Here is a 57671-nt window from a genome sequence, read left to right as displayed (position 1 = left end):
AAAGTCGTGGCGCTGCGCAGCAGCAACAAGGAAGTCGAGCCGCAGATGCGCATCGTGCTCGATCAGGAAAAGATCGGCGCCATGGGCGTCGACATCGCCTCGGTCAATTCGATGCTGTCGATCATCTTCACCGGCCGCGACGTCAACGACTTCACGTTGAACGGCGAGATCAAGCCGGTCTATGTCGAGGGCGATGCGCCCTTCCGCATGCAGCCGGACGATCTCAACCACTGGTACGCCCGCAACAATGACGGCGAAATGGTGCCATTCTCCGCCTTTACCCGCACCGAGTGGGTGAAGGGCGCGCCCTCGCTTGCCCGCTTCAATGCCGTCAGCGCCATTCCGCTTGACGGCGCTGCCGCACCCGGAGTTTCTTCCGGCGATGCGATGAACGAAATGGAAGCCCTGACCAGTGAGCTCGGCGGCGGTTATACGGTTGCCTGGCAGGGCATCTCCTATCAGGAACGGCTTTCCGGTTCGCAGGCGCCGATGCTCTATGCGATCTCGGTTCTCGTCGTCTTCCTCTGCCTGGCAGCGCTTTACGAAAGCTGGTCGATCCCCTTCTCGGTGATCATGGCGGTGCCCGTCGGCATCCTCGGAGCGTTGACGGCGGCAACCCTTTTCGGCCAGGCGAACGACGTCTATTTCAAGGTTGGCCTGCTCACCACTATCGGGCTGGCGGCAAAAAACGCCATCCTGATTGTCGAATTCGCCAAGGATCGCATGGAAAGCGGCATGGGGCTCTACGAGGCGACATTGGAAGCAGCGAGATTGCGCCTGCGGCCGATCATCATGACTTCGCTTGCCTTCATTCTCGGCGTCGTGCCGCTGGCGATCGCGACAGGCGCGGGCTCGGCGGCACAGAATGCCATTGGTATCGGCGTTCTCGGCGGCATGCTGGCGGCGACGATGCTCGGAATTTTCTTCGTGCCGTCGTTTTTCGTCGTCATTCGACGCATCTTTGCCACACGCGGCAAAAATGCGGCAGGACTGTGATATAAATGCACTGTGATATTGCTGTTCCCGTTGCTACATTGCGCCCGACTGCTTCGGAATGGTGTTTTTGGTAGAACGAGGCGCGGCGGCCGATAGTGAAGCATGAAGCTTCGGACAAGAATTGACTTGCTCGAGTACAGGATGAAATGAATGGTATCTCTTCGTTTTGCCACACCGGCATTATTGTTATTGTTGTCGGGCTGCGTTGTAGGCCCGGATCATGTTTCTCCTGAGATGCCGCTGCCCGCCAAATTCGGAGAGGGTGGGACCAAGAGTGATGGCGATGTTGCTACTGCAGCATGGTGGACCGCCTTCAAGGATCCAAGACTGAACGGCTACGTCAAGGCCGGCCTCGATCAGAACCTGACAGTTCAACAGGCGATCGAAAGAATCAATGCAGCTTCCGCAAACGTGACCACTGCCGGCGCCGGCGGCCTGCCGAATTTGAATGTCGGCGCCTCGCAGACGGTCAGCGGCCAGAAGGGCGAGCTGCGCACGCAGTTCGACACGCGCAATACCAGTGCCGGCGACGTCCAGCTGAGCTGGCTGCTCGATCTCTTCGGGCTCTACAAGCGCAATACGGAGAGCGCGCTTGCCTCGCTCGATTCCGCTTACGCATCGGCTGACGTTGCCAGGCTGACCCTCATACAGGACCTTGTCTCGAGCTATATCGACGTTCGCTACTTCCAGCAGCGTCTAGCGCTTTCGAAGACCAATCTGAAGTCCCGTCAGGAAACCTACGAGCTGACCAAGTTCCAGCTGGAAGCCGGCGCCGCCTCGCGTCTTGACGTCGTTCAGGCCGAAGGCCTGGTGCAGTCGACGCTCGCCGAAATTCCCGGCCTCGAAACCAATATCCGCGTATCGGCCCATCACATCGCCACGCTGCTCGGCCTGCCGGCTTCGGCTCTTGTCGATGAATTGCTGAAGGGCTCCGGTCAGCCGGTATTCCGCGGCGGCATCACCTCCGGCATCCCGGCCGACCTGATCCGCAATCGTCCGGACATCCGCGTCGCGGAACGTGATCTTGCCGCCGCAACGGCCAATATCGGCGTTGCCCAGGCGCAGCTTTATCCGAGCATCTCGCTTAGCGGCTCGATCTCGCCGTCTTACATCAACCAGCGTGGCATCCATGGCGGCCTGACGCCATGGTCCTTCGGCCCGACGCTCAACCTGCCGATCTTCGATGGTGGCCGCCTTCGCGCCAACGTCAAGTCGGCACAGTCCGACGCCGCCACTGCCTATCTCAACTGGAAATCGACGGTGCTGACCGCGGTCGAGCAGGTCGAGAATGCGCTCTCGGCCGTCCGGCGTGACGCGCAAACGGTCGCGGCGCTTCAGGCCCAGGTGAAGACCACGCAGGAAACGCTGGAACTTTCGACTGCATCCTACAAGGACGGCGCCTCCTCGCTGCTCGACGTTCTCGACGCGCAGCGCCAGGTTTCGCTGGCCCAGGCAAGCCTTGCCGCATCCGTCCAACAGATGGCCAAGGACTATGTCTCGCTGAACATCGCGGTTGGTGGTGGCTTCGCCCCCGACGGCAAGACGACCGCACCGGCGGCGAAGGTTGTGGCTGTCAAGGGCTGACAGCTGCCGCAATCGACTTGAGAAGTACAAAGCCTCGCGATTGCCTCGCGGGGCTTTTTCTTGCCTGCGGCGTGCCGCAATCGAATAATTGCGATAAGATGCATTTGGATTCGACATGCAGAAAAAGCTGAGCTATCACTCTGATTAAACGATTAATCAAAGTGATCGTCGATCATGGCAGCACCGCGCCCGGGACCGAACCTCAGCAGGATAGCAACGTCGCTCGGCGTCTCCGTCGCGACGGTCTCCAATGCCCTTTCCGGCAAAGGCCGGGTCTCCGGCCAATTGGTCGAAAGAATTCGCGAGCATGCGGCCGAACTCGGTTACGTCCCGAGCCAGGCCGGCCGGGCGCTACGGACCGGCCGCAGCGGCGTTCTCGGTCTAGTGCTGCCCGATATCGCCAATCCGCTGTTCCCGAAGATCGCGCAGGCGATCGAATTTGCTGCGTCCGCCGCAGGTTACGGCGTGCTGATCGCCGATTCCCGCGGCGATGTCGCCGCCCAGACCGAGGCGATCAACCGGCTTGCCGAGCGCGGCGTCGACGGCATGGTCATCATTCCCCGCCGCGCCACCCGCATTTCGGCAGCGGCCTGTCCGGTCGCCATCATCGATACTCCCTCGACGCCTGGAAACACCGTTGCCGCCGACCATTGGCAGGGCGGCCACGAAATCGCCGTTCATCTGGCGGGCCTCGGCCATCGCCGTATCCTCATCATCGGCAACAATCAGGGATCCAACGTCCAGAACGACCGCGCCGGCGGCATCCGCTCCGGCATGCGCCCGGGCATGCATTCGGAAACCCTGTGGATCGACCGGCTGGAGCGGGAGAACGGCAGTGGCTGCCCGCTCGGCCTCGCCGAAAAAGTCAGACAGGGTTTCACCGCCTTCGCAGCCCTCTCCGACCTGCAGGCGTTGCGGGCGCTGACGGAGTTGCAGCAGGCTGGCATCAACATTCCCACTGACGTCAGCGTCACCGGTTTCGACGACCTCATCTGGTCGCCTGTTGTCACGCCGTCGCTGACGACGGTCCGGATGGACATGGATAGGATTGCCGAAATTGCCGTATCGGCGCTGGTGGATACTATAAAAACAAGCACCATCCGCAAGGGCGTGCTCGTTACCGCGGAGATCGAACGCGTCGCCATGCAGCTGATCGTCCGCCAATCATCCCGGCCTGCGAAGCCGGCACCAAAAACCTCAGAGATGGAGAAAATGTGAGATGAAAAAAGCTTTCATTGCCTCGGCAGCACTCCTCCTCGACACCGCGCTCGGCCCGATCAAAGCGGAGATCGATGCATGCCTGCCGTCGCACGAGACCGGCAGTGCACTCACCTTCGATCTGCCGGTTGCAGGTGCTGCAAACCTCAAACGTTTCGGGTGAAATCATGGGCGTCTGGATCGACACCGATATGGGCTTCGACGATATCGCCGCCATTCTGGTGGTGGTGCAGTCGGAATTCGAGATCGACGGCGTATCGCTGGTCTTCGGCAATACGCCTCTGGCGCAGGTAAAGGTGAACGCCGCCGGCGCCGCCAGTGCCTTCGGCTGGAAGTTTCCCATCCACACCGGCCGCGCCATGCCCGTGCTCGGCAAGCTCGAAACCGCGCAGGCGATCCTCGGCGAAACCGGCATCCCGACATCAGGCAAGAGCCTGCCGAAGGTGGCGGCCCTTGCCGACAGCGATGCCTTCGCAGCACTCTGCCGTTGGCTGGAGCGCCAGGGCCAGCACCGTATCCTGGCGCTCGGGCCCCTCACCAACATCGCCGCCGTGGCTCTTGCCCGGCCCGATCTTGCCGCCCGTATCACCGAACTCGTCTGGATGGGCGGCGGCGTCACCAGCGGCAACCATACGGCCTCCGCCGAATTCAACGCGCTCGCCGATCCCGAGGCCCTCTCGATCGTCATCGCCCATGGCCTTCCGCTGCGCATGGTCGATCTCGACCTCTGCCGCAAGGTGCTGGCAAGGCCTGAGGACACCGAACCCATGCGCAATGCCGGCGGCGCCAATGCAGAGCTGATCACCGATATGTTCTCGGCCTATATCCGCATCGGCACCAGCCGCGGCCGCCCGGCGATGGCAATCTACGACCCCTCTGCGGCCGTCGCCTTCGTAGCCCCTGATGTCGTGAGCTTCCGTCCCGCCCGCATCGACGTCGAGCTGCAGGGTGCCCTCACCCGTGGCCGCACCATCGTCGAGACCCGCGCCACGCATGCGACCTTCAATGCCCAATTCGCCGCCGACATCGATGCCGGCACGGCGCGTGTCATCATTCTCGCCGCTTTGGTCAACGAGGCCCGCAAATGAACGCCACCCCTCGTCAGGAACCCGCCGATCTCAATGATCCCGCCTTGCGCGCCCGCGCCGTCACTGCAGCGCGCGGCGACGCTCCTTTCGACGTGCTGATCACCGGCGGCAGGCTGCTCGATGCGGTAACGGGCCTGATCCGGGAAGCCGATGTCGGCCTCGTCGGCGCGCTGATATCAAGCGTCCATGCCCCGGCAAGCCGAACGGATGCCATCGAGACCATCGATGCTTCGGGCCGCATCCTGACGCCCGGCCTGATCGACACGCACATGCATGTCGAAAGTTCGATGGTGACGCCGGCCGAATATGCGAACGCCGTCTTGCCGCGCGGCGTGACGACGATCGTCTGGGATCCGCACGAATTCGGCACCGTCCATGGGCTCGACGGCGTGCGCTGGGCGATCGAGGCGGCGCGCGGCCTGCCACTGCGCGTGATCCTGCTCGCGCCCTCCTGTGTGCCTTCCGCGCCAGGCCTGGAAATTGCCGGCGCCGATTTCGATGCTGCCGTCGTCGCCGAGATGCTGCGCTCCTCCGCCGTCGGTGGCGTCGCCGAAGTGATGAACATGCGCGGCGTCATTGACGGCGATCCGCGCATGACCGCCATCGTCAATGCCGGCCTTGCCGCCGGCAAGCTCGTCTGCGGCCATGCCCGCGGCCTCGAAGGCACCGATCTCAACGCCTTCATGGCATCGGGCATCACCTCCGACCACGAACTTACCTCCGGCGCCGATCTCCTTGCCAAGCTTTCCGCCGGCCTGACGATCGAGCTGCGCGGCTCTCACGACCATCTGCTGAAGGAGTTCGTCGAGGTGCTGAACGGTCTCGGCCACCTGCCCCCGGCCGTCACGCTCTGCACCGACGACGTCTTTCCCGACGAACTCCAGGAAGACGGCGGCCTCGACGACGTCATCAGGCGCCTGGTGCGCTACGGCATGAAGCCGGAATGGGCCATCCGTGCAGCGACCTTCAATGCCGCACAACGTCTGCAGCGTCCCGATCTCGGCCTCCTCGCCGCCGGCCGCCGCGCCGACATGGTGCTCTTTGACGACCTCACGGAATTCCGCGCGCGGCTGGTCATATCAGGCGGCCGTATCGTCGCCCGCAACGGCCGCATGCAGGTGGCCGTCCAGCAGATTGATACGGCGCCGCTTGTCAATTCGACGAAGCTGCCGCCGCTGACCGAGAATGATTTCCGCATTCCGGCCCAGGGCGAGCGCGTCCGCGTCGCCACCATCGACCGCCCGCGCTTCACGCAATGGGGCGAGGCCGAAACCGAAGTGAGGGACGGTTTCGTCGTGCCGCCGGTCGGCAGCGCCATGATCTCCGTCGTCCATCGCCACGGCAAGACCGACAGCATCCCGCGCATCGGCTTCCTCACCGGCTGGGGTGAATGGCGCGGCGCCTTCTGCACCACGGTTTCGCATGACAGCCACAACCTCACCGTCTTCGGTGGCAATGCGGGCGACATGGCGCTCGCCGCCAACGCCGTCATATCAGCCGGCGGCGGCATGGCGGTCGCCAAGGATGGGCGGATCGAAGCGATGCTGCCGCTACCGCTCTCCGGTCTGGTGACGGAGGCATCACTGAAGGACACCGCCTTGGCCTTCGTCCGCATACGCAGTGCAATGGAAAAGATCGTCGACTGGAAACCACCCTATCGGGTCTTCAAGGCCTGCTTCGGCGCAACGCTCGCCTGCAATGCCGGCCCGCATCAGACCGATCGCGGCATTGCCGATGTGGTAATGGGGACAGTGACGGAGAGCCCGGTGCTAGAGGTTCTGTAAGCCAAAACGCACATATGATATGACGATGGAGTGCCGTGTGGCCCCATCCGTCTGCCGCCTCCTTCTTCCTGCTGGGAAGAAGAGACTCGCCGCAACGTATCGATTCCCCTTCTCCCCATGGGGAGAAGGTGCCCGTAGGGCGAATGAGGGGCGGCAAACGCCGGAGCTTACCCTTGCAACTCCCGCTCCACCAACGCCACCCAATAAGCCGCTCCATAGCCAAGCGCGGCATCGTTGAAATCATAAGCCGTATTATGGTGCAGCGCCCCGTCCATCGCCGGACCGTTGCCGAGCCAGACATAGCAGCCCGGTGCATTCTGCGCGAAGAAGGCGAAATCATCTCCCGCGGTCGATGGCGGAAAGCTTGTCCGCACCTTCTCATTAAAGACCGCACCGGCCGCACCAAGCGCCCGCGCCGTCGCATCCGCATCATTGACGACAGGCGGAATTCGCCGCTCGAATGCATAGTCCACTGCGATTCCGTACATGGCCGCGGTACCTTGCGCTAACCGGCCGATCTCGGTCTCCAGCTGATCGCGCACCTCAGGCGAATAGGCCCGCGCCGTTCCGCCAATCTCGACGATATCAGGAATGACGTTCAGCGCCTTCGGGTCGCCCGCCTGCAGGAAACAGGGGCTGACGACCGCCGGTTGCAGCGGATCGATCACCCGTCCGACAATCGTCTGCAGCGATGACAGGAAGGTGCCGGCGGCCGTGATCGGATCGCGGCCGAGATGCGGCTTGGCGCCATGCGTGCCGGTCCCGCGGAAGGTAATCCGCCAACTGTCGGAGGAGGCAAGCTGCGGTCCCTCGACCACGGCGATCTCATCGACCGCAAGCCCAGGCATGTTGTGCAGCCCATAGACGGCATCGCAGGGAAAAAGTTGAAACAGCCCCTCCTCGACCATGCGTTTCGCTCCGCCGCGCCCCTCTTCGGCCGGCTGGAAGATGAAATGCACTGTACCGGAAAAATTCCGTGTCGCCGCCAGATGCCGGGCGGCGCCGATGAGCATTGCGGTATGTCCGTCATGGCCGCAAGCATGCATCTTACCTGATACTGTCGATTTATAAGGCCGCTCCGCCATCTCAGACATGGCAAGCGCATCCATGTCGGCGCGGAGCCCGATCCTGCGCGTGCCGTTGCCGAGCTGCAGCGTACCGACCACGCCGGTACCGCCGAGTCCGCGATGCACGGTGATGCCGGCCTCTTCGAGAAGCCTCGCGACAATGCCGGCGGTACGCTCCTCCTCGAAACCGAGTTCGGGATGGGCGTGCAGGTCGCGGCGCAGGGAGGTCAGAAACGGCAACTCGTCATTCATCCGGGCGGGAATGCTCATCGGGCAATGCTCATGGGCCTGGATATCCTGTCAAGCGAGACGGGCGCCCAACCGGCGCCCGCGTCAGACCATCCGTTGTTCATCAAACGGCCCACAAGTTCAACCCTTCAGGCTTCCTCGACGAACACCTCCTCGCGCTTCTTCTTGATGCTCGGCAGGAAGACGACGATGAGGACGGCGGCCGCAATCGCCAGGAGAATGGCGCTGATCGGTCGCGTTACGAAGGTCGTGGGATCGCCGCGCGACAGGATCATGGCGCGACGCAGGTTCTCCTCGAGCAGCGGCCCCAGCACGAAGCCGAGCAGGAGCGGCGCCGGCTCGCAACGAAGCTTCGCCAGCACATAGCCGATGAGCCCGAAGAAGGCGACGGCATAGAGATCGTAAACATTGGCGTTGACGCTGTAGACCCCGATCGAGCAGAAGGCCATGATGACAGGGAAGAGCACGTAGTAGGGCACGGTCAGCAGTTTCACCCAGAGCCCGATCAGCGGCAGATTGAGGATGACCAGCATCAGGTTGCCGATCCACATTGAGGCGATGATGCCCCAGAACAGCGCCGGCTGTTCGATGGCGACATTCGGCCCCGGCACGATGCCCTGGATGATCATCGCACCGATCATCAGCGCCATGACGGGGTTGGCCGGAATGCCGAGCGTCAACAGCGGAATGAACGAGGTCTGGGCGCCGGCATTGTTGGCCGATTCCGGTCCCGCGACGCCGGCAACCGCACCCTTGCCGAATTCCCCCGGCGTCTTCGACATCCGCTTTTCCACCGTATAGGAGGCGAAGGAGGCAAGGATGGCGCCACCGCCTGGCAGGATGCCGAGCGCCGAACCGATCGCCGTGCCGCGAATGATCGGTGCGATCATCTCCTTGAATTCCTGGCGGGACGGCAAGAGGCCGGTGACCTTTGCCATCAGCACCGTACGTGTCGACTCGCCCTCGAGGTTGCGCAGGATTTCGGCAACCCCGAATACGCCGACGGCAAGCGCCACGAAGTTCAGACCGTCGGCATATTCGCGGATGCCGAGCGTGAAGCGCGGCGTGCCGGTATAGATGTCGGTGCCGACCAGGCCAAGTAGCAGCCCGAGCGCCACCATGGCCAGCGCCTTGACGACAGACCCGTGCGCAAGAGCGATCGAGGAAACGAGACCGACGATCATCAGCGAGAAATATTCCGCCGAGCCGAATTGCAGCGCGATTGCGGTGAGCGGCGGCGCGAAGATCGCGACGAGGAAGGTCGACACGGTGCCAGCGAAGAACGAGCCGAGCGCCGCGATCGCAAGTGCTGCCCCCGCCCTGCCCTTGCGGGCCATCTGGTAGCCATCGATCGCGGTCACCGCCGAGGAAGATCTGCCCGGCATGTTGATCAGGATCGCCGTCGTCGAGCCGCCATACTGTGCGCCGTAATAGATGCCGGCGAGCATGATCAGCGAGGAGACTGGTTCGAGCTGGAAGGTGATCGGCAGGAGCATGGCGATCGTCGCCGTGGCGCCGATGCCGGGCAGCACGCCAATCAGCGTGCCGAGCAGCACGCCGATCAGGCAGAAGAGTAGGTTTTCCGGAGTGCCGGCTGTTGCAAAGCCGAGCGCGAGATTGCTAAAAAGATCCATCATCGCCTCCTAGAACCGGACCCAGGGGCCGAAGCGCTCGAACGGCAGGCCGAGCCCGTAGCTGAAGACCGCCACCGAAAAGATCGTCAGCAGCAGCGAGAGGATGATCGCGAAGAACACGTTCATCTTTTGCGATGCGAAGCAGGCGATGAAGGCGGTGAGGAACAGTGACGGTGCAAATCCGAGACCGCGCACCGTCAGCCCGAAGAACACCGGTGCCGGCAGGATGAAGAGCATGCCGCGCCAGGCAAAGGGGTCGATAGGCTCGCCCTCGACGCGGAGTGCCTGAATGAAGATGATCGCGCCGAGAAGCACGAGCACACCGGCAAGCACCAACGGAAAATAGCCAGGCCCCATGCGCACTGCCGTGCCGAGGTCGAGCCCCAGCGACTGGATGGCGAAGAAAGCACCGGTCGCGACGAAAAGCGCACCGCAGATCGCATTGGTGGTATCGAAACTGATGGACTTCATGGTGTCTCCTGGGGTTGGAGATGATTGATGTGACGCGGTCACAAAGAAAGTAGCCCCTCATCCGCCTGCCGGCACCTTCTCCCCGCGCGCGGGGAGAAGGGGATACGCCGCAGACCTCTCGCCCTTTCCCACCGTTGTGTTAGGCAGGTCCCCTCTCCCCGCACGCGGGGAGAGGGTTAGGGTGAGGGGCTTGGCCAGCACGCCCAGGATGCGGGTATACTCTCAGTCGGCATACTCGCCGGCGGCCTCTATGATCGGCTTCCAGCGGGCGATCTCGCTTTCGAGCTTGGCCTTCAGCGCAGCCGGCGTCGCATCGGCGTCGGAGGATGGCGCCGTGCCGAGCTCGGCGAAGCGGGCGCCGACATTCGGATCCTTCAGCGCGACTTGCAGCGACTTCGACAGACGTTCGTTGATCTCAGCCGGCGTGCCCTTCGGCGTATAGATGCCGTGCCAGATGCCGACTTCAAAACCCGGCAGCCCGGCTTCGACGGCCGTCGGAATGTCCTTCATCACGTCGAGCCGCTTGGGCGAGGTCACGGCATAGGCCTTGATCGTGCCGCCCTGAATCTGCTTCGTCGTGTTGGTCGTCTGATCGCACATGACATCAACCTGACCGCCGAGCAGATCGGTCATGGCAGGGCCGGTGCCCTTGTAGGGAACGGTCGTGAGCGGTGTCTGGATGGCGCTCATGAACATCATGCCGCAGAGATGCGAGGCCGCGCCGATGCCGGCATTGGCGACCGTCACCTTGTCCTTGTTGGCCTTGATATAATCGATCAATCCCTTGAGGTCGGCAGGCTCCATGTCCTTACGGGCAACGATCGTCATCGGCACCTCTGTGACGAGGCCGACATAGTCGAAGGCGCCGAGCGTGTCGTAGGCGAGCTTGCGGTAGAGCGTAGCGCTGGTCGCCATGCCGATATGGTGCAGCAGGATGGTGTAACCGTCGGGATCGGAACTCGCCACGCGGCCCGCGCCGAGCGTGCCGCCGGCGCCGCCGACATTTTCGACGACGATCTGCTGGCCGAGATCCTTCGACATGGATTCGGCGACCAGGCGCGCGACGGTGTCGGTGGGGCCGCCGGCCGCAAAGGGCACGACCATGGTGATGGTGCGCTCGGGATAGGTCTGCGCCGAAGCGACGCCGACGAGAAGAGAGACCGCGGCAGCCGCGGTCAGGCCGAGCATGGCCTTCAGAATTTTCATCGTTTCCTCCCTGATGAAATAAGCGAGCCCGCCGACACATCCTCCGCGCCGGTTCGGATGACCTATTTGCCGCCGGGAAAAATCGACCCGCAATCATTGCAGCCGCTTTCGAAAGACGATTTTGCGACAGTGCGATGCAGCATGGGTCGATTTGGAAACAAACGGCCGGTGCGATGGGTGGAAATCCACCCATCGCACTATGACGTCTGCCTTATTTTTTGGGAGGCAGCACCACTTCGCCGGTTTCGATCAGCGACTTGAGGTTCGAGAGAATGCGTGGCCAGCCGCCGGAAACGGCGTTGATAAGCTTGGAATTCTCGACCGCAATGGAATGGGTCACCGTCAGCTTGGTAGCCGTATCGTTGACCGCCTCGATCTCCATCACGCATTGCGAATAGCCCTCGGCCTTCAGCTCCGGCATGAACTCGTTCCGCCATTTCAGCTCGAGCCGTTTCGGCGGATCGCATTCCAGGATCTCGCCGGTGTCGGCGACCGATCCGTCCTCGAACAGAAGCTTCCAGGCGGCGCCCGCTCGCCACTCGGTCTCGAAGTGGGCGCCGAGCCAGAATTTCTTCATGAACTCGGCCGTCGTCAGCGCCGCCCAAAGCTGCTCCGGCGTCGTGCGAATAAAGGTGACATAGTTATATGTGCTGCCAGCCACGATGATACTCCTTTTTGGCGAGGACAAGATGCTCCCGATGGCCAGGCCGCGGATCTAGTGGCCGCCCTTGCCTTCGAGGGTCTGCTTCAGATCGGCGAGCGCATTCAGCTGCTGCCGCTCGAATTTGTTGATCCATCGTTGCGCGATCTCGTTGATCGGCACGGGATTGATGAAGTGCAGTTTCTGCCGGCCCTGGCGCTTGGACGAAACGAGGCTCGCCTCCTCCAGGATCGCAATATGTTTGGCCACGGCCTGGCGCGTCATCGCAAGCCCCTCGCAGAGCTCAGCCAGAGTCTGGCCGTTCCTCGCATACAGCCGATCTAGCAACTGCCGCCGGCTCGCATCTGCCAGAGCCCGGAAAACTGCGTCATCATCAATGTCTTTATACGGAACCATTTGGTTGCCTATTTTTCTCCTTATAGGCAACCAAATGGTTGCATGGCAAGTCGTAAAATGTGGCTGGTATACATGCGCCGTTAAAAGGGGCGCTGACTTTCGGTTGTCAGCATTCGCTTGTCGAGACCGTATTTCTGCATCTTTTCGTAGAGTGTTTTCCGGGAAATACCGAGCGACTCATAGACCGGCCTGAGGCTGCCGCCATGAGCCACCAGCGCGCTGGCAATGACCCCCCGTTCGAATTCGGCGACACGCTCCGCAAGCCCGGTCGCTTCCTCTGCCTGTGGCCCGCCATCATCGAGACCGAGGACCAGACGGTCGGCGGCATTCCGGAGTTCGCGCACGTTGCCGGGCCAGTCGCGCTGAGCGATGTCGGAAATCACGTCCGGCGGCACCGCCATCTCATCGCGGCCGTAGCGGGCGGCCGCTTCCCGCACCAGTTGCAGGAAAAGCAGCGGAATGTCCGACCGCCGCTGCGACAGCGACGGCACATGCAGCGTCGCAACGTTCAGCCGGTAGAGGAGATCGGCGCGAAAGCGGCCGGCCGCCACTTCCGCTTCCAGATCCACCTTGCTGGTCGCGATGAAGCGCACGTCGAGCGGTACGATCTCGTTCGATCCGAGCCTGGAGATCACCCGCTCCTGCAGCACCCGCAGGAACTTCGCCTGCAGGTCGAAGGGCATGGAGCCGATCTCGTCGAGAAGGATCGTGCCGCCGCGCCCATGTTCGAACTTTCCATAGCGCGGCCTTACCGCGCCCGGAAAGGCTCCCACCTCATGGCCGAAGAGTTCGCTCTCGATCAGGTTTGCCGGAAGTGCGGCGCAATTGATCGCGATGAACGGCCGGCTCGCCCGGGCGCTGATGTCATGGAGCGCCCGCGCCACCACTTCCTTGCCGGCCCCCGTTTCCCCGACGATAAGCGTATCGGCATCGCTCGCCCCGATCGCCCGGATGCGATAGCGCAAATCCACCATCACCTGCGTGCGCCCCGGCAGCCGCGCCTCGATATCGTCGCGCTTGCCGGCGACCGCCTTCAGCAGCCGGTTTTCGAGCACGAGGCCGCGCCGCTCCATCGCCCGGCGGATGACGCCGGCGAGCATCTCCGGCGTGAACGGCTTCTCGATGAAATCATAGGCGCCCTCGCGCATCGCCTTCACCGCAAGCTGAACGTCGCCGTGGCCGGTGACGAGAATGACCGGCACCTCCGGGTCGAGCTCGCGGATCTTCTGCATCAGCGTCATGCCGTCCATGCCGGGCATGCGGATATCGCTGACGACGACGCCGGGAAAGCTGTAGCCGATCAGCTCCAGCACGTGGTCGCCGTTCGAATAGGTCTCGACACTGAAGCCGGAGAGCTCCAGCGCCTGCGCCGTCGAGCGTCGCAGTTCCTCCTCGTCGTCAACCAGCAGGATCTTTGCATCGTTCATTCCGCTGCCTCCGGCATCAGCCCTGCCGCCGATTGCAGCTCGATGCGGAACACCGCGCCCCCTTCGGGATGATTGGCAGCTGTAAGGCTGCCACCGAAATCCTTGATGATGTTATAGGAGATCGAAAGCCCGAGGCCGAGCCCCTTACCGACACCCTTCGTCGTGAAGAACGGGTCGAAGATGCGCTCGGCGATTGCGGCTGGCACGCCCGGTCCATGGTCCCGCACCGTCAGCACCACCTTGCCGGCTTCATCGAAGGCCGAAATCTCGATGCGCCGGTCATTAAGCCCTTCCACCGCATCGGCCGCATTCGAGATCACGTTGACCAGCACCTGCTGCAGCCGCACCGAACCGGCGCGCACCACCGGCGGACGCGGCCCGAGATCGAGCAGCAGTTCGGCATCTGCCGCCTTCAGCCGCCAGGCGATGATCTCGAGCGTGTCGCGCATCGCCTCGTCGAGGGAAACGGGGCCGAGCTTCTCGTTCGGTTTGCGGGCGAAGTTGCGCAGGTGACGGCTGATCGACGCCATCCGGTCGATCAGCCCGCCGATACGCCGGATATTGTCCCGCGCCTCTTCCGTCCGTCCACGGTCGATGAGCACCGAGGCGCTGTCCGTATAGGTCTTGGCCGCGGCGAGCGGCTGGTTGAACTCGTGCGAAAGAGCAGCCGACATCTGCCCGAGACCGGCAAGTTTTCCGGCCTGGATCAGGTCGGCCTGCGTTTGGCGGAGCTGCTGCTCGGTCTGCCGCCGCTCGGCGATCTCCTCTTCGATACGGCTGTTGACTCGGGCAAGATCGGCCGTGCGCTCCTCGACACGTCGTTCCAGCTCGTTGCGCGCCTCGGCCTGCATCTGCATGCGGTCGGCAAGCCGCGTCCGCCGCTGGCGCAGAACCGCCACCGTAAGCCCGGCGATGCACAGGATGAGAAAGACGGCCGCAAGCGCCGTGCGCGCCTGGGTGCGGATGGAACTCGTTTCCATCAGCACGTTCACCGTCCAGTCCTCGGCCGGCATGTAATGCGAGAGCACCAGATATTCGCTCGAGCCGCGTTCGCCGGCCAGCGTCATCAGCTCATGCTGGTCGAAGTGGTGTCGCGTCACTGGCAGCGCCGTCAGCCTGGCATTGGCATAACGCCGCGACGCCTCGGTGCGGGCGATACGATCGGCCGTCAGCGGCAGGATGGCGCCGTAAAGCCATTCCGGGCTTCCCGACATGAAGATGATGCCCTCGGGATCGGAGACGAAGATCTTGTATTCGCCGCCGCCCCAGGAGGATTCGATCATGTCGATATCGACCTTGAAGACGATGACGCCGCGAATATCCGCGCCGGTCCGGATCGGTGCGGCAAAATAATAGCCGCGCTTCAGCGAGGTGGTGCCGAGCGCGTAGAACCGCGCCTGCCGGCCCTCGATCGCATCCTGGAAATAGGGCCTGTAGCTGAAATTCTGTCCGACGAAACTTGCAGGCCTATCGTAATTGCTGGCCGCGATCGTCTCTCCATCCGGCTTGACCACATAGATGTCGGAGGATTTCAGCAGTCCGTTGATCGCCTTGAGATAGAGATTGGCCGCATCGCGCAGCGCCTCATCCTCGGGCGCGCTCACCAGCTCCTTGATATCGTCGTGATCGGCGATCAGCGCCGGTAGCGCCTCGTAGCGGTTGAGATGGCCGCTGAGTGCCGAAACGGCAAGGCGCAGCGCCGTTCCGGCCTGCGCCGAAGCCTCCTCCATATAGACGCGCGTCGCAATCGCGCTTCCATAGGTGAAGAAAGCGAAGATGATCAGCGGCACGACCAGCAACGCCGCTATCGCACGATATCTCGAAGACAGAACCGGCTCCTCCCCTTCCTGCCTCCACTCCCCAGCGAGGCATGCCCCATGGCATCGAGTTTAGTGAGCCCGGCAAGGATTTCCAAGGGGTCGCCCAAACTTGACACCCGCCAAGGGCGGATGTCCTATTGCTGCATCGCAGGAGACCCACTCATGAGCGACGATCAGGCGCCCACCGACAGCAAGCTCACTACCTCCAAACGCCGTTGGGCGACCGAAGGTAAGTTCCTCACCGGCCGCATCAGTCGGCCCGAAGCCGAGCGCCTGCCGCCCGGCCAGCACCTTGTCAAGAACTGGCCGGTGCTCGATCTCGGCCAGCAGCCTGTCGTTTCGACCGATACATGGCGGCTCGACGTGCGCGGCCTCGTCGAAACGACGCTCACCCTCACCTGGGCCGCCTTCCAGGCGATCGAGCAGAGCACCAAAGTTAGCGATATCCACTGCGTCACCACTTGGTCGCGCTACGACAACAAATGGAAAGGCGTTTCGACGCGCGATCTGCTCGACCTCGCCATGCCGAAGCCAGAAGCCGGTTACGTCATGCTGACGAGTTATGACGGCTACACCACCAACCTGCCGCTCGCCGATTTCGCAGCCGAGGATGCGATCCTCGCCACGGCCTGGGAAAGCCTGCCGCTGACGCCGGAGCACGGCGGACCGATGCGCCTCGTCGTGCCGCATCTCTATTTCTGGAAAAGCGCCAAATGGCTGCGCCGCATCGAGTTGATATCAGCCGACCAGGCAGGCTTCTGGGAAAAGAACGGCTACCACATGTATGGCGATCCGTGGCGCGAGCAGCGCTATTCCAACGATTGAGCCTTCGGTTGCGAGAGGCGGCGAAGCACAAACACACCGAGGCCGAACAAAGAGGCGAGCCCCGTCAGAGACGCCATGCTGGCGACATGGAATGGGATCCCGCTCCAGCGCGGCTTGACGATATCGGCTGTGTTGAAGGCCTCGCCGCTGAACCGGCAGGTGATGAGCGCGAGACCGCGCCGCACCATGTCAGCATCGACAGCGGAAATGATTTCGCCTGCAGCAGCGGCCTCCCGCGGCATCTCGCGCATTGAAAGCAAGACGGCCTTGGTCGCGGCCAGATAGGCATGGGTGCATTCGTTGAACGGACTTTCCTCATCCGCCACGCTGCCCGGCATCCGGCCCCACAGACAGTAGGAATACTGGATCTCGGCATAGTTCAGCATGCGGCGAAACGGCTCGTTCGTATCGACTGCACGCGATGCAAGGTCGATAATCCCACTGCGATAGTCAGACATGACAGCCATCTCGCCATGGGAAATTTCCGGGACATCCAGCCCGGCGTGGCTGCCGCTGCCGCCGCCGCGGCTATGGGCAAAAACGCTTCCGGCAATCAATAGAAGCAAGGTCGCGTTGAGACCAAGAAATGCAAGCCGTCGATAGAGATAGCGTGCCATCCCACCAACTTGCCTTCCTGTCCTCGGGCTCCTGACGGACGAGAGAGGAATACGGCGCCGCCACATATTCCTTCTCCCCAGCGGGGAGAAGATGCCTGCAGGCAGATGAGCATCTGTGTTTGGTGTCAAGGTGGATTTGGTGTCCAGATGCGGTTTTTGGTGATGAGGGTGTTTGCCAGGACGATGAGCTTTCTCATGACGGCGACGAGGACGACCTTATTGGGTTTTCCGACTTTCTTCAGCCTTGCGGCGAAGCGTGCGAGGTCCGGGTTGTGACGAGAGGCGGACAGGGCGGCCATGTAGATGGCGTTCCTGGGTGCTGGGCGTCCGCCCCTGATGGAGCGATGTCCGGCCCGCTCGCCACTTTCGCAGGCAATCGGCGCAAGGCCGGTCAGCATGGCGGCCTGCTTGCCGGAGCAGGCGCCAAGTTCGCAAAGGCCAGCGATCAGGCTTGCGGCGGTGACGGCTCCGATGCCAGGAATGGAGATGAGGATGTCGAGGCGGCGGCGCATCTCGGGATCGGCGCAGATGCTGCGCTCGATCTCGGCGTCCAGTCTTGCGATATGGGTGTCGAGCGCGGCAAGCCGGCGCGTCAGTTCCTTGCGCAGGAAAGCGGTCACGGCCGTCTTCATCCGGTTGGACAGGGCGGTGCGTTCACCATTGGCGGCAGATCGGGCATTGACCAGTTCCTGCAGGGTTTCCAGCGCTTGGTCCGGCGGTGGGGTCTGTGCGGGCTTGAGGGCTTCTCCCATGATGGCCAGAAACCGCGCATCGAGCCGATCGGTCTTGGCGAGAAAGCCGCAGGCTTTGGCAAACAGTCGGGCGCGCAGCGGATCGACGACCGACACGTAAAAGCCATCGGCATGCAGCGAGCGCTGGACGGCGCGATGCCACTTGCCGGTCGCTTCCATGACGATACGCAGCGCCGAGCGCGGCATCTGGTCAAGCGCATCGAGCTCCCGCTTGAGGCGGCGCAGGCCGGCCGTGTCGTTGGTCACCCGAAAACTGCGGCCGAGAGGATGCAGATGAATGTCCAGCCACTCTTTACAGACATCGATGCCGACATAAACTGTCGCCATCGCGGCGCGTTCGGACGATACCTTGCCTTGCATACGGGACCTGCTCCCCACTATCTGTTCAGGACAAACGCGAAGGACGAGCGGACCAGGCTCATCCCCGGTTCACGCCAAGGGGGTTACGGTCCCGCCCGTCCGACCCCTGGGGATGGCCATCCCCCAGGGGTCGCACCCATCATCAACGGATGCAGTTTGAACATGCAAGGGGTGAGCAGCAAAGCTGCGAATGCACTGAGCACAAGCGAAGGGCAACATATAGGGCGTGCCGTGTGGCGCCCTCATCCGACCCTTCGGGCCACCTTCTCCCCGCTGGGGAGAAGGGGTAGCAAGTCGCCACCTCGATACGCCGGATCACCGAAACGCTGGCCGCAGCCCGCTCTTAACCGCAAGCCGCTTTTCCGCCAATGCTCCGAAGGCAAGGCCCAAGGTTGCCCAGAGGATCACATGCATGCCGAGTGAGGTCGTGCGGAACCGCCAAAGTACCATCGCCGAGAAGTTCTCCGGGACCTCGTTGATCGGCGGCAGCAGATAGAGCACGACGCCGATGAAGACGAGATAGACGATGCCGGCGATGATCGCGCCGTTCCAGAGACCAAAACGCTCGGAAAGGCGGCGCGACAGCGCCACTGCGGCAATCAGCGCCGCAAGCGAAACGACGATCATCAGGAAGAACAGTTCGGTCCTGACGCCGATCGTATCGGGAGTGCCGACCGCTGGCGGGTTGGCCGGATACTTGATACCGGGAACGAGGACAACCGCCACAAAGGCGGCAATGGCGATGACGGCCGAGGTGCCGCGCGGCGAAAGGCTGCTGAAGCGGCCTTGCACGAAAGCGAAGGCGAGCGCGAAGAGCCCGCCGACGGCGACGCTGTAGGCCATGACGCCGGTGAAAAGGCCGAGACCGGCCTGTGTGGCGCGGCTGACGATTTCGGGTTCGGCAGCCTCGCCGGCGGCCTGGGCGCTTGCCTCCTCGAAGGCAATCGCCGCATCGACCAGCGGCTCGCCGAACATATGAGCGAAAGCGAAAACGAGGATGCCAGCCATCAGGCCCGCGAGCATGCCGCGAAGCAGAAGGTTTCCAACCATGTCAGGAACTCCGATCGCGAAGCGCTTTAGTGGCAGGGAAAGCCGAGGAGATGGCGGCCGTCATGCACGAACTCGTGCACATACATGCCGTTGAACAGCGCCATCGCGCCTTCCTCGGTGCCGACGAAATAGACGACAATGAGCATCAGCAGGCCGCCGAAGATCGCCCAGGGCAGGATCTCGCCTACAGGGATCGGCGCCGGTACAGCAACGGGCGCGAAAGTGGTGTCAGACATGTATTCCTCCGGGAATGACGCGTTCAGTCGAAAGAGTGCTTGTGCAGTAGGGTCTGACTTCCAGCGCGAAGAGCTTCGACACGCTGGTCACAGTGGCGCGACCGCGCCGGACTTACACCGGCTTCCAAACCCGCAACAGCACGGTTATATCTGCACGCCGAAGAGACTGTCAACGAAACTTCACAAGCCGGCGAAGGACGCTGTCGCCGCATTCCGGGAGACAAGAACGACTGTGAACACGCGCCTCACCTGGATCTGCCACGGCGCGACGGCAGCAAGCCGCAAGGCCCTGTTCCCGCTCGACGAACCGCTGGAGGACAAGGCAGTGAAGGAGGCCGGCAGGATGATCGCCCCGCCCCGCGCCGATTGTATTGTCACGAGCCCCGCCTTGCGCGCCCGTCAAACTGCTGATGCGCTGCGCCTCGAAGGCCGGATAGATCAGGCGCTTTGCGACTGCGACCATGGCCGCTGGGCCGGCAGGTCAATCGCGGCGATCGGGACCGAAGAGCCGGAAAACCTCATGGGGTGGATGAGCGATCCGGAAGCGGCTCCGCATGGCGGCGAGAGCCTTGTTGATCTGCGCAAGCGCATCGCCGGCTGGATGGATGGACAGACCGTTCTCGACGGCCACATCATTGCAATCAGCCATGCGGCCGTCATCCGGGCAGCGATCGTGCATGTGCTTCAGGCGCCACTCTCCTCCTTCTGGCTGAGCGACGTCGAGCCGCTTTCCGTTATCCGCATGACCAGCAACGGACAGCGCTGGTCTCTGCGCTTCCAGCATTAGAGACTGCTGATCTTATCCAGCTTTGCACAAGCAAATCGCGTCATCTCTGTTGAACCCGGCTTTGCGGGAACTACTTCCTTGTCCCAAGGAGATGGAAGAATGACATATGATTGGAGTGGCGAGCGCACACGACGCCTGCGTTTCATGCGTGTCGCCACAGTCACGGTTCTGGTCGGTCTCATTGTCAGCGTTCCGCTGCTGATCGTCACCGCCTGAAGCACTGGAAAGGGCGAGCGATGCATTAGCACGCTCGCCTTCGTTCTTTCCCGCATGAGCCAGTCTTCCGAACCATTAAGGGCATCGCGCTGATAACGACGCCCTGATTCCCCACAAGCCTGCCGGGTCTCTCTGCGGCACAGCAACAGGCTGCTGCGCCTCTGATAATTCGCCTTCTGGTTTCAACAAACATTTCAGACTTTCGTGATATTTCCGCGAAGGTGGAGATGGAGAAGGCATAATGCCGGTGTTTTTCCAAAGCAGGGCCGGACGGCAATGCGTGTCGATCGTGGTGTCTGGAGTGACCCTCTGGCTTCTCGGCACGCTGCTACAGCTCGACGACAGCCTGGTCGCCTTCCTGATCGGATTCGGCGAGTATGGCGCCGACAAGGTCGTTCTGGCGCTCGGCATCGCCGGCGCCATGAGCTTCATCTATTCGGTGCTGCGCATCGCCGACCTGCGTAAGGAAATGGAACTGCGCGCGGCCGCCCAGGCAAAAGCCGATTGGACCGCGACCCACGACCATCTCACCAAGCTGCCCAACCGCTACGCCTTCGAGCGCAAGATCCTCTCACGGCCGATCAAAGACGACGAGGCCGAGATCGAGGAGTGGGACCGCAACGTCACCATCTTCTCCGTCGACCTCGACGGCTTCAAGAAGGTCAACGATCTTGTTGGCCACAAGGGCGGCGACATCCTGTTGATCGAGGTTGCCAGACGCATCTGCGCGCTCGGCAATGCCGACTGCGTCTATCGCTTCGGCGGCGACGAATTCATCATCGTCGCCTTCGCCCTGACGTCACAGCGTGAGGAGCGTTTTGCCAAGCTGCTGATCCAGGCCGTCACCCGTCCCATCCATATCGATGGCTTTGCCGTCGAAGTCGGCGCCAGCGTTGGCTACGACCGCTGGGCCGAGGGAGCCGAGCTGCTGGAAGATGCCGCCCACCGTGCCGACCTCGCCATGTACGAGGCGAAATCGCGTGGACCCAACCACTGTTTGGTTTTCGAACCTTCGATGCAGGACAAGGTAACGGAACGTGCCGCTCTGGAAACCAGGCTGCGTGCCGCAATTTCCAACAAGGCGATCAAGCCCTTCTATCAGCCGCTGATCGACCTGAAGACCGGTCAGCTCTGCGGCTTCGAGGCGCTGGCGCGCTGGATCAGCGACGACGGTGTCAATATTCCTCCGCCGGCCTTTATCGATATAGCCGAGGAAACCGGCATGATCACGGCATTGTTCGAGGATCTTCTCGCCCAGGCCTGCAGCGACGCCCTCGCCTGGCCGGAGCATGTGACGTTGTCCTTCAACGTCTCGCCGGTGCAGATGGAAGACAGATTGCTGACGTCGCGCATTCTCAAGGTGCTTTCGGCAAGCCGGCTGCCGCCGCAGCGCCTGGAAGTGGAGATCACCGAAAACGCGCTGATCCAGGATCCCGCCGTCGCCGCCCTCATTCTTGACGAGCTTCATGCGGCCGGCATCCAGATCGCCCTCGACGATTTCGGCACGGGCTATTCGAGCCTCGCCCAGCTCGCCCGCTATCGTTTCGACAAGATCAAGATCGACAAAAGTTTCATCGCCACCTATCGCGACGACGAGCGCCAGGAAAAGATCGTTCGCGCCATGCTCGGTCTCGGCAGGAGCCTCAACATCAAGACGACGGCCGAAGGCATCGAAGAGCACGGCCAGCTCGCCTTCCTGCTGCAGCTCGGCTGCGATATCGGCCAGGGTTATCTTTTCGGCAAGGCGATGCCCGCCGCCGAGGCGGGCATCTTCATCAGCGATCGCAATGCGAGCCTGGCCTCCACGGCCTGACGGGACGCCTAAAAAATCTGACGCATGATCACGAACAGCACGAAGGCGATCGCGATCGAGGCCGGCAGCGTCAGCACCCAGGCCATTAGCATGTTGCGCACCGTTGACCATTGCAGGCCGGAACCGTTCGCCGCCATGGTGCCGGCAACGCCTGACGACAGCACATGCGTGGTCGAGACCGGCAGGCCGAGATGGTCGGCCGAAGCGATGGTGACCATCGCCACGACTTCGGCTGCCGCACCCTGACCATAGGTCAGATGCGTCTTGCCGATCTTTTCGCCGACGGTGACGACGATGCGCTTCCAGCCCACCATCGTGCCGAGGCCAAGCGCGATTGCGACCGCCACTTTCACCCAGAGCGGGATGAACTTGGTCGCGTTGTCGACTGCCTTGTGGTAGTTCGTGACCGCGCTGAGGTCGCCGGCGTCCATCGGCAGCAGCTTTTGCTTGTCGATCAGCTTCAGCGCCTCGCCGATCAGATAGATGTCGTTGCGGACGTTGCCGACGAGATTGGTCGGCACCGCTTCGAGCGTCGGGAAGGCGGCGACCTCGGCACTGGTCTGGTGGATATATTGCTGCAGGGCCGGCGTCGTCGCATCCGTCCAGGTCTTGTTCTTGACGGCGTTGCTGACTTCGGCCTCGTAGTCCGCAACGGTCACCCCAGGCTTCACATATTTGCCGAGCGCGGCTTCCACCTGGACAGATGCCGACTTGTAGGCTTCGAGATAGTTGACATCGGGCGTGCGGTTCAGCGCGAAAGCCGTCGGCACCAGGCCGATAAGGATGAGCATGATGAGGCCCATGCCCTTCTGGCCGTCGTTGGAGCCGTGAGCGAAGCTGACGCCGGTGCAGGTAAAGATCAGGATCGCGCGGATCCAGAGCGGCGGCGGCTGGCTGCCCTTCGGTTCGGCATAAAGCGCCTTGTTGCGCACCAGAACCTTCATGACCAGCAGGAGAACAGCGGAAAGGCCAAAGCCGATCAGCGGCGAGATCAAAAGCGAGAGGCCGATATTGGTCGCCTGCGACCAGTCCACGCCGCTGGTCGCCGTGCCTGCCGGCGCCAGGACCTGGTTGGCAAGGCCGACGCCGATGATCGATCCCACAAGCGTGTGCGAACTCGATGACGGCAGGCCGAGATACCAGGTGCCAAGGTTCCAGACGATCGCGGCGATCAGCAGCGCGAAGACCATGGCAAGGCCGGAGCCGGAACCGACCTGCAGGATCAATTCCACCGGCAGCAGCGCCAGGATGCCGAAGGCGACGGCACCGCTCGAAGTCAGCACGCCGAGGAAGTTGAAGAAGCCGGACCAGATGACGGCAAATTCCGCCGGCATGGAACGGGTGTAGATCACGGTGGCGACGGCATTGGCCGTATCATGGAAACCGTTGACGAACTCGAAGCCGAGCGCGATGAGCAGCGCAAGGCCGAGGAGAATCCAGGGAACGGCAACTGCGGTCGTCAGGTCGCGGGCGAGTGCATAGGCGACATATCCAAGGCCGCAAACCAGAACGAGTGCGAACAGCGGCAAGAACCATTTGCCGGCCGAATTCGAACTGTGGAGCGGATGGGAAGCGTCGCTATGAACCTGGCTGGGGGCAATATCGGCCATGGCATAGTTCCTTATTCCGTTTGCAAATTTGCCTTTTGTTAATAATTCCGCCGCGTGAAGCTCTCATGACGCCCTGGCTGATCCGCCCGTAAGACACTGACACTGCGCGATATTAACCGTCACATGCTCGTCCCGGCACATTCGTGAAACATGCCGTATGTCGATCACGGCCGGCCCAAGACGGTCGTGAGCGCTTCGACAAAAAACGAGCAGCGGGCGAATAACTTCTTTCCGCCGGAAACCTCGACGCTAAGTTTGGTCGTGACCACAACCGTGCGGAGTCTTTGAGACATGCCATCGACCGACCTGCTCCTCACTTTCAACGCCGGTTCCTCGACGGTGAAGATCGGCATCTTCGCGATCGACGGCGATGCGGCGCGGCGCATCGTCAAGGGTGTGATCGATTTCCGCGCCGAGCCGCTGTCTCTCAGCCTGACAGCGGGGCCACAGACAATCGAGATGCCGCTGAAGGCGGAGACGACGGAAGACCTGCATGGCGTCATCGACGAGACCTTTTCCCTTCTCGCCGGGCATTTCGATATCGCCGCCGTGCGCGCAGCCGGCCACCGCGTCGTCCATGGCGGCGAGCGCTTCACCAGCGCCGTCGCCCTTAATGACGCCGCGATCGATGCGGTCGACGCGCTGACCTCGCTTGCGCCCCTGCACCAGCCGCAGGCGCTACGTTTCATCCGTGCGCTCCGGCATCTGAAACCGCATCTTGCCCAGACGGCCTCCTTCGACACGGCCTTCCACGCCACCCAGGACGATCTCGTTCGCCGCTTCGCCATTCCTCGGATGCTGCATGACGAGGGCATCAAGCGTTACGGCTTCCACGGCCTGTCCTATAAATTCATCGCCAGCGAGTTTCGCCGCAAGGGGCCGCCCGCGGCAAAGGTGGTCGTCGCCCATCTCGGCAGCGGCGCCAGCCTCTGTGCGCTGGAGGACGGCGTCAGCCGCGATTGCAGCATGGGCTTTTCGACGCTCGACGGCATCCCGATGGCGACGCGTCCGGGCTGGCTCGATCCCGGCGTCATCCTGCATCTGGCCGGAGAGAGGAAACAGTCCTTCGCAGAGATCGAGGATCTGCTCTATCACAACGCCGGCCTGCTCGGCGTCTCCGGGATCAGCGCCGATACGCGCGACCTGTTGAAGGACGGACGGCCGCAGGCACACCAGGCGATCGACCTCTTCACGCTGCGCATTGCTGGTGAAATCGGCCGCATGGCGGCGACGTTGAATGGCCTTGACGCTATCGTTTTCACCGCAGGCATCGGCGAACATCAACCGGAGATCCGCGCAGGCGTGGCCAGGCGGCTGGTCTGGCTTGGCCTTACGATCAACGAAAAGGCCAATGCCGCCAATGGTTTCACCATTAGCGCGCGGGAAAGCCGCATCGCCGCTCACGTCATCGCCACCGATGAGGAACAAATCATCGCCGACGAGGCGTTGACCGTTCTTGGCAGTGGCTGATCCAGATCAACAGCTTGCCGGCATCAGCCGGTAGAATTGACGTTGAAGACGTTTTCAAACGGGAGAAACCCATGGATAAGCATGTCTCGACCGCTGCCCTTACCGATGCCGAACTTACGCTCATCGACCGCTATTGGCGCGCCGCCAACTATCTCTCCATCGGCCAGATCTATCTGCTGGCCAATCCGCTGCTGCGCGAGCCGCTGAAACCGGAGCACATCAAGCCCCGGCTGCTCGGCCACTGGGGCACGACACCCGGCCTCAACTTCATCTACGCGCATCTGAACCGCCTCATCCGCGCTCGCGACCTCGACATCATCTACATGTGCGGCCCCGGCCATGGCGGGCCTGGCATGGTCGCCAACACCTATCTCGAAGGCATCTACAGCGAGATCTATCCCGATATTTCCGAGGATGCGGAGGGCATGCGCAAGCTCTTCCGGCAGTTCTCCTTCCCCGGCGGCATTCCGAGCCACGCGGCACCCGAAACACCGGGCTCGATCCACGAGGGTGGCGAACTCGGTTACGCCCTCGTCCATGCCTATGGCGCCGCCTTCGACAATCCCGATCTGATCGTTGCCTGCGTCGTCGGCGACGGCGAGGCCGAAACCGGGCCGCTCGCAGCAAGCTGGCACTCCAACAAATTTCTGAACCCTGCCCGCGACGGCGTCGTGCTGCCGATCCTGCATCTGAACGGCTACAAGATCGCCAATCCGACCATTCTTGGCCGCGCCAGTCACGAGGATTTGCGGAGCCTCTTTGAAGGCTACGGCTATGAGCCCTTCTTCGTTGAGGGTCACGAGCCGCGCGATATGCACCAGCAGATGGCCGCGACCTTCGACAGGGTCTTCGACCGCATTCGCGAAATCCAGGAGGAAGCCCGCAATGGCAAAGCGCCCGATATCAGCCCGCGCTGGCCGATGATCGTGCTGCGCAGCCCGAAGGGCTGGACAGGACCGAAGGAAGTCGACGGCAAGAAGGTCGAAGGCTTCTGGCGCTCCCACCAGGTGCCGGTCTCCAACTGCCGCGAGAACGAAGGGCACCGCAAGATCCTCGAGGACTGGATGCGCAGCTATGATCCGCAGGACCTGTTCGGCAGCGACGGCCGGCTGAAACCCGAGCTGCGGGCGCTCGCCCCTGTCGGCGAGCGCCGCATGGGCGCCAATCCGAACGCCAATGGCGGTTTGCTGCGCAAAGAGCTCGACGTTCCAAGTATACGCGACTGCGCGGTCGATATCGGCAAGCACGGCAGCGCCATGGTGCAGTCGACGGAAATCCTCGGCCATTACCTGCGCGACACGATGAAGCGCAACGCGAAGGCTGCCAATTTCCGTATCTTCGGCCCCGACGAGACAGAGTCGAACCGTCTCGGCAGCGTCTTCGAAGTCACCGACCGTGTCTGGATGGAGGGTATCGAGCCCTACGACGTCCACTTGTCTCGGGATGGACGTGTCATGGAGGTGCTGAGCGAACATCTCTGCCAGGGCTGGCTGGAAGGCTATCTATTGACTGGCCGGCACGGCCTGTTTTCCTGCTACGAGGCCTTCATCCACATCATCGATTCCATGTTCAACCAGCACGCCAAATGGCTGAAGGTGACGCGGGAACTCGAGTGGAGAAAGCCGATCTCGTCGCTGAACTACCTGCTGACCTCGCATGTCTGGCGTCAGGACCACAACGGCTTCAGCCATCAAGATCCCGGCTTCGTCGACCTCGTCGCCAACAAGAAGGCCGATATCGTCCGCATCTACCTGCCGCCGGATGCCAACACCCTGCTCTGGGTCGGCGACCATTGCCTGCGCACCTATGACCGCATCAACGTCATTGTCGCCGGCAAGCAGCCGGAGCCGCAATGGCTGTCGATAGACGAGGCGGTGAAACATTGCGAGGCCGGCATCGGCATCTGGCACTGGGCGAGCAACGAGGACGACACGATCCTGCCCGATCTCGTCATGGCCTGCGCCGGCGATGTGCCGACCATGGAGACGCTTGCCGCCGTCGATCTTCTGCGCAACGCCATTCCGGAACTGAAGATCCGCACTGTCAACGTCGTCGATCTCCTGGCACTGCAATCCAGGGATCAGCATCCGCACGGCCTGACCGATGAGGCATTTGATGCGATCTTCACATCAGACAAACCTGTCATTTTCGCCTATCACGGCTATCCCTATCTCATCCACCGTCTGACCTATAAACGCACCAACCACCGCAACATCCACGTCCGCGGCTTCATCGAGGAAGGTACGACGACGACCCCCTTCGACATGACCGTCCTCAATGAACTCGACCGCTTCCACCTCGCCATCGAAGCGATCGAGCGTGTGCCGGGCCTGAAGGAAAAGGCAGGCGAAGCGCTCGCAGCCTTCCGCGGCAAGCTTGCGGAGCATCACGACTATGTCCGTGAATATGGTGAGGACATGCCGGAGGTGCGGAACTGGACCTGGCCGGCGGCGTGAAACGAAAACCAGAGGGAATCGCGCGGAACTGGTCGGCAGAGATCATCCGGCGGGAGCAATCGTCAAGCAAAGTCTAAAGTTGGTGAAAACCATCGGCGCACTGTTCCTTGAAGGCCGCATCGTAAGCTATGCATCTGAGGCAAGCTTCAAGGCCGTCGACCGAGGAAACGACATGAAAAGTTTCGCTGCCACGCTTACCGCCGCCCGGCTGGAAGAGGTGCTCGCCTTCTACATGACGCCCGAAGCCCAGCGCGATGGCTCAGACGATGCCGTCAAGTCAGCTGAGGAACGAGACGCATACGAGACCCGCGGCGGCGAACGCGCCCGCAACACGGAAGAGGGCGTCAAAGACTGGTAGGGCAGTTGCGCGCCGCAACCATTGCGGGTGGCCTATACACCTTCAAGCCGAACCTTCTCCTTCATGCGCCAGACCCGCGGCGTTTCTCCGGTGTATTTAACGAAGAATCGCGAGAAATAGGCGGGGTCGGCAAAGCCGAGCCGAAATCCGATTTCCTGAACGCTGCCCAGCGTGAAAACCAGCTGGCGTTTCGCCTCTTCGACGAGTTTGCCGGCGATCAATTCATGAGGAGTATTGCCGGTCATCGACCGGACGATACGGGTGAGATGCGTCGGGGAAAGCCCAAGCTCCCTGGCGTAGAAGGACGCGGGCTTGTGTGACCGAAAATGTTGCTGAATGAGTTCGCTCAGCATTTCCATCCGCCGCTCGTTCTCGTTTGGCGGAAGCTCCTGCGTATTCCCCTCATGGGAAATCCTCGCCGTCAGCCGCAGCGCCAAGGCGACATAGGCGGCCAATGCCTCGTTGCGGCCGCTGCGGCGGTTCTCGAATTCGTCGCCCAGCCGCTTCAACGTCTGCATGACATAGGCAGCCTCGGCATGATCGGGATCGAGCGGCGTCAGGTGCGGCGCCGCCAGCCATTCGCCGAGATGGCTCCGGTCGCCGGGCGGATGGCTGAGATGGGATCTCAACAGGGTGATCACCAGGCCGTCGATATCGCGTGAAAAACGAAAGCCATGGTTGAGCCCGGGCGGCACGGTGATGATAGCCGGGGGACGGATGGCATGGCTGTTTTCGCCCAAGATCGCATCGCCTGACCCGCCTTCGATGTACAATATCTGAAAGAAACTCTCGTGACGGTGCGGTCGGATCTCCCAGTGATGCAAGCTGCTGCGGGAGCGAATTGTTTCGCAATGCAACCAAAAATCGGGCTTTCGCCCGGTATTCTCACCGTAGAGTTCGTAGGTAGGGACATGTCTGCTCATAGGGCTGCTCCCGCACTAATGTTCGATTCGTGCAATTTTTCGGCCGGAATGTCCATTGCTGCGACAGAGACAACACGACAGAATCTGGCAAAACGCAAAAATGCAGGGAGGAAGCATTTGCGAACTCAGGTCGCCATCATCGGTTCGGGACCATCCGGCCTGCTGCTCGGCCAGCTTCTGACCGAAGCCGGCATCGACAATGTCATTCTCGATCGCGTGAACAAGGATTACATCCTCGGCCGGGTTCGTGCCGGCGTTCTGGAGGAAGGCACCGTCGGGCTGCTGGATCAGGCCAAATCAGGCGCGAGGCTGCATGCCGAAGGCCTGCTGCATGACGGTTTCTCGCTGGCCTTCGACGGCCGCGACCATCGCATCGACCTGCACGAACTGACCGGCGGCAGGCGCGTCACGGTTTATGGACAGACCGAAGTGACGCGCGATCTCATGGAGCGGCGCGAAGAAAGCGGCTCCCTGTCGATTTATGATGCCGTCGACGTCGCGCCGCATGACTTCGACGGCCATTCACCCTTCGTCACCTATGTGAAAGACGGTGTTGCCAAGCGCATCGATTGTGACTTCATCGCCGGCTGCGACGGCTTTCACGGCGCCAGCCGCAAGGCCATCCCTGAACGTGCGATCAGGAGTTTCGAGAAGGTCTATCCCTTTGGCTGGCTGGGGGTCCTTGCCGACGTGGCGCCTGTCAGCCATGAGTTGATCTACGCCAACCATCCAAGGGGCTTTGCGCTCTGTTCGATGCGCTCGGCCACCCGCAGCCGCTACTACATTCAATGCGCGCTCGACGAGAAGATCGAGGACTGGAGCGACGATCGCTTCTGGGACGAACTGAGACGGCGTCTGCCGGTGCATCACGCCGAGGCTTTGGCGACCGCGCCGTCCTTCGAGAAATCGATCGCGCCGCTGCGCTCCTTCGTCACTGAGCCGATGCGCTTCGGCCGGCTTTTCCTGGTCGGCGACGCCGCCCATATCGTCCCCCCGACCGGCGCCAAGGGATTGAACCTTGCAGCCAGCGACGTTCATTATCTTTTCTCCGGGCTGATCGAGCATTACCGCGAAGGCTCGAATAGTGGCATTGACGCCTATTCGCAGAAGGCGCTCGCCCGCGTGTGGAAAGCCGTGCGGTTTTCCTGGTGGATGACGACGATGATGCATCGCTTTCCGGATACCGGGGATTTTGACCAGAAGATCCAGGAGGCGGACCTCGACTATCTCACCCATTCCCGCGCCGCCTCGACGGTGCTTGCGGAGAATTATGTGGGGCTGCCATTCTGATAGAAGTGTCTGAGGTGGGCCATGGACCAAAATTCGACCGTAGAACGGGCCGCCGATAGTTCCGCTCTTCGAGCCACAATCATAATTGTACAGTTATGGATTACGGCACTTATTTCATTTTACATCACCATTTCGCATGACAGGTTCGCGCTAAATTTCTCGCAGCTAACGAATACGGCGCTGGAGTGCGCCAAAAAAGGGAGAGAGAGAATGAAGAAGCTATTTCTGGCCGCCATTGCGGCAGTCGTCGTGGGCACGAGCGCCTATGCCGACACCATCAAAGTCGGGGTCATCGGTCCGTTCTCCGGTCCGTTCGCGCTCCAAGGCAAAAACTTCAAGGCCGGCATCGACGCCTATATGGCGGTCAACGGCAACAAGGTCGGCAGCGATACGGTGGAAATCGTCTATCGCGACGTGCCGCAGGCCGATCCCGCCCAATCCAAGGCGCTGGCGCAGGAACTGATCGTCAAGGAAAAGGTCCAGTATCTCACAGGCTTCTACTTCACGCCCGATGCCATGGCGGTGACGCCGATCCTGAAGCAGGGCAATGTGCCGATGGTTATCATGAACGCCGCCACCTCGGCGATCGTGACCAAAAGCCCGCTCGTCGTCCGCACCTCCTTTACCACCTGGCAGACATCGACGCCGATCGCCAAGGTCGCCTTCGACGCCGGCGTCAAGAAGGTGATTTCGGTCGTCAGCGATTACGGCCCCGGCATCGACGCCGAGAACGCCTTCAAGACCGGCTTCGAAAAGGCCGGCGGCCAGATCGTCGAGGCGATCCGCATGCCGCTTGCGACCAACGACTTCAGCCCGATCATGCAGCGCATCAAGGATTCCGGCGCTGAGGGCGTGTTCGCCTTCCTGCCGTCAGGCCCGACGACGCTCGGCTTCGTCAAGGCTTATAACGACAATGGCCTGAAGGCTGCCGGCATCAAGTTCTTCGCGCCGGGCGATCTGACCCAGGAATCCGATCTGCCGGCGCTCGGCGATGCGGCACTCGGCATCCAGACGACCTTCCACTACGCCGTGTCGCACGATTCTCCCGAGAACAAGGCTTTCGTCGAGGCGGCGACCAAAGCAATCGGCAACAAGGCCGAACTCTCCTTCCCCTCAGTCAGCGCCTATGACGGCATGTATGTCATCTACAAGATGATCGAGGCGACCGGCGGCAAGCAGGATGCTCAGAAGGCTGTCGATGCGGTCAAGGGGCTTGCCTGGACGAGCCCGCGCGGCCCGGTTTCGATCGATCCGGAAAGCCGTCACATCACGCAGAACATCTATCTGCGTGAAGTCGTCAAGGCCGATGACGGGACCTACATCAACAAGGAGGTCCAGACCTTCGAGAAGCAGGGCGATCCGGGCCTGGCGGCCGTCAAGTAACATCGAGCGTCAAGGCCGGTGACGGGCTTGGCCTGCGATCAGGCCGAGCCCGCCGCATCGAAGCAAGGTATGTCAATGCAGACAGTCTTCAGCATAGCCGTCGACGCCCTTGCCTATGGCATGGTGCTCTTCGTGATATCGATCGGCCTTTCGGTGACCATGGGGCTGATGCGTGTCGTCAACCTGGCCCATGGCGCCTTCGCGATGATCGGCGGCTACATCGCCTCCTATGTCGCCCGCGACCTCGGCCTCGGTTATGCCGCAGCGGTCATTGCTGCCGTTGTCATCACGATCGTCGTCGCCGTTCCCATCGAGCGTTTTCTCTACCGCCGGATCTATGGCGCGCCGGAACTGACCCAGGTGCTGATGACGATCGGCCTCACCTTCTGCATCATCGGCATCGCCAATTACCTGATGGGGCCGACGCTGAAGACCATACCGCTGCCCGCTGCGCTGCAAGGATCGGCCGATCTCGGCTTTCGCACCATTCCCGTTCACCGGCTTTTCGTCATCCTCTGCGGCCTGGCCGTGGCGCTCGCCCTCTGGTTCGCGGTCGACAGGACCAGCTTCGGCGTCAAGCTGCGCGCCTCTGTGGATGATGCGGCGATGGCTGCTGCACTCGGCGTGCGCACCGACATCATCTACGCGATGAGCTTTGCCGTCGCCGTCGGGCTTGCGGCCTTCGGCGGCGTGGTCGGCGCCGAACTCCTGCCCGTCGAGCCCTATTATGCGCTGCGCTACATGGTCACCTTCCTGGTCGTCGTCTCCGTCGGCGGCGCGGGTTCCATTCCGGGCGCCCTGATCGCCTGCCTGCTGCTGGGCGCGATCGATACGACAGGACGGTATCTGATGCCGGAATTCGGCGAATTCTTCTTCTATCTCGCCGTGATCGCCATCATCTGCGTCTTCCCCCGCGGCCTTGCCGGAAGGGTGAACTAGGATGGCGCTTGTCATGAATGACGAAAACGGGCCTCTCCAGCATCGTCTCGGGTTCATCACCCGCGATCTTATCGGAATAGCGGTCATCGTAGCCATTGCCGCCATCGGCTATTTCACCTTCCCCGATAATCTCGCCCTTCTGACCCGGATTATCACGATCGCGCTGCTCGTCCTGTCGCTCGATCTCGTGACCGGTTATTGCGGCGTCGCAACGCTTGGCCATGCAGCACTTTTCGGCTCCGGCGCCTATGCCGCCGGGATCCTGTCGGCGCATTACGGCATCAATGATCCGCTGCTGATGATGATGGCCGGCGTTGCCGGCGGCGCGGTTGCCGGGCTGCTCTGCGGCGCCATCATCCTGCGTGCGCATGGTCTGCCGCAGCTGGTGCTGTCGATTGCACTGATCAACCTCTTCCATGAATTCGCCAACAAGGCCTCGTCTTGGACAGGTGGCAGCGATGGACTTTCCGGCATCGCGCCGGACCCGGTCTTCGGCCTGTTCGAATTCGATCTCTACGGTCATACCGCCTTCTTCTTCGGAATGGCGCTGCTGCTGATCGTCTTCGTGCTGCTGAGGGTCCTGGTTCGCTCGCCCTTCGGCATGCTCTGTCGCGCCATCAAGCAGGACCCGCTGCGCATCCGCGCCATGGGCGCTTCGCCGAAGGCAGCTCTGATCAGGATGTACGCAATATCAGGCGCCGTTGCCGGTGTCGGCGGCGCCTTGAATGCGATCTCGACACAGGTCGTCGGCCTCGACAGCCTGTCTTTCACGCAGTCGGCCGAAGCGCTTGTCATGCTGGTGCTCGGCGGCACCGGTTCTCTCTTCGGGGCACTTTCCGGCACTGTCATCTTCATGCTCTTCGAGGACTATGTCTCCGCCGCCAATCCCTTCCATTGGCTGACCATGGTCGGCGCGCTGCTGATCGCCGTTGTGCTCTTTGCGCCCAAAGGTCTCTACGGGACGGCCGCAGCCTTCGTTAGCCGCCGCAGGGAGCAACGCTCATGAGCCCGGTCTTCGAAGTCGCCAATCTCAAGAAAGCCTTCGGCGGCCTTGCCGTCACCAATAATGTCTCGCTGACGATGTCACCTGGCGATCGCATCGCGCTGATCGGCCCGAACGGCGCTGGCAAGACCACCTTCGTCAACCTCGTGACCGGTAATCTCTCGCCCGATTCCGGCGAGGTTCGCCTGGGTGGCGAGGTGGTGACGAAGGTCGATGCGATCGGCAGGGTCAGACGCGGTCTTGTCCGCTCCTTTCAGGTGACGCGGCTCTTCCAGGACATGACCCCGGCCGAACATCTGGGACTTGCCGTCCTTCAACGCGAGGGAAAGTCCGGGCACATGTTCGGCAATTTCCTGCGTATGCCCGATGTCATGGCTGAGGTCGATGATCTCCTTGGAAAACTCGGGCTGGCTTTCCTGATGCATCGCAAGGTCAGCGAAATCGCCTATGGCCAGCAGCGGCTTCTCGAGATCGCCGTGGCGCTGGCATTGAAGCCGAAAGTGCTGCTGCTCGACGAACCCGCAGCCGGCGTGCCGCAAAGCGATACCGGCCGCATCGAGCGGGCGCTGGCCGATCTGCCCGCCGATCTCGCCGTGCTGATGATCGAACACGACATGGATCTCGTCTTCCGTTTTGCCAGACGCGTCATCGTGCTTGCATCAGGCGCGATCATCTTCGACGGCCGGCCTGAAGACGTCACCAAGGATGCACGCGTGCGCGAGGCCTATCTCGGGAGCTATGCCAATGCCAGCCCTGTCGCTTGAGGTCGACAACCTGTCGGCCGGATATGGGCCGACGAGAGTGCTCGAAGGCATTTCCTTCTCCGTGCCGGCAGGTGCCCGGCTTGCCGTGCTCGGCCGCAACGGCATGGGCAAGACCACGCTCTTGGCAACGCTAGCAGGGCAGACAAGGCGATACGAGGGCAGCATCCGTCTCGGCGATTTGGATGTCACGACGGCACCGAGTGCTACACGCGCGCACAAAGGCCTCGGATATGTGCCCCAGGCGCGCTGTGTCTTCCCGACGCTGACAGTCGAAGAAAACCTTTTCGTCGGCTTGAAGGCGCGGCCGAAAGGGGCGCTGGAGGAAGCCTATGCGATGTTCCCGCGCCTGAAGGAGCGCCGCCGCAACCTCGGCAGCCAGCTTTCTGGCGGCGAGCAGCAGATGCTCTCCACGGCTCGCACCATTCTCGGTCGCCCCTCCGTCCTGCTGCTTGACGAACCGCTGGAGGGCCTTGCGCCCGTTATCTGCGAGGAACTGATGGCGGCCTTCGCCGACCTTGCCAAGGCGGGAGACATGACCATCCTGCTGGTCGAGCAGCGCATCCAGAGCGCTCTCGATTTCGCCGATCAGGTCGTCATCCTCGAACGCGGCAGACTGGCATGGACCGGAACGCCGGAAAATCTCGCCAGGGATCACGAGGCTGTCGAGAGCCTGCTCGGGGTCGGCGGCCTGCATTGATGGGATGATCGGCAAAAGCTCCGGCTCTGCTGATTGCCCCCTTTCGCCTTCAAGATTGCGCTGAACCCGCCGAGCAATCCATGCAGTATATCGTCATGACGACGTCATGATTGACCCGTCATGATTATCCTGCCTGAAAGTTTTCCGCTGGCCGAATTGACGGATCGCCTGAAAGGGCGAGAAACACCATGATCGATCAAGCGGCATCAACGTAAGACAAGGCGTAAATCCTCGTTCATAAAGCAGGATCGACGTTTATGCCGCTCCCTTTACTTGAATAGTTGAGCTGTAATCGACCGGAATTTGTGGCGCTGACGGGCGGAATTGCTCTGACGCTCCATCTATTTCGGTTGCCAGATACCCGATAGGGTTGCATAGTCGAACAGAAAATCACACGGGAGGATAGAAATGGCAAACCACAAGCCGGTCGCAGGTGACGTATACCAGCCTATTTTCAACGTCGACAACCCGATCGACGGCAACATTCTGGACAATACCAGTTCCACGGATGCCGACGGAGACCAGGTGCGTCTCAACTTCGTCAATGGACAGCGAATTCCGCAACCGGCCGATCCGAACGGGCCTGCCACGACCACCACAGTTGAGGGAAAATATGGCACTCTGACCGTCTATTCCAACGGCAATTACACATACGAGCTCGATCATACCAACCCGGTGGTATCAGCGCTCGGCCCGGGAGACCAACTCTTCGACCAGTTCAATTTCAAGATCTCGGATGGCAAAGGCGCCACCGACTTCGGCCTGCTCAATATCGCGGTCGACTTGCCGGAACACGGCAACATCTTCGTGAATTTCGAGGATGTCGGCAACCACGACTTCCCGACGGGCTACAAAGGCTTTGATTGGGGTGCCTGGCACGATGGTGACGACGCGACTGTGCTGGAGGAAGCGGATGGCAACCACTATCTGGGAGGAGGCGTGTTCTGGACACCCATCCAAGCCGCCGACGGCGGCCACTTTCAGATCGAGCAATTCAGTGTCGCAAACGGCACATCGGACTATGACAACGTTCTGACGATCGAAGGTCGTCTAAACGGCGATACCGTCTTCTTGGTCACGGTCAACGTCACCGCCGACAGCATTCATGACCCGCAAGTGATCGATCTCAGCGCCTACGGCGAAATCGACTATCTCATCCTCGACACGGAGCCCGTCATCACCGAAACGAGCGGCCCGGATTATTACGGCGCGCAATACGACAACTTTCATTTTATCGTTTGACGAAGGGGGAAAGGGAGTCTTCGCCGGAATCTTTGCACCTTCGCCAAGCGCGCTCCGCTGTAGCTATCTGATACCAAAATCTTGCGATAGCTGACGGGCCTGCGTCTTGCTAGCATTGGATCGTTCGAGGGGGCACGATTATGCTGGAATGGAGGAAATGATGCAGCCAGTCGGGATCAGGTTAGCGGCGGTCATGTTCTCGCTCGCCGTATGGGCTATTATTATCGCTGTCGCATCGCACCTTTGGGCAACGAAGATACCTCTGTTGCTTCTGACGCTCTACAGATAGGCCTCTCTTTGTCGTTATGCTGCAGATCAGGGCGCAACGGGATTGGTCCCCTCGCAACCACGTTTGGCGCTGCGACCAGTATGCTACCACGCCCACAAAAAAGGATTCTTATCGGAGTCCTAAATTTCGCACTTTATGTAATGATGCCCGACCTGAGAGATAGGTGACGTTTTGTACCGGAGACATGGGTAACACTTTCCGTTTTGAAGCGGGAGGTGTTGATGCCGTGGAGAGAGATTTCGGTCATGGAGGAACGTCTTCGATTTGTCGCCCGGCTGCTTGAGGGCGAGGGTATGAGCGATGTTTGCCGGGAATTCGGCATCTCGCGCAAGACCGGCTACAAGATCTTCAACCGTTACAAGGACGAAGGGCTTGATGCCCTGACGGACCGGTCGCGCCGACCGGTCCGTTATGCCAACCAGTTGCCCGAGCCAGTCACGGCGATGATCGTGCGACTGAAGAAGGAAAAACCATATTGGGGAGCACGCAAAATCCGGGAGCTTCTGGTCAAGCGGCTTGCAGGCGATGTGCGCATTCCCGCCACAAGCACCGTGCATGCCGTGCTCGACCGACACGGCCTTGTGAGCCAGGCCCGCAAGAGGAACCGGGCGAACAAGGCCGTGGGAACGGTGCTTGGTGAAGCGCTTGCTCCCAATGACCTCTGGTGCGCCGATTTCAAGGGAGAGTTCAAGCTCGGCAACGGACGCTACTGTTACCCCTTGACGGTCACCGACCAGGCATCACGCTACCTTCTCTGCTGCGAGGCCTTCGAATCGACCCGCGAGCAGGGCGTCTTCGAAGCCTTCCGCAGGCTCTTTGCCGAACGCGGGCTGCCCACCGCCATCCGCTCCGACAACGGTCTGCCCTTCGCCAGCCCCAATGGGCTCTACAATCTGTCGAAGCTGTCGGTCTGGTGGCTGAGGCTCGGCATCGGCATCGAGCGCATCAAACCCGGTCACCCGCAGCAGAACGGCCGCCACGAGCGCATGCATCTGACGCTGAAGAAGGAGGCCACCCGCCCGCCCGGCAGGACGATCCTCCAACAGCAGGCACGCTTCGATGACTTCATCCGCGAATTCAACGAGGAACGCCCACATGAGGCGCTGAACATGCGGCATCCGGCAGAGATTTATCGGCCGTCAGACCGCCTCTATACCGGCCTGCCCGAGATCGAATACCCCTTCCATGACCGCGACGTGCTGGTCACCCATTGTGGACGCATCTGTATGCACCGCAAGAAGATCAATATCTCAACCGTCATGGCCGGACAGAAACTCGGCATCAAAGAAGTCGACAACGGCATTTGGCTCGTCAGCTTCATGCACTATGATCTGGGATATATCGACCTGGAGCAGAGAACCTTGCAAACCATCGACAACCCGTTCGGCACGAGGTTGTCACCCATGTCTTAGTACGTTCCGTTACCTATGTGTCGGGAATGGACACTTCTGAAAACAATTGGTAGCGGAGGAGGGATTTGAACCCCCGACACAAGGATTATGATTCCTCTGCTCTGACCTACTGAGCTACTCCGCCACTGGTCAACGATACCCGCTCGCGAAGCGATGCCGGTTCGTGGGATGAGCGGCTTATAAGGTGCGCTTCGGCTTTGTGTCAAGCGCATGATCGAGAAAAACGGTGGGCTTTGCCGCCTCCCGTTTCCGATGGATTTCAAGCGGCGACGGGGTTGGCCAAAAGGACCTTCAGGCAGGCTTCCGCCGAAGGCTCGCGCTCGGAGCGCTCGATGAAACCGCCGCCGAAGACGCGGGCGTTGTCGCCGGGGGCCGAATAAAGCGCGCAGGCCTGGCCGGGTGCGATGCCCGCCTCGCCGACCGTCAGGTCGACATAGGTGCCTGTTGCATCGATATGGAGCACGGCGGGCGCCGGCGCGCGTGTCGAGCGGACTTTGGCGTAACAGGCAAAGCCCTTGCCGGAAGCGGCTTCCTGAAGTGTCTCGTCGCCCAGCCAGTTGATGTCGCGCAGGTAGACGCGGTGCGTTTCCAGCGCCTCCTTCGGTCCGACGATCACCCGGCGCGAACGGGCGTCCAGAAAGACGACGTAGAGCGGTTCGCCGGTAGCGATGCCGATGCCGCGGCGCTGGCCGATCGTGAAATGCAGGATACCCTCATGGGTTCCGAGCACGCGACCATCGAGATGGACGATCTCACCGGCGAGCGCCGCATTCGGCTTCAGCTTTGTGATGACGTCGGAATATTTGCCCTGCGGCACGAAGCAGATGTCCTGGCTGTCGGCCTTCTTGGCAACGACGAGGCCCATCTCTTCAGCAAGCCTGCGGGTCTCGGCCTTCGGCAGGCCGCCCAGGGGAAAGCGGAGATAATCGATCTGTTCCTGCGTCGTGGCGAAGAGGAAATAGCTTTGGTCGCGGTCGGCATCGGCCGGGCGGAAAAGCGCGCGGCGGCCGGGATTGTCCGGCGAAGGGTTCAGTCCCGAGCGGATATAGTGACCGGTCGCCAGCGCATCGGCGCCAAGTTCCTTGGCGGTCGCCAGCAGATCGGCGAATTTGACGGTCTGGTTGCAGGAAACGCAAGGGATCGGCGTTTCGCCCGCCACATAGCTCTCGGCGAAGGGATTGATCACCGTCTCGCGGAAGCGCTTTTCGTAATCGAGCACATAATGCGGGATGCCGAGCGTTTCGCAGACGCGGCGCGCATCGTCGATATCCTGGCCGGCGCAGCAGGAGCCGGCGCGGTGAACGGCGGCGCCATGATCGTAAAGCTGCAGCGTAATGCCGAGCACATCGTAACCCTGCTGTTTGAGAAGGCCGGCGACGACGGATGAATCGACGCCGCCCGACATGGCAACGACGACACGGGTCTCTTCCGGCTTCTTGTCAAAATCCAGTGTGTTCAACGATGGTGCCATTCTGCTTGGGTCACGATCCGCCATTGCGCTGCAATTGCGGCGGATTGCTGATCTCCGGCGGGATCGGCCGCCGTCTCTCGATGAGGCACCGATATAGAAAGGATTGTCCCTGGACGCAAGGGGCGGCGTTCGGCGCCTGAGCGTTTCGCATTCCCACAAAGAAAGGCGCAGCCGAAGCCGCGCCTTGGAAGCGGGGGTGCGGCTCAAGTGCCGATCAGCTTGTTGCAGGCGAATGCGATGCCCGGATTGGCGATAATGGCGGTCACGAGCGCCAGTCCGATCATCGAGAATGAATAGCGTTTCATAGACATCCTCCTTTCCAGCCCACGACAATTATGCCGCTTCTGCCGCCTTTCTCAAAATGACGAATGCTTGATAGCGCCAGGCGGCATGCGCCGGACGGCTGATCCCCGCTACAGAGCAAGCGCTTCTATCTGCGTGACGAAGCGGCCTTGAGACCGCCGCCGTGGATCAGCGCCTCCGCCTCGTGCTGCGGCATCGGCCGGCCGAGCAGATAGCCCTGCACCTCACTGAAACCTTCGGCGCGCAGCTTCTGCAACTGCTCCTCCGTCTCGATCCCTTCGGCCAGGGTCGTCGCATTGAAGCCGGAGCCGATGCCGGCGACGGCGCGCACGATGGCGAGATTGCCCGCATCCGTCTCGATACCCGAAACGAAGCTGCGGTCTAGCTTGATCTTGTCGAAGGGGAAGGACCTCAGATAGCTCAGCGACGAATAGCCGGTGCCGAAATCGTCGATGGCGATGCGGACGCCGAGCGCCTTCAATGCCCGCAGCAGCGGCAGGCTTTGGTCGGCATCGGTCAGGAATACGGACTCGGTGATCTCGATTTCAAGCCGGTCGGCATTGAGGCCCGTCTCGTCGAGCGCCGCCACCACGGTCGAAAGCAGGCTCGCATGCCGAAACTGGCTGACGGAGAGATTGACGGCGATCCTCAGATGAACGGGCCAACCGGCAGCCGCGCGGCAGGCTTCCCCGATCACCCAGTCGCCGATCGGGACGATGAGGCCGGTCTCCTCGGCAAGCGGAATGAATTCCATCGGCGCCACCAGCCCGCGCTTGGGGTGGCGCCAGCGGATCAGCGCCTCGAAGCCGCCGATGCCGTCATTGTCGAGCCGCACGATCGGCTGGTAGTGCAGCTCGAACTGGCGCTTCTCCAGCGCTTCCCACAGTTCGGCGGTCATCACGTGCCGGCGCTCGGCGGCAAGCCGCATTTCCGTCTCGTAGAAACGATAGGTCGAGCGTCCGCTCTCCTTGGCGGCATAGAGCGCAAGATCCGCGTGCCGCATCAGCACATCCGCGTCGCCGGCATGATCGGGCGCCAAGGCGATGCCGATACTGCAGGTGACGTGCTCCCGGACGCCGTCGAGATCGAAGGCACGGCTCAGCGCCTTGAGCAGCCGCTGCGCAAAACGCACGGCCCGCTCCGGCTCGTCGAGCTCCAGCACGACGGCGAATTCGTCGCCGCCAAGACGGGCGACAAGATCACCCTCCTCCGCCAGTTGACGCAGCCGCTCCGACACCTGGCAAAGCAGCGCGTCGCCGGCGGCGTGTCCCTTGCTGTCGTTGATATGCTTGAAGTGATCGACGTCGATATAAAGCAGCGCAATCGGGCTGTCGGCGGCCGCTTCGACCGCCCGCTGGTTGATACGCATGGAAAATGCCGCCCGGTTCGGCAGGCCGGTGAGCGGATCATGCATAGCGAGATGGGCAAGCTTTGCCTCAACGGCGCGCTCCTCCGTCACGTCTTGCGAGATACCGAGCAGATAACGCGGCGAATGGCCCTCGGGCGTCGGCAGGGCGCGCTTGACGGTGCGCAAGAGGCGCGGCGCACCGTCGGCGCGCAGCATGGTCTCCTCGAAGCTGATCGCCGTATTGGCTTCGAAGGCCCGGCGATCCTGCTCGCGGAAGGCGTCTGTCTGACTGGGAGGAAACAGCGCCCGGTCGGTTTGGCCGACCACGTGCTCCGCCCGCATGCCGACGATGTCGCCGCAGGCCTCATTGAAGAGAATGTAAAGCCCGTCCGCTTCCATGTCCTTGACGAAGACGCCGACCGGCAGGTTGTCGACGATGCTGTCGAGAAGCGAGCGTGTATCGCTGATCTGGCGTTTGGCGGCGTTGACCTCGCTGCGGTCCTGCACGATCGCCAGGATTGCGGCCCTGCCCTCGAAGCGCACTTCTCGGCCATAGGTCAGCACTTCGAAGGTCTCGCCACTCGCCTTGAGGTGAACCCAGCGCTCCGCCTTTTCCATGTCGGTTCGGCCGCTGACGGCATCGATCATCCGTTCCCGCTCATGCTCAGGGCGAATATCCAGAACCGTCATGCGCCGGTATTCGTCCGCACCGTAGCCGTAAAGTGCCGCCGCCGCCTCGTTGACGATGAGAAAGCGCAGCGATGTCGGATCATAGACCCACATCGGCGACGGATGCGTTGCAAACAATGACCGGAAGTCGTCGTTTAATGCTTCGATCTGCTCGGTCTTCTGCAAGGGGGCCATGGAAATTCGCGTGCCGTTGATGCCGATGCCAGGGGTATACCGAGAAAAGTTAAATAAAATCAGAATCATACTCAGGGTTAAACTTTAGGCTTCCGCCTTCAGAATGTGCAAAGCAGCGGTCTGCCATCACGATCTCGGCCCTCGATAAAATGATTTGGGCGCCCTGGAACAATTCCGTCGATCGTGCGTTGCCCGCTGATCGATGTCGCATTCGAATTGCTGAGGAGGGTTTCATGGGCAGGTTCGGCACGACGACGGATTACAGCAGAATCAGACATTGGATCGAGGCGCGCGGCGGCCATCCCGCCCGCATCAAGAACGCACCGGACAGCGAAACCGTCCGCGTCGATTTTTCCTCGGAACCGGAAGAGATTTCCTGGGATGAATTCTTCCAGGGCCTCGACGGCAGCAGGCTCGCCTTCCTTCACCGCACCAAGGCTGAAGACGATGCCGCCCGTTCCGGCAAAATCCTCCGCCGGAAACGCCGGCACCATTAATTTAACTTCTGAAACAGCAAAAAACCCGGCGCCGTTTCCAGCGCCGGGTTTTTCATTTCCTTGGGAGGAAAAACTCAGTCAATATTGAAGGTCAGCGGCTTTGCCTGGCGTACCGCCTGGTGGGCGGTCAACTCAGCAAGCACCGCGTCATCAACCTTGCCGTCGACATAGAGCAGCGCGATGGCGTCGCCGCCCTGCTTGTCACGGCCGAGCTGGAAGTTGGCGATGTTGACGCCGGCAGCACCAAGCGTCGTGCCGATGAAGCCGATCATACCGGGAACGTCGGTATTGGTGATGTAGATCATGTGCGAGCCGACATCGGCATCGAGGTTGATACCCTTGATCTGGATGAAGCGCGGCTTGCCGTCCGAAAACACCGTGCCGGCCACCGAGCGTGTCATGCTTTCGGTGGTCACCGTCAGTTTGATATAGCCGTCGAAGACGCCTGTCTTGTCGCGCTTGACCTCGGAAAGCACGATGCCCTTTTCCTTGATCATGATTGGCGCCGAAACCATGTTGACGTCGGCGACCTGCGGGCGGATGAGGCCGGCGAGCACGGCGCTCGTCAGTGCCCGCGTGTTCATGTTGGCGGTGACGCCGTCATAGAGGATTTCGATTTCCTTGATCGGCTCTTCGGTGACCTGGCCGACGAAGGCGCCGAGAACGTCGGCAAGACGGATGAAGGGCTTCAGGATCGGCGCTTCCTCGGCCGTGATCGACGGCATGTTGATGGCGTTGGAGACCGCACCATTGACGAGGTAGTCCGCCATCTGTTCGGCCACCTGCAAAGCGACGTTCTCCTGCGCCTCGGTCGTCGAGGCGCCGAGATGCGGCGTGCAGACGACGTTCGGCAGGCCGAAGAGCGGGCTTTCCTTGGCGGGTTCGACCTCGAACACGTCGAAGGCGGCACCCGCGACATGGCCCGACTTGATCGCTTCGGCAAGCGCTGCCTCATCGACCAGGCCGCCGCGGGCGCAGTTGATGATGCGCACGCCTGGCTTGGTCTTTGCCAGTGCTTCCTTGTTGAGGATGCCGCGCGTCTTGTCGGTCATCGGCACATGCAGCGTGATGAAATCGGCCCGGGCGAACAGCTCTTCGAGTTCGACCTTGGTGACGCCCATCTCCTCGGCGCGCTCCTTGGAGAGGAACGGATCGTAGGCGACGACGTGCATCTTGAGGCCGATGGCCCGGGCGCAGACGATCGAGCCGATATTGCCGGCGCCGATAACGCCGAGCGTCTTGCCGGTGATCTCGACGCCCATGAACTTCGACTTCTCCCACTTGCCGGCCTGCGTCGAGGTATCGGCTGCCGGAAGCTGGCGGGCGACGGCGAACATCAGCGCGATCGCGTGTTCGGCCGTCGTGATCGAGTTGCCGAAGGGCGTGTTCATCACGATGATGCCGCGGCGCGAGGCGGCCGGGATATCGACATTGTCGACGCCGATACCGGCACGGCCGACGACCTTGAGGTTCGTCGCCGCCTCGATGATCTTTTCCGTCACCTTGGTGGCGGAGCGGATGGCCAGGCCATCATACTTGCCGATGACTTCGAGCAGACGGTCTTTGTCCTTGCCGAGCTGCGGTTCGAAATCGACTTCGACGCCGCGGTCGCGAAAAATCTGGACGGCGGTTTCCGACAATTCGTCGGATACGAGAACGCGAGGTGCCATGATGGCCTCCTTCAAAAGTGTTCAGCGATGAATGAATCAGGAATGGGCTCCGCCCTATGGCGGAGCCGGATGCGATAACCTCAGGCGGTCGCCTGAGCGAGCTGCGCCTTCTGTGTTTCGAAGGCCCAGGAAAGCCAGGGCATCAGCTTCTGCATGTCGGATGCCTCGATCGTTGCGCCGGCCCAGATGCGCAGGCCCGACGGCGCGTCACGGTAGTGGCCAACGTCATAGGCGACACCTTCCTTTTCCAGGAGGCCGACCAGGCCCTTGGCAAAATTCGCCCGACCGTCGTCGTCAAGCGCTGCGATGTCCTTGTCGACGATCTTCAGGCAGACGGAGGTGTTGGAGGCCGTCTCCGCCTTGACGGCGAGATTGGCAATCCAGTCGTTCGCCGCGACGAAATCGTGGATGACCTTGGCATTGGCATCGGCACGCGCGATCAGCCCCTTGAGGCCGCCGACCTGCTTCGCCCAGACAAGCGCATCGATATAATCCTCCACGCAGAGCATCGACGGGGTGTTGATCGTCTCACCCTGGAAGATGCCCTCCGTCAGCTTGCCGCCCGAAGTCATCCGGAAGATCTTCGGCAGTGGCCAGGCCGGCGTGTAGGTAACCAGACGCTCGACGGCGCGCGGCGAAAGGATGATGACGCCGTGGGCACCCTCGCCGCCCAGAACTTTCTGCCAGGAGAAGGTGACGACGTCGAGCTTGGCGAAATCGAGTGCCTGCGCGAAAGCCGCCGAGGTGGCGTCGCAGATCGTCAGGCCCTTGCGGTCGGCCGGGATGAAATCGGCATTCGGCACGCGCACGCCCGAGGTGGTGCCGTTCCAGGTGAAGACGACGTCGCGGTCGAAATCGACGGCGGACAGATCGGGAAGCTCGCCGTAACCGGCTTCGAGCTTGCGCACATCCTTGAGCTTCAGTTGCTTGACGACATCGGTGACCCAGCCGGCGCCGAAGCTTTCCCAGGCGAGCATGTCGACGCCGCGTTCGCCGAGCAGTGACCAAAGCGCCATTTCGACGGCGCCGGTGTCGGACGCCGGAACGATGCCGATGCGGTAATCCGCCGGCACTTCGAGAATTTCACGGGTAAGGTCGATGGCCTGCTTGAGCTTGGCCTTGCCGACCTTCGCGCGGTGCGAACGGCCAAGGGCCGCGTCGGAAAGGGCTTCGAGCGACCAACCGGGGCGCTTCGAGCAGGGGCCAGAAGAAAAATGAGTATTGTTCGGACGGATGTCCGGCTTTGCGGTCTTCGCCATGATGCTATCCTCTCAGATAGAAAGCCCTTCGTTGGGGAAGGGTGTCCCGCCGCCGTGTGTATGGACCCGGCGCGTCATAGTCAAGATCGAAGTGTCGCGGGCGGAACATATTTTGACGCAGGCCGGGATGGCCGCAATAGGAAAAAGCCGCCCGGTCGGGGCGGCTTTCAGATGTCAGGGGATCGGACTTACTTGTAGACAGGCTGCTGCAGCGGGATTTCCGGCGGCGGTTCGTAGCTCGCCTGGGCGCAGCCGCCGAAGAGATAGCGGGCGCCGACGCGAGCTTCGTGGGCGCTCAGACCCTTGTCGCGGCCCGGGCCGCCATTGTCGGCATAGCCGAACATGTTGCCGCCATCGATATGCAGGTAACGGTAGCCGACATCGGCTTTGATGTTGCAGGTCACATCGATCGAAGCGCCGGCCATGAGCGCGTAGGTGAAGCGCCAGTTGCCCTTGCCGCCATGGGTGACCTGGTCGTCGCAGAAGCTGCCGTCATCGGCGCAGGCGACGTTGCTGAGGTTCTTCCACTTCACGTAAGAACCGCCGATACCGGCGCCGACATAGGGCGTGACGTAGCCGTAAGTGCCGAGATCGACATAGGCGTTGGCGAGCAGCGTATAGGCTGTCAGCGAAGAGCGGTCGCTCGAGGTGCAGTCCACCAGCGGAAAGCCGCACTGCCCGACCGTAGAGCCGTTGAAATCCGCCTGGGTGAGATAGTCGAAGGTCAGATCGGTGCGCAGATAGCTGTTGATCTGGTAACCGACACCACCGCCGACAGTCCATGTATCGTCCAGATCGGCGTCGTCGAAATCGACCTCCGTGGCGTTGCTGCCCTGGAAATAGCGGGCGCCGCGCAGATCGGTGAAGGCATAGCCGACATCGCCGCGCAGGTACCAGCCGGTCGCTTCGGTGACCGTCACCTCAGGCGGCTGCTCCGGGATAGGCTCGGCAGGGGCGAGGTCCGCGGAATAGGCGTTTGTCGCGATCAACAATGCGGCGAAGATGCCGGACAAGCTTCTTTTCATGGATCCCACTCCAAAATCCCGTTGCGTCGGCAGGCTCGGTCGCTGCCAATCTTGTACGCTTGGGATGGATAATGAATGGGAAACGTTAAAAGCTGCTTAACCACGATTATTTACCTTGATGCCAGGCATCAAGGCGGCCCGAAACATAGATCGGTTTGGCTCATCGGGATGGTTTGGCCGCGGCGATCAGCTCAAAATAGTGCGCACGCATAACAAAAAAGCCGGCGCTTGCGCACCGGCTTTTGACATTTCGTCCCGAAAAATCAGGCGGCAGTCCGGACGTTCGAGATCGTGCCGATCAGCTCGTTGACGATGCGCTCGATCTGGGCGCGGTCGTCGCCTTCGGCCATGACGCGGATCAGCGGCTCGGTGCCCGAGGGACGGATGACGAGGCGGCCGTTCCTGGCAAGCTCGGCTTCGGCATCGGCGATCGCCTTCTGCACCTGGATATCCTCCAGCGGCTTGCCACCGCTGATGCGAACATTGCGCAGCAGCTGCGGCACCGGCTCGAAGCGACGGCAGACCTCGCTGACGGTCCGGCCGGTGCGTTTGACTGCGGCCAGGATCTGCAGGGCCGCGACGAGACCGTCGCCGGTCGTGCCGTAATCCGAAAGCACGATATGGCCCGACTGCTCGCCACCGACATTGTAATTGTGCTGGCGCATATGCTCGACGACGTAGCGGTCGCCGACCCGCGTGCGGGCAAGCGCCATGCCGCGCTCATCGAGAAAGCGCTCGAGGCCGAGATTGGACATGACGGTCGCAACGATCCCATTGCCACGCAGTTGCTGGCTCTCGGCCCAGCTTTCGGCGATGACGGCCATCAACTGGTCGCCGTCGACGATCGAACCGTTTTCATCGACGATGATGACGCGGTCCGCGTCGCCGTCGAGCGCGATGCCGATATCGGCGCGCACCTCGTCGACCTTCTTCTGCAGCGCGACGGGACTGGTGGAACCACAATTGAGGTTGATGTTGATGCCGCTCGGCTCGTTGCCGATAGTGACGACCTCAGCACCGAGTTCCCAGAGCACGGCGGGCGCCACCTTATAGGCGGCACCGTTGGCGCAATCGATGGCGATCCGGAGACCCTGCAGCGTGACGTCGCGCGGCAGCGTGCGTTTGACGTGCTCGAGATAGCGATAGATATCGCCATCGACGCGCTTGGCTCGGCCGATTTCCTCAGCCTTGGCAAGCTGCCCCGATAGATCCTTCTCGAGCAGATCCTCGATCTGCGCTTCGATGTCATCGGAGAGCTTGTAGCCGTCCGGACCGAAAAGTTTGATACCATTGTCTTGGAACGGATTGTGCGAGGCCGAAATCATCACCCCAATATCGCATCGCAGGGAACGCGTCAGCATGGCAACCGCAGGTGTCGGAATAGGGCCGAGCAGGAACACGTCCAGTCCGGCCGCGGTAAAACCGGCCACGAGGGCATTCTCAAGCATGTATCCTGACAGCCGCGTGTCCTTGCCGATCACTACACGATGACGGTGGGCGCCGTTACGGAAAATCGTTCCTGCGGCGATGCCAACCCGCATCGCGAGGTCCGGCGTCATAGGGAAGACGTTGGCCTGGCCGCGAATGCCGTCTGTACCAAAATAGCGTCTTTTCATCTGCACTCCTGCGCTTTCCGCGCGCCATTCAAGGCAGCGCACCGTTCCGAGCGAATCCGGCTTCAGTGAATTGTCGTCAATCCACGAGCGTGATTCATGCTTGCCTCAATTCAGCGGAATGCCACAAAATGCGGCGATCAGCACGTAAATTAGCAAGAAAAATGATTATATCCCGTTACCAATTGAAAAAGCCGGATCTCCCATTTCGGAAATCCGGCCTTCTTCAAGGTAGTGCCGCTGTTCAATGCGGCTGCGGTTCGAGGCCGCCTTCGGGCTCGTCGCCCTTGGTGACGGGCCGTGCGCCGGCCTTCGGAACGGCTGAGCCGCGGCTCGGCGGCGAATCATCGCCGAGATCGCGGGCAGGCTTTTCGCCGCGGATCAGCGCCTTGATCTCTTCGCCGGTCAATGTCTCGTATTCGAGCAGACCTTCGGCAAGGGCGACGAATTCGTCGTGCTTTTCCGTCAGGATCGTGCGGGCCTGCGTATAAGCTTCGTCGATCAGGCGGCGCACTTCATTGTCGATCTTCTGCGCGGTTGCCTCCGAAACATTCTTCGACTGCGAAACCGAGTGACCGAGGAAGACTTCCTGCTGGTTCTCGCCATAGGCGACCTGACCAAGCTGATCGGAAAAGCCCCATTGCGTGACCATGGCGCGGGCGAGTTTGGTCGCCTGCTCGATGTCGGAAGAGGCACCCGAAGTGATGTTCTCTTTGCCGAAGGTGAGCTCTTCGGCCACGCGGCCGCCCATCATGATGCAGAGGCGCGAAACCATCCACTTGTAGCTCATCGAGTAGCGGTCGCCCTCGGGAAGCTGCATGACCATGCCGAGCGCACGACCGCGCGGAATGATCGTCGCCTTATGCAGCGGATCGGCGACGGCGACATTGAGCGCGGTGATGGCGTGTCCGGCCTCATGGTAAGCGGTGAGCTTCTTTTCCGCCTCGGTCATAGCCGAGGACCGGCGCTCGGCGCCCATCATGATCTTGTCCTTGGCGTCCTCGAATTCCTGCATGGTGACGACGCGCTTGTTACGGCGGGCGGCCATGAGGGCAGCTTCGTTGACAAGGTTCATCAGGTCGGCGCCGGAAAAACCGGGCGTGCCACGGGCGAGAATCTTGAGATCGACATTCGGCGCCAGCGGAACGTTGCGGGCATGTACCTTGAGGATACGCTCGCGGCCGACGATGTCGGGGTTCGGCACGACGACCTGACGGTCGAAACGGCCGGGACGCAGCAGCGCCGGATCGAGCACGTCGGGGCGGTTGGTGGCAGCGATCAGGATCACGCCTTCATTCGCCTCGAAGCCGTCCATTTCGACCAGCAGCTGGTTCAGCGTCTGCTCGCGTTCGTCATTGCCGCCGCCGAGACCGGCGCCGCGATGGCGGCCGACGGCATCGATTTCGTCGATGAAGATGATGCAGGGCGCGTTCTTCTTGGCCTGCTCGAACATATCGCGCACGCGGCTTGCACCGACGCCGACGAACATTTCGACGAAATCGGAGCCCGAAATGGTGAAGAAGGGCACATTGGCTTCGCCGGCGACCGAGCGGGCGAGCAGCGTCTTGCCGGTACCCGGAGGACCGACGAGCAGCACGCCACGCGGAATCTTGCCGCCGAGACGCTGGAACTTCTGCGGATCACGCAGGAATTCGACGATTTCCTCGAGATCCTGCTTGGCCTCGTCGACACCGGCAACGTCTTCGAAAGTCACGCGGCCATGCGCTTCGGTCAAGAGCTTGGCCTTGGACTTGCCGAAGCCCATCGCACCGCGCGAGCCGCCTTGCATCTGCCGCATGAAGAACAGCCAGACGCCGAGAATCGGAAGCATCGGCAAAAGCGTGCCGAGATAGCTCAGGAAGCCGGAAGAACCATCAGTCTCGGGACGCGCGGTGACGGCCACGTTCTTGCCCTGCAGGCGGTCGAGCAGACTATCGTCGATCACAGGCGAATAGGTCTGGAAGGTATTGTTGTTCTCCAGATATGTCCCGGTCAACCGGTTACCGGTGACCACGACATCCTTCACGCGGCCCGCATCGACCTCACGCAGAAACTGCGAATAAGGGATTTCGCGGGAGCCCGTCTGTGCCGGCGCCGTCTGGAACATACTGAAAAGGGCGATCAGCAGAAGCGCGATGATGGCCCACAAGGCGAAATTACGTAAGTTAGGGTTCATTGAACTCCCCAGCATGGAACAGCCGCCTCATGGCGACAGTCTTATTCGTTTCTAACATAGGGTTGCGCCGCACGATTGCCAAGGCGACACCCCAGGTCAGATGGTTTTTCCGTCAATACTTCTTAAAGGCAGCCTCGCATAGGGCGCCGTCGCGAAAACCGCCGAAAGCCTATTGGCAAAGATGAAGTCAAATCGTGTCAAAAAGCGGTCGAAGGGTGCGAAATAGGGCGTCAGTTCGACCTTACGGACGGATTCCTCAGATAAAGGGGCTCCTTCGGCAGATAAAACCGGCGCTGCGGCGACGGCGCGCTTCCATGCACCCTTGGGAAGGTGATGCATACGCCCCCTCATTCCTGCCCTCGGACTTGATCCGAGGGATGTCACGGGAATCCAGCCACCGCGCTTCTGCGCGATGATTGGCTCAATTAGGCGCGAAGTGTCTTGCGCGCCGAAGTCCTTGGGCGTCTGGATCTCAATTAATGCGGCCGACGCATTGCGCGCATAAAACCTTCCATCCCAAACCCCAGCCTCTCCCGGCAGCAATACCAGCGGCAATATCCCCCGGCTCTCGCGCGCCAAATAAAGCCCGTCACGCCTGAGATCGAACACCACCCTGCCAACGGTCATCCGTCCCGGCTCACTGCCGGTGACAAATGCAAGGATATGCTCCATATGCGCCCTCCCCGGTGCAAACGGCAGCCCACCGAAAACGGCTGTCAGACGGCCGAGTGCATAATCGAGGACCGCCCGGTCCTGCCGCAACCCGTCGGGCGTCACCTGCCCGAGTAGACCGCCGTGGAGCGTGAAATGACCATCCAGCCATTCTGCTCCCCTAGCCGAAAGAGCCAGCCGCGCTTCCCAAGCCGCGCGGACATTCCTCTCGGCACCTGCATCGGCCGAAAGCTTCCGGCGTGTCCGCACGCGCTCATAGGTCACATCTTCGTTGCTCGGATCATCGATCCACGGCACGCCCCGCTCCTTGAGGAAAGCGCGGATATCTGCCCGGCTGGAAAAGAGAAGCGGCCGCCAAATCCAGAAGCGCCGGTTGAAAAGCACCGCATCCGCAATGCCGGTCGAAATCTGCTCCGTTCGCATCCCACGCATCTGCAGTGTTTCGCGCTGGTCGTCGAACGTATGGCCAGTGACGATGAGATCGGCTTCGAAACTTTCGGCGGCGGTTGCCAGCAGGCTATAGCGCGCCTCGCGGGCCGCCGCCATGATGCCGGTTTTCGGCTTGTCGCCCTCCCAGATCATGGTGGTGTGGGGAATGCCAAGCGATGTGCAGAGGGCTGCGACTTCACGCGCCTCGTCTGCCGAGCCGGCGCGCAACGCATGGTCGACGGTTGTAGCGCAAAGGGAAATCTTGAGATGGGGCGCGACCTTCACGGCTTCATCGAGGAGAAGAAGCAGGCCGGTGGAATCGCTGCCGCCCGATATCGCGACGAGAATGCGTGCGGGGCTTTGAAGCGACGAAAGAAACTGGAGGATCGCCCGTTGAGGCGATGCGGTTTCCGGAGACATTCCGGAATCCCTTAGCAGGCGAGGCGCTTCTGTTCGCTCGCAACCTTGCTTATGACGGCGCGCGAGGCCTTCGGATAACGCTTCGACACTTCGCGCAGCGTCGCGCACGCCGTCTCGGTATTGTCGAGGGCGGCAAGCGACATGCCGAGCTTCAGCAGCATTTCCGGCGCCTTTTCCGATGTGCCGTATTTCTGATGTGCATTGAGAAAGGTCTTGGCGGCCTCATTGTACTTGCCCTGCGAATAGAGTGCTTCGCCGAGCCAGAAATTGGCATCCGCCGCCCGCGCGCTGCTCGGGTAGTGGGTGATATACTGCGTGAATTCCTGTTCGGCTGTGCTGTAATCACCGGATAGCACGTGCCCGTAGGCGGCCTTATACTGGTCGGCCTCGCTGCCGAGCGAGGCGGTCTGCTGCGGCGTTTTGCTATTGGCATCGGGAATCGGACCGGAACCGATCTTGGCATTTTCGTCGACGCTTCCGCCGATCGGATTGCCGTTCTGATCGAAATCGATCGAGCCGAGCTCCTTCGGTGGTTGGCCGAGACCGCTATTCTCCGGCACGCTGGTGGAGGGAGCCGTTTCGGCTCCCTGCGGTGCTTGGATCACCCTGGCAATATCGTCGCCGCCGGAGGCTGCTGGAGCGCCATCGGTCTCGCTCTTCTTGACAGGTGCCTTGGCGGCACCGCCGCCACCGGTCTTTTCGAGCTGCTGGAAGCGGAATTCATTGTCTTCCTGCTGCTTGCGGATCGTCTCCTGCATCTGTAGAAGCTGAAAGCTCATCTCTTCGATCCGGCCGTTCAGCTGCCGCAGCTGCTCTTCGAGCTGCTGCACGCGGATCTCCGCGTCGCCGCTCTGCACCTTGACAACAGGCGGCGCCGCCTGGTTTTCCGCGGATCGGTCGCCGAGATGTAGCCCGAAAAACGAGGCGGAATGGGCCGCCCGTTCGCTTCCGGTCACAGCCGCGAGGCACAGCATGCCTGCCACGACAAGTTTCTTCATATGTATCGTCCTGTCCCAGTGATTCTTCGCACCTCGATGGCACGAACAGGAGATTTTTCCAATTGCTTTCAAAAAGCAACGGAGTCTGGCCAAAGTGTGGTCAAAAAGAAAAGGCGGCCCCACGCGGGACCGCCTTTCGAAAAAGCGAATTGTTGCTCGGCAGTTACATGCCCGCGCCGCCAAGCACGGTAACCGCGCGGCGGTTCTGCGACCAGCAGGAAATATCGTCGCAAACGGCGACCGGACGTTCCTTGCCGTAGGAGATCGTCTTCAGGCGCTGCGCCGGGACGCCGCGCGAAGCGAGATAGTCCTTGGCGGCAGCCGCACGGCGGGCGCCGAGCGCGAGGTTGTATTCGCGCGTGCCGCGTTCGTCGGCATGGCCTTCGACGGTGATCTGGTAGTTCCGGTAGCGGGCGAGCCACTGGGCCTGACGGTCGAGCGTCTGCGAGGCGTCGGCGCGGATCGACGAGGAGTCGGTATCGAAGAAGATGCGGTCGCCGACATTGACCGTGAAGTCCTGGGCAGAGCCCGGCGTCGCGGCGCCAGCACCAGTGCCGAGCCCGAGGTCGCCGGCGCTGTTCGGCGGCTTCTTGGCGCAGCTTGCGAGCGCTAGGCCGGCGATAAGCGCGATCATGACGGGGTTGCGGGCGAAATTCTGCATGCGGCTCATTGCCGGGGTATGAATTCGGCTCATGGCCGGTCTCCTTGCGATTTCATCAGGGTTTCCGGACAGTAACCGCACTCGGTTAACCGCCCCTCAAAGATTATGGTTAACGATTTACTGATTTGTCCCGTGGTCGCTCGGTTCCATGACTTTGGGGCGACAAGAAGGCAGCAGCGCATCGCCTACTCCATAAGCGGCGACCAGGCCGGGTCGGAACCGTAGGTCGGCGTCTTCACGAGCTGCTCGTTGTAACCGGTCAGATCGATCGAATAGAGCTGCGGACCACCTGCGCCCGCCGCCTGGCGGAAGAACATCAGCACGCGGCCATTCGGCGCCCAGGTCGGGCCCTCATTGTGAAAGCCGGTCGTCAGGATGCGCTCGCCGGAACCATCCGGCTTCATCACGCCGATCGAGAACTTGCCGCCGGCCTGTTTGGTGAAGGCGATGAGATCGCCGCGCGGCGACCAGACCGGCGTCGAATAGGAGCCGTCGCCGAAGGAAATACGGGTCTGGCCCGAGCCATCGGCGTTCATCACGTAGATCTGCGGTTTTCCGCCGCGGTCGCTCTCGAAGCTGACACGCGCACCATCAGGCGAATAGGAGGGCGAGGTGTCGATCGCCGCCGTCGAGGTCAACCGGGTCGTCGTGCGCGAGCGCAGGTCCATCGTATAGATATTGGAATTGGCATCCTGCTGCAGGCTCATGATCACCTTCTGACCATCCGGCGAAAAGCGCGGCGAGAAGGTCATGCCGGGGAAATTGCCGACGACTTCGCGCTGCCCGGTTTCGAGCTGCAGCAGATAGACCCGCGGCTGCTGGTTGGCAAAGGACATGTAGGTGACTTCCTGCCGGCTCGGCGAGAAGCGCGGCGTCAGCACGAGATCGCTGCCATCGGTCAGCATCCGCACGTTGAAGCCGTCCTGATCCATGATCGCGAGCTGGCGCTTGCGCTGCTGCTTGGTGCCGGATTCGGAGACGAAGACGACGCGCGTGTCGAAATAACCTTCCTCACCGGTGATCTGCTTGTAGATCGCATCGGCGATGATGTGCGCCACACGGCGCCAGTTCTCCGGCTGCGTATAGAACTGCTGACCGGTCATCTGCTGTCCGGCGAACGGGTCCCAGAGCCGGAATTCGGCGCGAAGACGGCCATCGGCTTCCTTGGTAACCCGGCCGGTGACCAGCGCCTGGGCATTGATGACCTTCCAGTCCTCGAAACGCGGCGCGGCATCCGGATTGGAGATCTTTTCGATAAAGGCCGCCTGGTTGATCGGGGCAAACAGGCCGGAACGCTGCAGGTCGGCGGCGATGACCTGCGAAACCTGCGCGCCTATGTCGCCCTGGAAGTCAGTCACCGCAATCGGCATCGGCTGGACATTGCCTTTTCGAAGGTCGAGGGTGACCAACGCGTTCGCCGGGGTCGTAAAGGCTGCAGCCCCAATCAGGCCTGCAATGACCATCAGAGCGCGGATGAGGGAACACTTGACCATATCAAACAAGCCTTTCAGCATCTAATTGGGTAGGACCGCTGGTGTCAAAGTTCAAAATGACTTCCTTCCAGCCATCGTATTTATCTTTTGGAAGCATTGTAAAAGGAGCTGCGCGACGAACTGCGCGAAGGCCGGCATCGGCAAAGCTTTTCCGCGTGCGCTCACTTCCACCACTGGCCTTAACGTCAGGGACGCCGACAATCTGGCCGTCTCTATCCAGCTTCACATTGATCGTCGCATATACATTGCCGTCGTCGCTCATTCTGCCATCGACAAAGAAGTTATTTTCGATCGCATCCCGCATTGCATCGATCTCCGCCCCAGTGAGATGCGTCGCAGTGGCACTGTCATTCGCTCGACCGGTCGTTTCAGCATCCGCATTGAATGGAAAGATGGAGCAGCCGATGAGCCCTGTCAGCGCGATGTATAGTCCGAAAGACTTCGCGAAATTGAATGGACTCCTCGGCATTTAAATTCCCATATCGCTGGGATGAAAGTTAAGGACGACCTCGTTCCACACGTCATACTTGTCCATCGGAAGCGTCGTGCGGAACGAGGGAGCAGATTTCATCACGGCACGGTAAGCGCCACTTTCCAGCGCACGACGCGTTGAATCGGTGCTGCTTCCGCCGGAAGACTCGATTTCGGGCTGGCCGATAATATTTCCATCTTTATCGAGCTTGAAATGCACCGTGATGACCATGCCGGAAAGACCTTCCATTCCCGGGGTGATAAGCCAGTTCCCCTGGATCAAACCCTGTAGCGCATCTTCTTCGCTTTGGCTGAGCTTGGAACCGCCATTGCTCTTCTTCGCCCCCAGCGATGCCTCCTGCGTCGAGCGCTTGGCGCCGCCGGCGGAAGGATCGGTCTTGTTCAGCAAGATCGAAATCTCGTCGGCATTGAAGTCGCTCTTCATCGACGAGGCGGATTTCGCCGTCTCCTGCTTCTGATCGGCCTTCTTCTTTTCGGTCGGCTTCTCGGCAGCCTTCGGCTGGTCGGCTGTCTTTTCCGGCGGCTTTTCGGCGGGCTTCTGCGGCTCCGGCGGCTTCACCTGCGGCTTGGCGACGGGGGTCGGCACATTGTCCGGCAGCGCCTCGGCATCCGGCTTCGGCGGTTCCTCCGGCTTGGCCTGCTCTTCCGGCGGTTTTTCCTCGGGCTTCGGCGGCGTCACTTCGACGGGCTTCGGCGGCGGAATGGAAGCGACTTCCTTCGACTGCTCGACTTCGGTTTCCTCCTTGACGATGTCCTTGACATCGTTCGGTTTCGGATCGGTCTTCGGCAGTGGCTTTTCGCTCGAATTCGCCGCGGCAGCCTCGCTGTTGCTGGGCTTGGCGTTCGGCACCGGCGGCGTCTTCAGGTCGACATTGTTGTCGCCGGCATTCTCGGCCGGCTGCGCGATCGGCGGCCGCGTCGTCGGCACCGGCGCGGAAGTCTCCTTCTTCGGAGCCTTCTTGTCGCCTTGCTGCATCTGGGTAATGGATTCCACCGGCACCAGATCGACCGGCATCGCCTCGAAATCCTCCACCTTGAAAGATTCCGGCGCGCTAAGCGACACCAGCGCCCAGGTAAGCACCAGCCCGTGCAAAACAACAGATGTGACGACGCTGGCCTTCATTTTGAGCGCTATTGGTCCTTCTTCTGCTGCGTCACGAGGCCAATATTCTTGAAGCCTGCACCCTGGATACGGGCCATGACGTCGGCGATGACGCCATAAGGCGCGGTCGCGTCGCCGCGCACAAAGATCCGTTCGTTATAACCGGTGGTGGCGATCGCCTCGAGCTTGGCGGCGATCTCCACGGCCGGGATCGATGTTTCCTGCAGGAACACCTGGCCATCATTCTTGACGGAAATGGTGATCGGCTGCGTCTCGGAATTCAGCGCCTTGGCCTGCGTTTCCGGCAGGTCGATCGGCACGCCGACGGTCATCATCGGTGCCGCGACCATGAAGATGATCAAAAGCACCAGCATGACGTCAACGAGCGGCGTCACGTTGATTTCGGAAATCACGGCCCTGTTCCGACCGCCGCGACGGCGGCGTCCGCCGCCTCCGCCGCCATTGCCTCCAACAGCCATACCCATGTGAGAATACTCCGTTGGTTACTGAGCGGCAGCGCGCGGCTGCAGTTTCTCGTCGATCTGGCGCGAAAGTATGGCGGAGAATTCATCCGCGAAACCTTCCATTCGACCCGAGAGCTTGCCGGCATCGGCAGAGAACTTGTTGTAGGCGATAACCGCCGGGATAGCGGCGACGAGGCCGATCGCGGTGGCAAGCAGCGCTTCGGCGATACCGGGCGCGACGACCGCAAGGTTGGTCGACTTCGAACCGGCAATCGCCTGGAACGAGGTCATGATACCGACGACCGTGCCGAAGAGACCGATGAACGGACCGGCTGAGCCGATGGTCGCGAGCGACCCGAGACGGGCGCCGAGAAATTCGGATTCGCGGGCGAGCGTCACGTCCATCGCACGATCGATACGCATCTGCAGGCCGATCGGCGAGCGGGCGCCGCGTTCGAAGGATTTCTTCCATTCGCGCATGGCAGCCACGAAGATTGCCGCGAGCCCCGTATTGTTGCGTTCCGACAGCGAACGGTAGAGTTCTTCGAGCGACTGGCCCGACCAGAACACCTGTTCGAACTTGTCGAACTGGCGCCGCGCGCGGCCATAGGCCAGGTATTT

48 protein-coding genes, 1 tRNA gene and 2 pseudogenes (2 of these 51 running past the window's edge) are annotated in these 57671 nt (G+C 61.6%); 21 read left to right on the top strand and 30 right to left on the bottom strand.

Features of this window, described 5'->3' with window-relative positions:
- The 6 genes and pseudogenes from ACS4RR_RS07005 to ACS4RR_RS06980 all read left to right on the top strand — a co-directional run.
- Positions 1-996, top strand: partial view of an efflux RND transporter permease subunit gene (locus ACS4RR_RS07005; protein WP_456189890.1) — the 3' portion only. Its footprint begins 2115 nt before the window's first position; only the last 996 of its 3111 coding nucleotides appear in the window; its start codon lies beyond the left edge, outside the window; its stop codon occupies positions 994-996.
- 150 nt (positions 997-1146) lie between these two features.
- Positions 1147-2580 (top strand): efflux transporter outer membrane subunit, encoded by a 1434-nt coding sequence (locus ACS4RR_RS07000; RefSeq protein ID WP_456189889.1) that lies wholly within the window; start codon positions 1147-1149, stop codon positions 2578-2580.
- Between the two features lie 174 nt (positions 2581-2754).
- Positions 2755-3798: a LacI family DNA-binding transcriptional regulator gene (locus ACS4RR_RS06995; protein WP_456189888.1), complete on the top strand. Its 1044-nt coding sequence runs from the start codon at positions 2755-2757 to the stop codon at positions 3796-3798.
- A gap of 34 nt (positions 3799-3832) precedes the next feature.
- Positions 3833-3961: pseudogene (locus ACS4RR_RS06990) on the top strand (ABC transporter ATP-binding protein); the annotation flags it as partial.
- A 4-nt stretch (positions 3962-3965) separates the two neighbouring features.
- Positions 3966-4886 carry a nucleoside hydrolase gene (locus tag ACS4RR_RS06985; protein ID WP_222384646.1) on the top strand — a complete coding sequence of 307 codons (921 nt, stop codon included), beginning with the start codon at positions 3966-3968 and terminating at the stop codon, positions 4884-4886.
- Entirely contained in the window at positions 4883-6670 is a 1788-nt protein-coding gene (locus ACS4RR_RS06980; protein WP_456189887.1) for an adenine deaminase, read from the top strand. The genes ACS4RR_RS06985 and ACS4RR_RS06980 overlap by 4 nt, the downstream gene beginning before the upstream one ends.
- 167 nt (positions 6671-6837) lie before the next feature.
- Here the strand turns inward: ACS4RR_RS06980 and ACS4RR_RS06975 are convergent, their stop codons facing one another.
- The 8 genes and pseudogenes from ACS4RR_RS06975 to ACS4RR_RS06940 form a co-directional block, all read right to left on the bottom strand.
- Positions 6838-8007: a M20 aminoacylase family protein gene (locus tag ACS4RR_RS06975; protein ID WP_456189886.1), complete on the bottom strand. Its 1170-nt coding sequence runs from the start codon at positions 8005-8007 to the stop codon at positions 6838-6840.
- A 107-nt stretch (positions 8008-8114) separates the two neighbouring features.
- Positions 8115-9620 carry a tripartite tricarboxylate transporter permease gene (locus ACS4RR_RS06970; protein WP_456190136.1) on the bottom strand — a complete coding sequence of 502 codons (1506 nt, stop codon included), beginning with the start codon at positions 9618-9620 and terminating at the stop codon, positions 8115-8117.
- Between the two features lie 9 nt (positions 9621-9629).
- A complete protein-coding gene (locus ACS4RR_RS06965) occupies positions 9630-10091 on the bottom strand; it encodes a tripartite tricarboxylate transporter TctB family protein (protein WP_017968058.1) in 462 nt (153 codons plus the stop codon).
- A 222-nt stretch (positions 10092-10313) separates the two neighbouring features.
- Complete coding sequence (locus tag ACS4RR_RS06960; RefSeq protein ID WP_017968059.1) at positions 10314-11297, bottom strand: tripartite tricarboxylate transporter substrate-binding protein; 984 nt, start codon at positions 11295-11297, stop codon at positions 10314-10316.
- Between the two features lie 211 nt (positions 11298-11508).
- The gene (locus tag ACS4RR_RS06955) at positions 11509-11958 is read right to left on the bottom strand and encodes an SRPBCC family protein (protein WP_456189885.1); all 450 of its coding nucleotides are present in this window, start codon (positions 11956-11958) and stop codon (positions 11509-11511) included.
- Positions 11959-12012: 54 nt separating this feature from the next.
- Positions 12013-12336: an ArsR/SmtB family transcription factor gene (locus ACS4RR_RS06950; protein ID WP_222384642.1), complete on the bottom strand. Its 324-nt coding sequence runs from the start codon at positions 12334-12336 to the stop codon at positions 12013-12015.
- Between the two features lie 98 nt (positions 12337-12434).
- Positions 12435-13781, bottom strand: a complete 1347-nt coding sequence (locus ACS4RR_RS06945; protein WP_162118819.1) for a sigma-54-dependent transcriptional regulator — start codon at positions 13779-13781, stop codon at positions 12435-12437.
- Positions 13778-15653 (bottom strand): annotated as a pseudogene (locus ACS4RR_RS06940) (sensor histidine kinase). The gene ACS4RR_RS06945 and the pseudogene ACS4RR_RS06940 overlap by 4 nt, the downstream one beginning before the upstream one ends.
- 110 nt (positions 15654-15763) lie before the next feature.
- Between ACS4RR_RS06940 and ACS4RR_RS06935 the strand changes: the two are divergent.
- The gene (locus ACS4RR_RS06935; protein WP_162118820.1) at positions 15764-16426 is read left to right on the top strand and encodes a sulfite oxidase-like oxidoreductase; all 663 of its coding nucleotides are present in this window, start codon (positions 15764-15766) and stop codon (positions 16424-16426) included.
- Here the strand turns inward: ACS4RR_RS06935 and ACS4RR_RS06930 are convergent.
- The 4 genes from ACS4RR_RS06930 to ACS4RR_RS06915 all read right to left on the bottom strand — a co-directional run bounded on the left by ACS4RR_RS06930 (position 16411) and on the right by ACS4RR_RS06915 (position 19441).
- On the bottom strand, positions 16411-17043 hold the full coding sequence (locus ACS4RR_RS06930) for a hypothetical protein (RefSeq protein WP_456189884.1): 633 nt from the start codon (positions 17041-17043) through the stop codon (positions 16411-16413). The genes ACS4RR_RS06935 and ACS4RR_RS06930 overlap by 16 nt on opposite strands.
- A 125-nt stretch (positions 17044-17168) precedes the next feature.
- Positions 17169-18155, bottom strand: coding sequence for an IS110 family RNA-guided transposase (locus ACS4RR_RS06925; RefSeq protein ID WP_456189883.1), 987 nt, complete (start codon positions 18153-18155; stop codon positions 17169-17171).
- Positions 18156-18470: 315 nt separating this feature from the next.
- Entirely contained in the window at positions 18471-19205 is a 735-nt protein-coding gene (locus tag ACS4RR_RS06920; protein ID WP_170279751.1) for a CbtA family protein, read from the bottom strand.
- A gap of 26 nt (positions 19206-19231) precedes the next feature.
- On the bottom strand, positions 19232-19441 hold the full coding sequence (locus ACS4RR_RS06915; RefSeq protein WP_162118823.1) for a CbtB domain-containing protein: 210 nt from the start codon (positions 19439-19441) through the stop codon (positions 19232-19234).
- A 232-nt stretch (positions 19442-19673) separates the two neighbouring features.
- On the opposite strand from ACS4RR_RS06915, the gene ACS4RR_RS06910 reads away from it, so the two are divergent.
- Together ACS4RR_RS06910 and ACS4RR_RS06905 are read left to right on the top strand one after the other, a co-directional pair.
- Entirely contained in the window at positions 19674-20228 is a 555-nt protein-coding gene (locus ACS4RR_RS06910; protein ID WP_456189882.1) for a histidine phosphatase family protein, read from the top strand.
- A 457-nt stretch (positions 20229-20685) separates the two neighbouring features.
- Positions 20686-22257, top strand: a complete 1572-nt coding sequence (locus tag ACS4RR_RS06905; protein WP_260109359.1) for a putative bifunctional diguanylate cyclase/phosphodiesterase — start codon at positions 20686-20688, stop codon at positions 22255-22257.
- A gap of 8 nt (positions 22258-22265) precedes the next feature.
- Here ACS4RR_RS06905 and ACS4RR_RS06900 read toward each other — a convergent pair whose 3' ends face one another.
- Positions 22266-23867: an inorganic phosphate transporter gene (locus ACS4RR_RS06900; RefSeq protein ID WP_456189881.1), complete on the bottom strand. Its 1602-nt coding sequence runs from the start codon at positions 23865-23867 to the stop codon at positions 22266-22268.
- 291 nt (positions 23868-24158) lie between these two features.
- Between ACS4RR_RS06900 and ACS4RR_RS06895 the strand changes: the two genes are divergently transcribed.
- The 3 genes from ACS4RR_RS06895 to ACS4RR_RS06885 all read left to right on the top strand — a co-directional run bounded on the left by ACS4RR_RS06895 (position 24159) and on the right by ACS4RR_RS06885 (position 28151).
- The gene (locus ACS4RR_RS06895; RefSeq protein ID WP_260109361.1) at positions 24159-25337 is read left to right on the top strand and encodes an acetate/propionate family kinase; all 1179 of its coding nucleotides are present in this window, start codon (positions 24159-24161) and stop codon (positions 25335-25337) included.
- A 71-nt stretch (positions 25338-25408) separates the two neighbouring features.
- Positions 25409-27793, top strand: a complete 2385-nt coding sequence (locus tag ACS4RR_RS06890; RefSeq protein WP_456189880.1) for a phosphoketolase family protein — start codon at positions 25409-25411, stop codon at positions 27791-27793.
- Between the two features lie 79 nt (positions 27794-27872).
- Positions 27873-28151: a hypothetical protein gene (locus ACS4RR_RS06885; protein WP_311202871.1), complete on the top strand. Its 279-nt coding sequence runs from the start codon at positions 27873-27875 to the stop codon at positions 28149-28151.
- 32 nt (positions 28152-28183) lie between these two features.
- Here ACS4RR_RS06885 and ACS4RR_RS06880 read toward each other — a convergent pair whose 3' ends face one another.
- Positions 28184-29074, bottom strand: coding sequence for a helix-turn-helix domain-containing protein (locus tag ACS4RR_RS06880; RefSeq protein WP_170279757.1), 891 nt, complete (start codon positions 29072-29074; stop codon positions 28184-28186).
- A gap of 117 nt (positions 29075-29191) precedes the next feature.
- Between ACS4RR_RS06880 and pobA the strand changes: the two genes are divergently transcribed.
- From pobA to ACS4RR_RS06840, 8 genes are all read left to right on the top strand, one after another.
- On the top strand, positions 29192-30364 hold the full coding sequence (gene pobA / locus ACS4RR_RS06875; RefSeq protein ID WP_260109363.1) for a 4-hydroxybenzoate 3-monooxygenase: 1173 nt from the start codon (positions 29192-29194) through the stop codon (positions 30362-30364).
- Positions 30365-30574: 210 nt separating this feature from the next.
- Positions 30575-31747, top strand: a complete 1173-nt coding sequence (locus tag ACS4RR_RS06870) for an ABC transporter substrate-binding protein (protein ID WP_260109364.1) — start codon at positions 30575-30577, stop codon at positions 31745-31747.
- A 75-nt stretch (positions 31748-31822) separates the two neighbouring features.
- The gene (locus tag ACS4RR_RS06865) at positions 31823-32686 is read left to right on the top strand and encodes a branched-chain amino acid ABC transporter permease (protein ID WP_260111068.1); all 864 of its coding nucleotides are present in this window, start codon (positions 31823-31825) and stop codon (positions 32684-32686) included.
- A gap of 1 nt (position 32687) precedes the next feature.
- A complete protein-coding gene (locus ACS4RR_RS06860) occupies positions 32688-33692 on the top strand; it encodes a branched-chain amino acid ABC transporter permease (protein WP_260109365.1) in 1005 nt (334 codons plus the stop codon).
- Positions 33689-34453 (top strand): ABC transporter ATP-binding protein, encoded by a 765-nt coding sequence (locus tag ACS4RR_RS06855; protein ID WP_260109366.1) that lies wholly within the window; start codon positions 33689-33691, stop codon positions 34451-34453. Before ACS4RR_RS06860 ends, ACS4RR_RS06855 begins: the two co-directional genes overlap by 4 nt.
- Complete coding sequence (locus ACS4RR_RS06850; protein WP_222384630.1) at positions 34434-35150, top strand: ABC transporter ATP-binding protein; 717 nt, start codon at positions 34434-34436, stop codon at positions 35148-35150. Before ACS4RR_RS06855 ends, ACS4RR_RS06850 begins: the two co-directional genes overlap by 20 nt.
- 408 nt (positions 35151-35558) lie before the next feature.
- Positions 35559-36392 carry a cadherin-like domain-containing protein gene (locus tag ACS4RR_RS06845; RefSeq protein ID WP_260109367.1) on the top strand — a complete coding sequence of 278 codons (834 nt, stop codon included), beginning with the start codon at positions 35559-35561 and terminating at the stop codon, positions 36390-36392.
- 510 nt (positions 36393-36902) lie between these two features.
- Positions 36903-38093: an IS481 family transposase gene (locus tag ACS4RR_RS06840; protein WP_260109368.1), complete on the top strand. Its 1191-nt coding sequence runs from the start codon at positions 36903-36905 to the stop codon at positions 38091-38093.
- Positions 38094-38140: 47 nt separating this feature from the next.
- Here the strand turns inward: ACS4RR_RS06840 and ACS4RR_RS06835 are convergent.
- The 3 genes from ACS4RR_RS06835 to ACS4RR_RS06825 all read right to left on the bottom strand — a co-directional run bounded on the left by ACS4RR_RS06835 (position 38141) and on the right by ACS4RR_RS06825 (position 42148).
- Positions 38141-38217, bottom strand: a tRNA-Met gene (locus tag ACS4RR_RS06835).
- Positions 38218-38352: 135 nt separating this feature from the next.
- Positions 38353-39552 (bottom strand): tRNA 2-thiouridine(34) synthase MnmA, encoded by a 1200-nt coding sequence (gene mnmA / locus ACS4RR_RS06830; protein ID WP_260109369.1) that lies wholly within the window; start codon positions 39550-39552, stop codon positions 38353-38355.
- 442 nt (positions 39553-39994) lie between these two features.
- Positions 39995-42148: a putative bifunctional diguanylate cyclase/phosphodiesterase gene (locus ACS4RR_RS06825; RefSeq protein ID WP_260109370.1), complete on the bottom strand. Its 2154-nt coding sequence runs from the start codon at positions 42146-42148 to the stop codon at positions 39995-39997.
- Positions 42149-42312: 164 nt separating this feature from the next.
- Between ACS4RR_RS06825 and ACS4RR_RS06820 the strand changes: the two genes are divergently transcribed.
- Entirely contained in the window at positions 42313-42576 is a 264-nt protein-coding gene (locus ACS4RR_RS06820; RefSeq protein ID WP_017968090.1) for a hypothetical protein, read from the top strand.
- A 74-nt stretch (positions 42577-42650) separates the two neighbouring features.
- Here the strand turns inward: ACS4RR_RS06820 and serA are convergent, their stop codons facing one another.
- The 13 genes from serA to tolQ form a co-directional block, all read right to left on the bottom strand.
- On the bottom strand, positions 42651-44246 hold the full coding sequence (serA, locus tag ACS4RR_RS06815) for a phosphoglycerate dehydrogenase (RefSeq protein WP_020486256.1): 1596 nt from the start codon (positions 44244-44246) through the stop codon (positions 42651-42653).
- A gap of 80 nt (positions 44247-44326) precedes the next feature.
- Positions 44327-45505 carry a phosphoserine transaminase gene (locus ACS4RR_RS06810; protein ID WP_222384626.1) on the bottom strand — a complete coding sequence of 393 codons (1179 nt, stop codon included), beginning with the start codon at positions 45503-45505 and terminating at the stop codon, positions 44327-44329.
- A 188-nt stretch (positions 45506-45693) separates the two neighbouring features.
- Positions 45694-46530 carry an outer membrane protein gene (locus ACS4RR_RS06805; protein WP_162118840.1) on the bottom strand — a complete coding sequence of 279 codons (837 nt, stop codon included), beginning with the start codon at positions 46528-46530 and terminating at the stop codon, positions 45694-45696.
- Positions 46531-46793: 263 nt separating this feature from the next.
- On the bottom strand, positions 46794-48146 hold the full coding sequence (gene glmM, locus ACS4RR_RS06800) for a phosphoglucosamine mutase (protein WP_017968094.1): 1353 nt from the start codon (positions 48144-48146) through the stop codon (positions 46794-46796).
- A gap of 241 nt (positions 48147-48387) precedes the next feature.
- Positions 48388-50319, bottom strand: coding sequence for an ATP-dependent zinc metalloprotease FtsH (gene ftsH, locus ACS4RR_RS06795; RefSeq protein ID WP_456189879.1), 1932 nt, complete (start codon positions 50317-50319; stop codon positions 48388-48390).
- Between the two features lie 96 nt (positions 50320-50415).
- Positions 50416-51840: a tRNA lysidine(34) synthetase TilS gene (gene tilS, locus ACS4RR_RS06790; protein ID WP_260109372.1), complete on the bottom strand. Its 1425-nt coding sequence runs from the start codon at positions 51838-51840 to the stop codon at positions 50416-50418.
- 11 nt (positions 51841-51851) lie between these two features.
- Complete coding sequence (gene ybgF / locus ACS4RR_RS06785) at positions 51852-52838, bottom strand: tol-pal system protein YbgF (protein WP_222294058.1); 987 nt, start codon at positions 52836-52838, stop codon at positions 51852-51854.
- Positions 52839-53001: 163 nt separating this feature from the next.
- Positions 53002-53532 carry a peptidoglycan-associated lipoprotein Pal gene (pal, locus tag ACS4RR_RS06780; RefSeq protein ID WP_456189878.1) on the bottom strand — a complete coding sequence of 177 codons (531 nt, stop codon included), beginning with the start codon at positions 53530-53532 and terminating at the stop codon, positions 53002-53004.
- Positions 53533-53684: 152 nt separating this feature from the next.
- Positions 53685-54992, bottom strand: coding sequence for a Tol-Pal system beta propeller repeat protein TolB (tolB, locus tag ACS4RR_RS06775; protein ID WP_222294059.1), 1308 nt, complete (start codon positions 54990-54992; stop codon positions 53685-53687).
- A 1-nt stretch (position 54993) separates the two neighbouring features.
- A complete protein-coding gene (gene tolA, locus ACS4RR_RS06770) occupies positions 54994-55461 on the bottom strand; it encodes a cell envelope integrity protein TolA (RefSeq protein ID WP_456189877.1) in 468 nt (155 codons plus the stop codon).
- Complete coding sequence (gene tolA / locus ACS4RR_RS06765; RefSeq protein WP_456189876.1) at positions 55462-56607, bottom strand: cell envelope integrity protein TolA; 1146 nt, start codon at positions 56605-56607, stop codon at positions 55462-55464.
- 8 nt (positions 56608-56615) lie between these two features.
- Positions 56616-57071 (bottom strand): protein TolR, encoded by a 456-nt coding sequence (gene tolR, locus ACS4RR_RS06760; RefSeq protein WP_456189875.1) that lies wholly within the window; start codon positions 57069-57071, stop codon positions 56616-56618.
- 18 nt (positions 57072-57089) lie between these two features.
- Positions 57090-57671 carry the 3' portion of a protein TolQ gene (tolQ, locus tag ACS4RR_RS06755; RefSeq protein WP_162118847.1) on the bottom strand. 138 nt of this gene lie beyond the right edge of the window, so 582 of the gene's 720 nt are visible here — the last part of the coding sequence; the start codon falls outside the window, past its right edge; its stop codon occupies positions 57090-57092.

The sequence above is a fragment of the Rhizobium zaerense genome, from assembly GCF_051810725.1.
GTDB classification, from domain to species: Bacteria; Pseudomonadota; Alphaproteobacteria; order Rhizobiales; family Rhizobiaceae; genus Rhizobium; species Rhizobium leguminosarum_I.
This window is presented reverse-complemented; position numbering and strand designations above follow the sequence as displayed.

Excerpts from the sequence above, each read along its gene's own strand:
- ACS4RR_RS06810 (WP_222384626.1), bottom strand. The coding sequence starts at position 45,505 with ATGGCGAAGACCGCAAAGCCGGACATCCGTCCGAACAATACTCATTTT.
- ACS4RR_RS06860 (WP_260109365.1), top strand. The coding sequence starts at position 32,688 with ATGGCGCTTGTCATGAATGACGAAAACGGGCCTCTCCAGCATCGTCTC.
- tilS (WP_260109372.1), bottom strand. The coding sequence starts at position 51,840 with ATGTCTCCGGAAACCGCATCGCCTCAACGGGCGATCCTCCAGTTTCTT.
- ACS4RR_RS06920 (WP_170279751.1), bottom strand. The coding sequence starts at position 19,205 with ATGGTTGGAAACCTTCTGCTTCGCGGCATGCTCGCGGGCCTGATGGCT.
- ACS4RR_RS06915 (WP_162118823.1), bottom strand. The coding sequence starts at position 19,441 with ATGTCTGACACCACTTTCGCGCCCGTTGCTGTACCGGCGCCGATCCCT.
- ACS4RR_RS06825 (WP_260109370.1), bottom strand. The coding sequence starts at position 42,148 with ATGATTCTGATTTTATTTAACTTTTCTCGGTATACCCCTGGCATCGGC.
- ftsH (WP_456189879.1), bottom strand. The coding sequence starts at position 50,319 with ATGAACCCTAACTTACGTAATTTCGCCTTGTGGGCCATCATCGCGCTT.
- pal (WP_456189878.1), bottom strand. The coding sequence starts at position 53,532 with ATGAGCCGAATTCATACCCCGGCAATGAGCCGCATGCAGAATTTCGCC.
- ACS4RR_RS06985 (WP_222384646.1), top strand. The coding sequence starts at position 3,966 with ATGGGCGTCTGGATCGACACCGATATGGGCTTCGACGATATCGCCGCC.
- tolA (WP_456189876.1), bottom strand. The coding sequence starts at position 56,607 with ATGAAGGCCAGCGTCGTCACATCTGTTGTTTTGCACGGGCTGGTGCTT.
- ACS4RR_RS07000 (WP_456189889.1), top strand. The coding sequence starts at position 1,147 with ATGGTATCTCTTCGTTTTGCCACACCGGCATTATTGTTATTGTTGTCG.
- ACS4RR_RS06805 (WP_162118840.1), bottom strand. The coding sequence starts at position 46,530 with ATGAAAAGAAGCTTGTCCGGCATCTTCGCCGCATTGTTGATCGCGACA.
- ACS4RR_RS06905 (WP_260109359.1), top strand. The coding sequence starts at position 20,686 with ATGCCGGTGTTTTTCCAAAGCAGGGCCGGACGGCAATGCGTGTCGATC.
- ACS4RR_RS06870 (WP_260109364.1), top strand. The coding sequence starts at position 30,575 with ATGAAGAAGCTATTTCTGGCCGCCATTGCGGCAGTCGTCGTGGGCACG.
- ACS4RR_RS06900 (WP_456189881.1), bottom strand. The coding sequence starts at position 23,867 with ATGGCCGATATTGCCCCCAGCCAGGTTCATAGCGACGCTTCCCATCCG.
- glmM (WP_017968094.1), bottom strand. The coding sequence starts at position 48,146 with ATGAAAAGACGCTATTTTGGTACAGACGGCATTCGCGGCCAGGCCAAC.
- ACS4RR_RS06840 (WP_260109368.1), top strand. The coding sequence starts at position 36,903 with ATGCCGTGGAGAGAGATTTCGGTCATGGAGGAACGTCTTCGATTTGTC.
- ACS4RR_RS06820 (WP_017968090.1), top strand. The coding sequence starts at position 42,313 with ATGGGCAGGTTCGGCACGACGACGGATTACAGCAGAATCAGACATTGG.
- ACS4RR_RS06925 (WP_456189883.1), bottom strand. The coding sequence starts at position 18,155 with ATGCAAGGCAAGGTATCGTCCGAACGCGCCGCGATGGCGACAGTTTAT.
- ACS4RR_RS06845 (WP_260109367.1), top strand. The coding sequence starts at position 35,559 with ATGGCAAACCACAAGCCGGTCGCAGGTGACGTATACCAGCCTATTTTC.
- ACS4RR_RS06995 (WP_456189888.1), top strand. The coding sequence starts at position 2,755 with ATGGCAGCACCGCGCCCGGGACCGAACCTCAGCAGGATAGCAACGTCG.
- ACS4RR_RS06850 (WP_222384630.1), top strand. The coding sequence starts at position 34,434 with ATGCCAGCCCTGTCGCTTGAGGTCGACAACCTGTCGGCCGGATATGGG.
- ACS4RR_RS06930 (WP_456189884.1), bottom strand. The coding sequence starts at position 17,043 with ATGGCACGCTATCTCTATCGACGGCTTGCATTTCTTGGTCTCAACGCG.
- ACS4RR_RS06895 (WP_260109361.1), top strand. The coding sequence starts at position 24,159 with ATGCCATCGACCGACCTGCTCCTCACTTTCAACGCCGGTTCCTCGACG.
- ACS4RR_RS06960 (WP_017968059.1), bottom strand. The coding sequence starts at position 11,297 with ATGAAAATTCTGAAGGCCATGCTCGGCCTGACCGCGGCTGCCGCGGTC.
- ACS4RR_RS06965 (WP_017968058.1), bottom strand. The coding sequence starts at position 10,091 with ATGAAGTCCATCAGTTTCGATACCACCAATGCGATCTGCGGTGCGCTT.
- ACS4RR_RS06975 (WP_456189886.1), bottom strand. The coding sequence starts at position 8,007 with ATGAGCATTCCCGCCCGGATGAATGACGAGTTGCCGTTTCTGACCTCC.
- ACS4RR_RS06890 (WP_456189880.1), top strand. The coding sequence starts at position 25,409 with ATGGATAAGCATGTCTCGACCGCTGCCCTTACCGATGCCGAACTTACG.
- ACS4RR_RS06865 (WP_260111068.1), top strand. The coding sequence starts at position 31,823 with ATGCAGACAGTCTTCAGCATAGCCGTCGACGCCCTTGCCTATGGCATG.
- ACS4RR_RS06935 (WP_162118820.1), top strand. The coding sequence starts at position 15,764 with ATGAGCGACGATCAGGCGCCCACCGACAGCAAGCTCACTACCTCCAAA.
- serA (WP_020486256.1), bottom strand. The coding sequence starts at position 44,246 with ATGGCACCTCGCGTTCTCGTATCCGACGAATTGTCGGAAACCGCCGTC.
- ybgF (WP_222294058.1), bottom strand. The coding sequence starts at position 52,838 with ATGAAGAAACTTGTCGTGGCAGGCATGCTGTGCCTCGCGGCTGTGACC.
- ACS4RR_RS06970 (WP_456190136.1), bottom strand. The coding sequence starts at position 9,620 with ATGGATCTTTTTAGCAATCTCGCGCTCGGCTTTGCAACAGCCGGCACT.
- ACS4RR_RS06855 (WP_260109366.1), top strand. The coding sequence starts at position 33,689 with ATGAGCCCGGTCTTCGAAGTCGCCAATCTCAAGAAAGCCTTCGGCGGC.
- ACS4RR_RS06980 (WP_456189887.1), top strand. The coding sequence starts at position 4,883 with ATGAACGCCACCCCTCGTCAGGAACCCGCCGATCTCAATGATCCCGCC.
- tolR (WP_456189875.1), bottom strand. The coding sequence starts at position 57,071 with ATGGGTATGGCTGTTGGAGGCAATGGCGGCGGAGGCGGCGGACGCCGC.
- ACS4RR_RS06880 (WP_170279757.1), bottom strand. The coding sequence starts at position 29,074 with ATGAGCAGACATGTCCCTACCTACGAACTCTACGGTGAGAATACCGGG.
- tolB (WP_222294059.1), bottom strand. The coding sequence starts at position 54,992 with ATGGTCAAGTGTTCCCTCATCCGCGCTCTGATGGTCATTGCAGGCCTG.
- tolA (WP_456189877.1), bottom strand. The coding sequence starts at position 55,461 with ATGCCGAGGAGTCCATTCAATTTCGCGAAGTCTTTCGGACTATACATC.
- ACS4RR_RS06945 (WP_162118819.1), bottom strand. The coding sequence starts at position 13,781 with ATGAACGATGCAAAGATCCTGCTGGTTGACGACGAGGAGGAACTGCGA.